General features: G+C 65.3%; 52 protein-coding genes and 1 other RNA gene (2 of these 53 cut by a window edge). 29 read left to right on the top strand and 24 right to left on the bottom strand.

What is annotated here, in order from left to right; genetic code table 11:
• On the bottom strand, positions 1–604 hold the 5' portion of the coding sequence (locus HSDC_RS10480) for a glycosyltransferase family 9 protein (protein ID WP_064699894.1). 485 nt of this gene lie to the left of the window's left edge; only the first 604 of its 1,089 coding nucleotides appear in the window; the start codon lies at positions 602–604; its stop codon lies off the left edge, out of view.
• A 39-nt stretch (positions 605–643) separates the two neighbouring features.
• On the opposite strand from HSDC_RS10480, the gene HSDC_RS10475 reads away from it, so the two are divergent.
• Positions 644–1,786, top strand: coding sequence for a glycosyltransferase family 4 protein (locus HSDC_RS10475; protein WP_244534482.1), 1,143 nt, complete (start codon positions 644–646; stop codon positions 1,784–1,786).
• Here the strand turns inward: HSDC_RS10475 and HSDC_RS10470 are convergent.
• Positions 1,762–2,472 carry a 3-deoxy-D-manno-octulosonic acid kinase gene (locus tag HSDC_RS10470; RefSeq protein WP_064699893.1) on the bottom strand — a complete coding sequence of 237 codons (711 nt, stop codon included), beginning with the start codon at positions 2,470–2,472 and terminating at the stop codon, positions 1,762–1,764. The two genes, HSDC_RS10475 and HSDC_RS10470, sit on opposite strands and share 25 nt — an antisense overlap.
• On the opposite strand from HSDC_RS10470, the gene HSDC_RS10465 reads away from it, so the two are divergent.
• Genes HSDC_RS10465 through waaA form a run of 3 tightly spaced genes read left to right on the top strand, consistent with a single transcriptional unit; the run spans position 2,471 to position 6,286 of the window.
• A complete protein-coding gene (locus HSDC_RS10465) occupies positions 2,471–3,568 on the top strand; it encodes a glycosyltransferase family 9 protein (protein ID WP_064699892.1) in 1,098 nt (365 codons plus the stop codon). The two genes, HSDC_RS10470 and HSDC_RS10465, sit on opposite strands and share 2 nt — an antisense overlap.
• Positions 3,558–4,988, top strand: coding sequence for a bifunctional D-glycero-beta-D-manno-heptose-7-phosphate kinase/D-glycero-beta-D-manno-heptose 1-phosphate adenylyltransferase HldE (hldE, locus tag HSDC_RS10460; protein ID WP_064699891.1), 1,431 nt, complete (start codon positions 3,558–3,560; stop codon positions 4,986–4,988). Before HSDC_RS10465 ends, hldE begins: the two co-directional genes overlap by 11 nt.
• Entirely contained in the window at positions 4,988–6,286 is a 1,299-nt protein-coding gene (gene waaA, locus HSDC_RS10455) for a lipid IV(A) 3-deoxy-D-manno-octulosonic acid transferase (protein ID WP_064699890.1), read from the top strand. Before hldE ends, waaA begins: the two co-directional genes overlap by 1 nt.
• An 8-nt stretch (positions 6,287–6,294) precedes the next feature.
• Here waaA and rpiA read toward each other — a convergent pair whose 3' ends face one another.
• Positions 6,295–6,975, bottom strand: coding sequence for a ribose-5-phosphate isomerase RpiA (gene rpiA / locus HSDC_RS10450; protein ID WP_064699889.1), 681 nt, complete (start codon positions 6,973–6,975; stop codon positions 6,295–6,297).
• A 192-nt stretch (positions 6,976–7,167) separates the two neighbouring features.
• Here rpiA and ilvA point away from each other — a divergent pair, with 192 nt between their 5' ends.
• The gene (gene ilvA, locus HSDC_RS10445; protein WP_064699888.1) at positions 7,168–8,682 is read left to right on the top strand and encodes a threonine ammonia-lyase, biosynthetic; all 1,515 of its coding nucleotides are present in this window, start codon (positions 7,168–7,170) and stop codon (positions 8,680–8,682) included.
• A 430-nt stretch (positions 8,683–9,112) separates the two neighbouring features.
• On the opposite strand, the gene HSDC_RS10440 is transcribed toward ilvA, so the two are convergent.
• The 3 genes from HSDC_RS10440 to HSDC_RS10430 form a co-directional block, all read right to left on the bottom strand.
• Positions 9,113–9,733 (bottom strand): 5-formyltetrahydrofolate cyclo-ligase, encoded by a 621-nt coding sequence (locus HSDC_RS10440; protein ID WP_137055263.1) that lies wholly within the window; start codon positions 9,731–9,733, stop codon positions 9,113–9,115.
• Between the two features lie 8 nt (positions 9,734–9,741).
• Positions 9,742–9,926: non-coding RNA, 6S RNA (ssrS, locus tag HSDC_RS10435), on the bottom strand.
• Between the two features lie 48 nt (positions 9,927–9,974).
• The gene (locus tag HSDC_RS10430) at positions 9,975–10,274 is read right to left on the bottom strand and encodes a cell division protein ZapA (protein ID WP_064699887.1); all 300 of its coding nucleotides are present in this window, start codon (positions 10,272–10,274) and stop codon (positions 9,975–9,977) included.
• A gap of 137 nt (positions 10,275–10,411) precedes the next feature.
• On the opposite strand from HSDC_RS10430, the gene HSDC_RS10425 reads away from it, so the two are divergent.
• The 4 genes from HSDC_RS10425 (at position 10,412) to HSDC_RS10410 (ending at position 14,921) form a co-directional block, all read left to right on the top strand.
• Positions 10,412–10,993 (top strand): UPF0149 family protein, encoded by a 582-nt coding sequence (locus tag HSDC_RS10425; RefSeq protein WP_064699886.1) that lies wholly within the window; start codon positions 10,412–10,414, stop codon positions 10,991–10,993.
• 35 nt (positions 10,994–11,028) lie between these two features.
• A complete protein-coding gene (locus HSDC_RS10420) occupies positions 11,029–12,366 on the top strand; it encodes an aminopeptidase P N-terminal domain-containing protein (RefSeq protein WP_064699885.1) in 1,338 nt (445 codons plus the stop codon).
• Between the two features lie 65 nt (positions 12,367–12,431).
• Positions 12,432–13,655, top strand: coding sequence for a 2-octaprenyl-6-methoxyphenyl hydroxylase (ubiH, locus tag HSDC_RS10415; RefSeq protein WP_064699884.1), 1,224 nt, complete (start codon positions 12,432–12,434; stop codon positions 13,653–13,655).
• 33 nt (positions 13,656–13,688) lie between these two features.
• Positions 13,689–14,921 carry a UbiH/UbiF/VisC/COQ6 family ubiquinone biosynthesis hydroxylase gene (locus HSDC_RS10410; RefSeq protein ID WP_064699883.1) on the top strand — a complete coding sequence of 411 codons (1,233 nt, stop codon included), beginning with the start codon at positions 13,689–13,691 and terminating at the stop codon, positions 14,919–14,921.
• A 10-nt stretch (positions 14,922–14,931) separates the two neighbouring features.
• Here HSDC_RS10410 and HSDC_RS10405 read toward each other — a convergent pair whose 3' ends face one another.
• The 3 genes from HSDC_RS10405 to gpmI all read right to left on the bottom strand — a co-directional run bounded on the left by HSDC_RS10405 (position 14,932) and on the right by gpmI (position 19,070).
• Positions 14,932–16,227, bottom strand: coding sequence for a S41 family peptidase (locus HSDC_RS10405; protein ID WP_064699882.1), 1,296 nt, complete (start codon positions 16,225–16,227; stop codon positions 14,932–14,934).
• Between the two features lie 114 nt (positions 16,228–16,341).
• Positions 16,342–17,499, bottom strand: a complete 1,158-nt coding sequence (locus HSDC_RS10400; protein WP_342039355.1) for a murein hydrolase activator EnvC family protein — start codon at positions 17,497–17,499, stop codon at positions 16,342–16,344.
• Complete coding sequence (gene gpmI, locus HSDC_RS10395; RefSeq protein ID WP_064699881.1) at positions 17,496–19,070, bottom strand: 2,3-bisphosphoglycerate-independent phosphoglycerate mutase; 1,575 nt, start codon at positions 19,068–19,070, stop codon at positions 17,496–17,498. The genes HSDC_RS10400 and gpmI overlap by 4 nt, the downstream gene beginning before the upstream one ends.
• A gap of 208 nt (positions 19,071–19,278) precedes the next feature.
• Here gpmI and HSDC_RS10390 point away from each other — a divergent pair, with 208 nt between their 5' ends.
• The 7 genes from HSDC_RS10390 (at position 19,279) to ruvX (ending at position 24,225) form a co-directional block, all read left to right on the top strand.
• On the top strand, positions 19,279–19,701 hold the full coding sequence (locus tag HSDC_RS10390) for a rhodanese-like domain-containing protein (RefSeq protein WP_064699880.1): 423 nt from the start codon (positions 19,279–19,281) through the stop codon (positions 19,699–19,701).
• A 47-nt stretch (positions 19,702–19,748) separates the two neighbouring features.
• Positions 19,749–20,264, top strand: a complete 516-nt coding sequence (gene secB / locus HSDC_RS10385; protein WP_064699879.1) for a protein-export chaperone SecB — start codon at positions 19,749–19,751, stop codon at positions 20,262–20,264.
• Between the two features lie 26 nt (positions 20,265–20,290).
• Entirely contained in the window at positions 20,291–21,037 is a 747-nt protein-coding gene (locus HSDC_RS10380) for a 16S rRNA (uracil(1498)-N(3))-methyltransferase (protein WP_073292196.1), read from the top strand.
• Positions 21,038–21,091: 54 nt separating this feature from the next.
• Positions 21,092–21,823 (top strand): CvfB family protein, encoded by a 732-nt coding sequence (locus HSDC_RS10375; RefSeq protein WP_064699877.1) that lies wholly within the window; start codon positions 21,092–21,094, stop codon positions 21,821–21,823.
• 204 nt (positions 21,824–22,027) lie between these two features.
• The gene (gshB, locus tag HSDC_RS10370) at positions 22,028–22,987 is read left to right on the top strand and encodes a glutathione synthase (RefSeq protein WP_064699876.1); all 960 of its coding nucleotides are present in this window, start codon (positions 22,028–22,030) and stop codon (positions 22,985–22,987) included.
• Between the two features lie 183 nt (positions 22,988–23,170).
• On the top strand, positions 23,171–23,728 hold the full coding sequence (locus HSDC_RS10365; RefSeq protein ID WP_064699875.1) for a YqgE/AlgH family protein: 558 nt from the start codon (positions 23,171–23,173) through the stop codon (positions 23,726–23,728).
• A gap of 62 nt (positions 23,729–23,790) precedes the next feature.
• The gene (gene ruvX / locus HSDC_RS10360; protein WP_064699874.1) at positions 23,791–24,225 is read left to right on the top strand and encodes a Holliday junction resolvase RuvX; all 435 of its coding nucleotides are present in this window, start codon (positions 23,791–23,793) and stop codon (positions 24,223–24,225) included.
• On the opposite strand, the gene HSDC_RS10355 is transcribed toward ruvX, so the two are convergent.
• The 3 genes from HSDC_RS10355 to HSDC_RS10345 form a co-directional block, all read right to left on the bottom strand.
• Positions 24,222–24,866 carry a hypothetical protein gene (locus HSDC_RS10355; protein ID WP_064699873.1) on the bottom strand — a complete coding sequence of 215 codons (645 nt, stop codon included), beginning with the start codon at positions 24,864–24,866 and terminating at the stop codon, positions 24,222–24,224. The genes ruvX and HSDC_RS10355 overlap by 4 nt on opposite strands.
• Positions 24,867–25,110: 244 nt before the next feature.
• Positions 25,111–26,433, bottom strand: a complete 1,323-nt coding sequence (locus tag HSDC_RS10350) for an APC family permease (protein WP_064699872.1) — start codon at positions 26,431–26,433, stop codon at positions 25,111–25,113.
• A gap of 63 nt (positions 26,434–26,496) precedes the next feature.
• Positions 26,497–27,309, bottom strand: coding sequence for a carbon-nitrogen hydrolase family protein (locus HSDC_RS10345; RefSeq protein ID WP_064699871.1), 813 nt, complete (start codon positions 27,307–27,309; stop codon positions 26,497–26,499).
• 136 nt (positions 27,310–27,445) lie between these two features.
• Between HSDC_RS10345 and HSDC_RS10340 the strand changes: the two genes are divergently transcribed.
• Positions 27,446–28,267: a helix-turn-helix transcriptional regulator gene (locus HSDC_RS10340; RefSeq protein ID WP_064699870.1), complete on the top strand. Its 822-nt coding sequence runs from the start codon at positions 27,446–27,448 to the stop codon at positions 28,265–28,267.
• A gap of 7 nt (positions 28,268–28,274) precedes the next feature.
• Here HSDC_RS10340 and pyrB read toward each other — a convergent pair whose 3' ends face one another.
• Both pyrB and HSDC_RS10330 read right to left on the bottom strand, forming a co-directional pair.
• On the bottom strand, positions 28,275–29,303 hold the full coding sequence (gene pyrB / locus HSDC_RS10335; RefSeq protein ID WP_064699869.1) for an aspartate carbamoyltransferase: 1,029 nt from the start codon (positions 29,301–29,303) through the stop codon (positions 28,275–28,277).
• Between the two features lie 45 nt (positions 29,304–29,348).
• A complete protein-coding gene (locus HSDC_RS10330) occupies positions 29,349–30,800 on the bottom strand; it encodes an aminotransferase-like domain-containing protein (protein WP_064699868.1) in 1,452 nt (483 codons plus the stop codon).
• A 166-nt stretch (positions 30,801–30,966) separates the two neighbouring features.
• Between HSDC_RS10330 and HSDC_RS16695 the strand changes: the two genes are divergently transcribed.
• Entirely contained in the window at positions 30,967–31,134 is a 168-nt protein-coding gene (locus tag HSDC_RS16695; protein ID WP_211598228.1) for a DUF1127 domain-containing protein, read from the top strand.
• A 111-nt stretch (positions 31,135–31,245) separates the two neighbouring features.
• Positions 31,246–32,115, top strand: coding sequence for a PhzF family phenazine biosynthesis protein (locus tag HSDC_RS10325; protein WP_064699867.1), 870 nt, complete (start codon positions 31,246–31,248; stop codon positions 32,113–32,115).
• 13 nt (positions 32,116–32,128) lie between these two features.
• Here HSDC_RS10325 and HSDC_RS10320 read toward each other — a convergent pair whose 3' ends face one another.
• The 4 genes from HSDC_RS10320 to hmgA all read right to left on the bottom strand — a co-directional run bounded on the left by HSDC_RS10320 (position 32,129) and on the right by hmgA (position 36,574).
• On the bottom strand, positions 32,129–33,346 hold the full coding sequence (locus HSDC_RS10320; protein WP_064700006.1) for a multidrug effflux MFS transporter: 1,218 nt from the start codon (positions 33,344–33,346) through the stop codon (positions 32,129–32,131).
• A 181-nt stretch (positions 33,347–33,527) separates the two neighbouring features.
• Entirely contained in the window at positions 33,528–34,172 is a 645-nt protein-coding gene (gene maiA, locus HSDC_RS10315) for a maleylacetoacetate isomerase (RefSeq protein WP_064699866.1), read from the bottom strand.
• 19 nt (positions 34,173–34,191) lie between these two features.
• Positions 34,192–35,211 carry a fumarylacetoacetate hydrolase family protein gene (locus HSDC_RS10310; RefSeq protein WP_064699865.1) on the bottom strand — a complete coding sequence of 340 codons (1,020 nt, stop codon included), beginning with the start codon at positions 35,209–35,211 and terminating at the stop codon, positions 34,192–34,194.
• A 55-nt stretch (positions 35,212–35,266) separates the two neighbouring features.
• Positions 35,267–36,574: a homogentisate 1,2-dioxygenase gene (gene hmgA / locus HSDC_RS10305; protein WP_064699864.1), complete on the bottom strand. Its 1,308-nt coding sequence runs from the start codon at positions 36,572–36,574 to the stop codon at positions 35,267–35,269.
• A gap of 148 nt (positions 36,575–36,722) precedes the next feature.
• On the opposite strand from hmgA, the gene HSDC_RS10300 reads away from it, so the two are divergent.
• Complete coding sequence (locus HSDC_RS10300; RefSeq protein ID WP_064699863.1) at positions 36,723–37,184, top strand: MarR family winged helix-turn-helix transcriptional regulator; 462 nt, start codon at positions 36,723–36,725, stop codon at positions 37,182–37,184.
• Positions 37,185–37,206: 22 nt separating this feature from the next.
• Here HSDC_RS10300 and HSDC_RS10295 read toward each other — a convergent pair whose 3' ends face one another.
• Complete coding sequence (locus HSDC_RS10295; protein ID WP_064699862.1) at positions 37,207–38,043, bottom strand: IclR family transcriptional regulator; 837 nt, start codon at positions 38,041–38,043, stop codon at positions 37,207–37,209.
• Positions 38,044–38,217: 174 nt separating this feature from the next.
• Between HSDC_RS10295 and HSDC_RS10290 the strand changes: the two genes are divergently transcribed.
• The 3 genes from HSDC_RS10290 (at position 38,218) to HSDC_RS10280 (ending at position 43,589) form a co-directional block, all read left to right on the top strand.
• Positions 38,218–39,597, top strand: coding sequence for a sigma-54-dependent transcriptional regulator (locus HSDC_RS10290; protein ID WP_064699861.1), 1,380 nt, complete (start codon positions 38,218–38,220; stop codon positions 39,595–39,597).
• Position 39,598: 1 nt separating this feature from the next.
• The gene (locus HSDC_RS10285) at positions 39,599–41,608 is read left to right on the top strand and encodes a sensor histidine kinase (RefSeq protein WP_064699860.1); all 2,010 of its coding nucleotides are present in this window, start codon (positions 39,599–39,601) and stop codon (positions 41,606–41,608) included.
• 244 nt (positions 41,609–41,852) lie between these two features.
• On the top strand, positions 41,853–43,589 hold the full coding sequence (locus tag HSDC_RS10280; protein WP_064699859.1) for an OFA family MFS transporter: 1,737 nt from the start codon (positions 41,853–41,855) through the stop codon (positions 43,587–43,589).
• Between the two features lie 87 nt (positions 43,590–43,676).
• Here HSDC_RS10280 and HSDC_RS10275 read toward each other — a convergent pair whose 3' ends face one another.
• From HSDC_RS10275 to serA, 3 genes are all read right to left on the bottom strand, one after another.
• Positions 43,677–45,023: a uracil-xanthine permease family protein gene (locus HSDC_RS10275; protein ID WP_064699858.1), complete on the bottom strand. Its 1,347-nt coding sequence runs from the start codon at positions 45,021–45,023 to the stop codon at positions 43,677–43,679.
• Positions 45,024–45,085: 62 nt separating this feature from the next.
• Positions 45,086–46,441, bottom strand: coding sequence for an 8-oxoguanine deaminase (locus tag HSDC_RS10270; RefSeq protein WP_064699857.1), 1,356 nt, complete (start codon positions 46,439–46,441; stop codon positions 45,086–45,088).
• 401 nt (positions 46,442–46,842) lie between these two features.
• Positions 46,843–48,093 carry a phosphoglycerate dehydrogenase gene (gene serA / locus HSDC_RS10265; RefSeq protein ID WP_064699856.1) on the bottom strand — a complete coding sequence of 417 codons (1,251 nt, stop codon included), beginning with the start codon at positions 48,091–48,093 and terminating at the stop codon, positions 46,843–46,845.
• A gap of 267 nt (positions 48,094–48,360) precedes the next feature.
• Here serA and HSDC_RS10260 point away from each other — a divergent pair, with 267 nt between their 5' ends.
• From HSDC_RS10260 to HSDC_RS10240, 5 genes are all read left to right on the top strand, one after another.
• The gene (locus HSDC_RS10260; RefSeq protein ID WP_064699855.1) at positions 48,361–48,645 is read left to right on the top strand and encodes an exodeoxyribonuclease VII small subunit; all 285 of its coding nucleotides are present in this window, start codon (positions 48,361–48,363) and stop codon (positions 48,643–48,645) included.
• A complete protein-coding gene (ispA, locus tag HSDC_RS10255) occupies positions 48,632–49,513 on the top strand; it encodes a (2E,6E)-farnesyl diphosphate synthase (RefSeq protein ID WP_073292194.1) in 882 nt (293 codons plus the stop codon). Before HSDC_RS10260 ends, ispA begins: the two co-directional genes overlap by 14 nt.
• Positions 49,514–49,527: 14 nt before the next feature.
• Positions 49,528–51,480: a 1-deoxy-D-xylulose-5-phosphate synthase gene (gene dxs / locus HSDC_RS10250; RefSeq protein WP_064699854.1), complete on the top strand. Its 1,953-nt coding sequence runs from the start codon at positions 49,528–49,530 to the stop codon at positions 51,478–51,480.
• A gap of 127 nt (positions 51,481–51,607) precedes the next feature.
• Positions 51,608–52,378 carry a co-chaperone DjlA gene (djlA, locus tag HSDC_RS10245; protein WP_064699853.1) on the top strand — a complete coding sequence of 257 codons (771 nt, stop codon included), beginning with the start codon at positions 51,608–51,610 and terminating at the stop codon, positions 52,376–52,378.
• Positions 52,379–52,613: 235 nt separating this feature from the next.
• Entirely contained in the window at positions 52,614–54,167 is a 1,554-nt protein-coding gene (locus HSDC_RS10240) for a Na+/H+ antiporter NhaC family protein (RefSeq protein WP_064699852.1), read from the top strand.
• An 87-nt stretch (positions 54,168–54,254) separates the two neighbouring features.
• Here HSDC_RS10240 and HSDC_RS10235 read toward each other — a convergent pair whose 3' ends face one another.
• Together HSDC_RS10235 and ribA are read right to left on the bottom strand one after the other, a co-directional pair.
• Positions 54,255–54,545, bottom strand: a complete 291-nt coding sequence (locus HSDC_RS10235; protein ID WP_064699851.1) for a hypothetical protein — start codon at positions 54,543–54,545, stop codon at positions 54,255–54,257.
• Between the two features lie 124 nt (positions 54,546–54,669).
• Positions 54,670–55,305 carry a GTP cyclohydrolase II gene (ribA, locus tag HSDC_RS10230; RefSeq protein ID WP_064699850.1) on the bottom strand — a complete coding sequence of 212 codons (636 nt, stop codon included), beginning with the start codon at positions 55,303–55,305 and terminating at the stop codon, positions 54,670–54,672.
• Between the two features lie 129 nt (positions 55,306–55,434).
• Between ribA and hemE the strand changes: the two genes are divergently transcribed.
• Positions 55,435–55,687: the 5' portion of a uroporphyrinogen decarboxylase gene (gene hemE, locus HSDC_RS10225; RefSeq protein ID WP_137055260.1), read on the top strand. Its footprint extends 812 nt past the window's final position; 253 of the gene's 1,065 nt are visible here — the first part of the coding sequence; the start codon lies at positions 55,435–55,437; its stop codon lies beyond the right edge, outside the window.

Below are 55,687 nucleotides of genomic sequence, written 5' to 3'. Positions count from 1 at the left end.
CACCACTGCCGGCGTGCAGGAATACCCAGGGGCGCTCGGGATCGAGGGCCAGTTCCTCGGCGATGCGGTGGCGCTGAGCGCCTTGCTCTTGCGCGGACAGGGGCCAGTAGGGCGGCGCTGGACGTGTCGGCTTGGGCAGTGCGAGGGCATCCAGCAGGGCCTCCGCCAGTTCCATGTTGTAGACGTACTCGGGTTTCGCCGAGCGGGACCTGCGCTGGGTGATGCGGTGGTTGTAGAATAGTTGAGCCCACTTGGTGGCCGGCGCCAGGCGCAACGGGATACCGGCACGCCAGCCCAGCCAGCCGATGCGAGGCGTGGAGAACAGGGTCAGCAGGGCGTCGACGTCGGCCGCGCGAATTTGGGCCAGCAAGTCTTGCCTGGCTTCTCGCCCGGCGCCGTCGCCCGGATCGACGATGACCTCATCCACCCAGGGGCAGAGCCGCGCCATGGGGGCGGTGTAGCCGGGCACCAGGACACTGACGTGAGGCGTGGGTTCACTGGCCTTCAGGCAAGCCAGGGCCGGCCAGGCAAGCATGAAGTCGCCGAGCTTGTCGTTGCGTACGACCAGCAGGCGAGGCGGCTGTTGGTGCGAAAAATGTGTCATCGGGACCCCCGAACCCCGATACCGCGAACGGAGGACGCCTTGAAACCCAAGGTCATGCAGATCTGCCTTTCCGACGGCTGGGGTGGACTCGAAATGTATCCGGCTCGGATTATACCTGAGCTGGCTCGGCAGGGGTGGGAGGCTCATGGCCTGGCCCTCGAAGGCTCACGTGTCGCCTCGAGCCTCATGGCGGCTGGTGTCCACCCCTTGACGTTCGTTTCCCGAGAGCAGGCGCTGTGGCGAGTCCGGCGCATCCTGACCTACTTGAGGGCCCATGATATCGGGGTGCTGCATTGTCACAAGTCCAGCGATCTTCGGCTGGGGGCGCTGCTCGTCAGTCTACGTCCGGAACTCAAGCTTGTCTTCACCGACCACATGGGCGTTACCCGACCCAAGCGCGATCCTTTTCATCGCTGGAGTTACGGCAAGGTGAGCCGCCTGTTCTCGATCAGCGAGGCAACGCGACGGCGCAATCTGAAAGCCTTTCCGCTGCCGGCCGAACGGATCCGTCGGCTTTATCTGGGCATCGACCCGGCGCCTTATGCCGATGATCTCGGGGCCAGCGAGAAGGCGGCGCTGCGTGCCGAACTGGGCATACCGGAAGGGGCAGTGGCCATCGGGTTGCCGGGGCGCATTACTCGGGGCAAGGGGCAGGCGCTCTGGGTCGAGGCGCTGGGTCGGCTGGCCGAAAGGGGCCCTGGCCAGGCTTGGCAGGGAGTGCTGATCGGCGGGCTCGCGGCGGATGAGGGAAGCGACGAAGCGGTCGTTGCCGAGCTGCGCGAGCGCGTTGGCGAGCTGGGGCTCGCGTCGCGAGTGAGCTTCGTCGGTTTCCGCTCCGACCTGCCGTCTTGCCTGAAGGCGCTGGATATCGTCTGCGTGCCGTCGCGCAACGAGGCCTTCGGCCTGACGGTCATCGAAGCTATGGCGGCTGCCCGCCCGGTGGTGGGCTCATCGAGCGGGGCCATTCCCGAACTGATCAACGAGCAGACGGGACGGCTTGCCGACCCCGATGTGCCGGAGGCCTGGGTCACGGCGCTGGTCGAACTCCTGGAGGACGTCCAACTGCGTGAAAGACTCGGGGCGGCCGGTCGGCAGCGCGTTCAGGAGGCATTCACGCTGGCGGGCCATGTGGCGGCCCTGGTCGAGGAATATGCCGGTCAGGAGGGCGCCTCGGAGACATAGCCCTGCCGGACGATATCGATGGCCGAGGGCGCATCGAACTTCGTCAGCGAGCGAGCCAGGCGCTCGAGGTTGGCTTCCCGCCAGCGGCCCGGGGAGCGCAGTCGGCATCGGTCCAGGTCGATCAACCAGACCGTTTCCGAGGCATCGACCAGCAGGTTGCGGGCATTGAGGTCCACATGGTCCAGCCCGGCATCGTGGAAGCGGCGAATGGTGGTGCCGACACGGCGCAGCAAGGCCGCGTCAGCCTCGGGAAGACAGTCGGCCAGGGCACGGGCACCAGGCAATCGGACGGTGATCAGGCCGGCTTCGTAGGCGAGACCGTGGCGGGTCACGCCGGCGGCCACCGGGCGTGGCACGGGCAGGTCGAGCGCATGAAGGTGAGCGGTCAGGCGCATCTCGCGAAAGGCGCGGGAGCGCTCCGCTCCGCACCACAGGTAACGCTCGGTGCTGATTCGGGCGATGAGTCCGCCGCGGCGGTAGGGGCGCAGTACCCACTGCTCGTCGCCAACCTGAAGAAACAGGCTGGCGCCGCGCCCCGGTGCTTCGCCGATGACGGTGCCCGTCTGGCGCCAGTACCCGGGATCGAAGAGATGCGGCCCGATTTGTGGCGTCCCGCAGGCGTCACATAAACTGTCCGCATCATATAGAATGCTTACCTTTCCTGTTCGATACGTTGCCAATCGCATGAAGCATCCTCTGCCCGCCCGACCCGAGCACATCGGTGTGCTGCGTCTCTCCGCCCTGGGCGATGTCTGCAACCTGGTACCGACGGTTCGCGCTCTGCAACGCCAATGGCCCGAGGCGCGCATCACCTGGATCATCGGCAAGGGCGAGCACAGTCTACTGGCCGGGCTTTCCGGGGTCGAGTTCATCGTCTACGACAAGTCCTCCGGGCTTTCGGGCATGCGTGAGCTCTGGCGGCGCCTCGCTGATACCCGCTTCGATGTGTTGCTGCACATGCAGCAGGCACTGCGCGCCAGCGTGCTGTCGCTGGGGCTCAAGGCGGACCTGCGCATCGGTTATGACAAGGCACGTGCCAAGGATGCCCAGCACTGGTTTACCCATCGCCAGCTTGCGCCTCACCCGCGCGCCCATGTCCTGGAGTCCTTTCTCGACTTCGCCCGCCTGATGGGGGTCGAGGACCTTTCGCTGGACTGGTCGCTACCCGTGCCCGAAAGTGCCCGCCGGGAAGCCGCCGGTTTCACGTCGGGCAGCCCCTACCTGCTGATGAGCCCATGTGCCAACCCGCGCCTGCGCAACTTTCGCAACTGGTCTGCCGAAGGCTACGCGACGGTAGTCGAGCATGCCTGGGTGCAGCACGGCCTGAAGACGGTATTGACCGGTGGCGGCAGTACCCAGGAGCGCGAGATGGGGCAGCGCATCGCGGCGCAGGCCCAGCCCGGCGCGGTCATCGATGCGATCGGGGAGTCCTCGCTCAAGGGTTTGCTGGCACTGATCGATGGAGCGCGGGCGGTGATCGCGCCGGATTCGGGGCCGGTGCACATGGCCAATGCCATGGGTACACCTACCGTCGGCCTGTTCGCCACCACCAATCCTGAGCGCGCAGGGCCCTATCGCTGGCAGGATTTCGTGGTCAATCGCTATCCCGAGGCGGTGCGCACCTACTTGCACAAGGATCCTGACACCCTGTCCTGGGGGCAGCGTGTCCGTCATCCCGACGCCATGTCGCTGATACGTGCCGATGACGTGATCGATCGACTCGAGGCATTGCTGGCCATGCCCGCGCCTCGCAAGCAAACGGAGTTCCCTGATGAAACTTGACCTGACCGCTCTGGAGCGCTCGCGCCTGCTGGTGGTGGGCGACGTCATGCTCGATCGCTACCTGCATGGCGGCACGTCACGCATCTCTCCCGAGGCCCCGGTGCCCGTGGTCAGGGTCGAGGAGGATGAGGATCGCCCCGGGGGCGCTGCCAACGTGGCGCTCAATATCGCCTCGCTCGGTGCCCGGGCCGCCCTGGCCGGCCTGGTCGGCGATGATGACAATGCTGACCGGCTGATGCATCGTCTCGAAGATGCCGGTGTAAGCACTCACTTCTCTCGTAGTCCCGATATACCGACCATTACCAAGCTGAGGGTGATGAGCCGCAACCAACAGTTGATCCGGCTCGATTTCGAGGAAGGGTTGGGCAAGGTCGACACCCATGGGCTGTCGGTACAGGTGGAAGAGGCGCTGCCCGAGGCCGACCTGGTGATCCTTTCCGACTATGGCAAGGGCACTCTGAGCGATGTTGCTGCCCTGATCGCCCGTGTGCGCGCTGCCGGCAAGCGGGTGCTGGTCGACCCCAAGGGCAGTGATTTCAGCAAGTACCGGGGAGCCAGCGTGATCACGCCCAACCTGGCCGAGTTCGAGACGGTGATGGGCCCTTGCCCCGATGATGCCACGCTGGCGGCTCGCGGTGAGGCACTGCGCGCCGAGCTGGAGCTCGAGGCATTGTTGATCACGCGCAGCGAGAAGGGCATGACCCTGATCCGCGAGGGGTTCGAACCGCTTCACCTGCCGACCCGGGCCCGGGAGGTCTTCGATGTGACCGGCGCCGGCGATACCGTGATCGGCGTGCTGGGGCTGGCGCTGGCGGCCGGTCATGGCTTCCCCGAGGCCATGACGCTCGCCAACCTGGCCGCCGGTCTGGTGGTGGCCAAGCCCGGTACCGCGACGCTGTCCATCGCCGAGCTCTACACGGCGCTTCACGGTGACAAGCTGGCCGAATTCGGTGTCATCGACGAGGCGCCATTGTGCGATGCGGTACGTGCCGCCCAGGCCAGGGGCGAGCGCGTGGTGATGACCAATGGCTGCTTCGACATCCTGCATGCCGGCCATGTGGCCTACCTTGAGCATGCCCGCCAGTTGGGCGACCGGCTGGTCGTGGCGGTCAATGACGACGCCTCCATCGCACGCCTCAAGGGCGCGTCCAGGCCGATCAACCCCCTGGCGCGACGCATGCAGGTGCTGGCCGGCCTGGGCGCCGTCGACTGGGTTGTGCCCTTCGCCGAGGATACCCCGCAGCGGTTGATCGAGGCGGTGTTGCCCGATGTGCTGGTCAAGGGCGGCGACTACCGCCCCGAGCAGATTGCCGGGGGCGAGGCGGTGCGTGCCGCCGGGGGAGAGGTGAAGGTGCTGGGCTTCGAGGACGGCGTCTCCACGACCGCGATGATTTCCACCATCCTCGATCGGGAACGCTGATGGCCGGCGGCCACCCCTGGGCGCGCCGGCTCTATTCCGCCGCCTTGCTGGCGCTGGCACCGTTGCTCTGGTGGCGCGTATGGCGCGAGCACCGTGCCGGTCGTTCCCGGGGCGAGCGGCTTGGCTGGATTCCTGCCTCGTCAGCCGCCGAGCGTCCGCTGTGGCTGCATTGTGCCTCGGTCGGCGAGGTCCAGGCCACATGGCCGCTGATCGAGGCCTTGCGCCACCGCTATCCGCAGCGCCGTCTGGTGATCACCACCATGACGGCCACCGGTGCCGAACGTGCCGTGGCGCTGGCGGAAAAGCTCCGCCACGCGGGCGATGGCGCCGAAGTGAGTCATTACTTCCTGCCGCTGGATTTTCCCTGTGCCGCACGGCGTTTCGTCACTCGCCTGCGCCCAGGACTGGCGATCTTCTTCGAGACCGAACTCTGGCCCAATCTGCTGGCCGCTTGTTCGCGGCGTGGCGTGCCCGTTGCCGTGGTCAACGGGCGGCTATCGACGCGCGCCTTTCGTACGTATCGACGCCTTCCCCGCCTGATGCGAGAGGCGTTGTCCCATGTCACTTGGCTGGGTGCCAAGTCATCCCAGGACGCCGAACGCTTCGAGGCGCTCGGCATGGCGGCGCAGGCCACCACGATAACCGGCTCGTTGAAGTTCGATATTGCCTTGAATGACGAGGCCTTCGATGTGAGTGAGCGCTTGCGCACCATGCTGGGTGAGCGCCCGGTCTGGGTCGCTGGCTCTACGCACTCGGGTGAGGACGAGGTACTGCTGGCGACTCACGCCAGGGTGCGCGAGACATTGCCCGAGGCGTTGCTGATTCTGGTGCCGCGCCATCCCAGGCGCTTCGAGGCGGTGGCCGAGCTCTGCGCCGAGCACGGGCTGGCCTGTGCTCGACGATCGAAAAGCGAGACGCCGGATGCTGAAACCGCCGTTTATCTGGGCGATACCATGGGCGAGTTGCGCGCTCTTTATGGTGCCGCGGACCTGGCCTTCGTCGGCGGAAGTCTCGTACCGGTAGGAGGGCACAATCTGCTCGAGCCGGCGGCCATGGGTGTGCCGGTACTGACTGGTCCTGAACTGGCCAATTTCGAGGATGTGGCCGAGATGCTGCGTGAGCACGATGCCCTGGTGGAAGTGGCCGATGGGAACGACCTGGGATCGACCCTGACGCGCTTGTTCGGCGAGCCGGCGGAGAGGCGCCGGCTCGCCGAGGCCGGCCGAACGGCGGTCGAGACCAATCGGGGCGCCTTGGTCCGCACCCTGGAAGGCCTGGACGCACTTCTTCCTGAGTGAGTGATCACTTACTCACCTGACGGAGTCAGACGCTCCACGCCCTGATCAGTGCCTAGCAGCAGCACATCGGCGCCCCGGGCGGCGAACAGGCCGTTGGTCACCACGCCGGCAATGCTGTTGAGCCGGGCCTCCATGGCTTCGGGATCGTCGATCATGAATTCATAGCAGTCGAGGATCTGGTTGCCGTTGTCGGTGATCACCCCCTCGCGATAGACCGGATCGGCTCCCAGCCTGACCAGTTCCCGGGCCACATAGGAGCGCGCCATGGGGATCACTTCCACAGGCAGCGGGAAGTTGCCCAGGCGCCCGACGCGCTTGGAGGCGTCGGCGATGCACACGAAACGCTCTGAACAGGCGGCGACGATCTTCTCTCGGGTCAGGGCTGCGCCGCCGCCCTTGATCATGTGGAAGTGAGCGTTCACTTCGTCCGCACCGTCGACATAGACGGGAAGCGTGCCTGTCTCGTTGAGCTCGAAGACATCGATGCCGTGGCCTCGTAGTCGCTCGGCGGTCGCTTCCGAACTGGCCACCGCGCCGCGAAAGTCGCCGCGCAGCGTGGCCAGCTTGTCGATGAAGCGATTGGCGGTAGAGCCGGTGCCTACGCCGATGACGACGTTGCGCCCGAGTAACGGGCGGATCTCGTCGAGGGCGGCGGCGGCCACGGCATCCTTGAGTTCGTCTTGAGTCATGTCCTGCTCGCTGTCCGGTAGGTGGCGAATGCGGCGCCATTATAGGCCATGTCGTCGTCTCGTGCTGGACGCCGTAGCAGGCGGAATGCTACCAATAAGGGTTCCCTTCATGCCGCATCGGGACGCATCGGGTGCCACTGTGGCGCCTGCCGCTCCCGCGGTTCTCATGCGCTACCCCATTGGGATATCAGGATGCTCGAAGCCACCGTCAAGAAAATCCTCCAGGCCCGGGTCTATGAAGCGGCCCGGGAAACGCCGATCTCGCCGGCTCCCCTCCTTTCCCGTCGATTCCACAACCAGATCCTGATCAAGCGCGAGGACCTGCAGCCGGTCCACTCCTTCAAGATTCGCGGCGCCTACAATCGCATGGCCCAGCTCACCGACGAGCAGAAGGCCAAGGGCGTGATCGCCGCCTCAGCAGGCAATCACGCTCAGGGGCTGGCGATGGCCGCCAAGCAGATGGGCGTCAAGGCGGTGATCGTGATGCCGCGCATCACGCCGGATATCAAGGTTCAGGCCGTGCGTGGCTGGGGTGCCAAGGTGGTCCTCAAGGGCGATGCCTTCGCCGCCGCCGCCGCTCATGCTCAGGAATTGATCGAGGAGCACGGCTACACCTATATCCCGCCTTTCGACGATCTCGACGTCATTGCCGGTCAGGGTACCGTTGGCATGGAAATTCTTCGTCAGCAGGCCGGGCCCCTGGATGCCATCTTCGTGCCGGTGGGAGGCGGTGGCTTGATTGCTGGCATCGCGGCCTACGTCAAGTACCTGCGCCCGGAGATCAAGGTGATCGGCGTGGAGTCGGAGGACAGCGCCTGTCTCAAGGCCGCGCTGGAAAGCGGCGAGCGCGTGACGCTCGATCAGGTCGGCGTCTTCGCCGAGGGGGTGGCCGTGGCGCAGATCGGCGAGGCGCCCTTCGCGATCATGCGCGACCTGGTGGACGATGTCATCACGGTCAACACCGACGAGATGTGCGCCGCGGTGAAGGACATCTTCGAGGAGACCCGAGCGGTGTCCGAGACCTCTGGAGCGCTGTCGCTGGCGGGCCTCAAGAAGTACATCCAGTCGACTGGTGCCACCGGGGAGACGCTGGTGTGCATCAACTCCGGTGCCAACACCAATTTCGATCGCCTGCAGCACATCGCCGAGCGTACCGAGCTGGGCGAGCAGCGCGAAGCGATCCTGGCGGTGACCATTCCCGAGCGTCCCGGCAGCTTCAAGAAATTCTGCCGGACCATCGGCAAGCGCATGGTCACCGAGTTCAATTATCGCTATGCCGATCCCGAGCGGGCGCACATTTTCGTCGGTGTTCAGGTCAAGCCGGGCGGCGAGGATCGCCAGGCCGTGATCGACAAGCTGCGCGGTGCCGACTATCCGGTGGAAGACCTCACCGACAACGAGCTGGCCAAACTGCACATCCGACACCTGGGGGGCGGGCGCCCGAAGGAACACTTCGAGGAAGAGGTGTATCGCTTCGAGTTTCCCGAGCGCCCCGGTGCCCTGATGAACTTTTTGACGCATCTCCCTCAGGACTGGAACATTTCATTGTTCCATTACCGCAATCACGGTGCCGCCTATGGGCGCGTGCTGGTGGGCATGCAGGTGCCCAATGGCGATCACAGCCATGTCGAGGGATACTTTGATGAGATCGGGTATCGCTACTGGAAGGAGAGCGATAACCCGGCATATCGCCTCTTCATGGCGTGAATCCCTCCGGTGTGAGCGCTGACTCACTTCCAAGTGCCTGACTGATCGGGCGCGTTTCGCGACTTTCCCGGGCGTGACTGTTGTCATGTCCGGGTCCTTCGGCTACTCTCACAACCCAAAGAGCATCGGCTGAGGTGTTTTCCGGGAGATGGCGACATCGTCGCCGGGGAAACGCGGCCGTTTCCAACACGATAACGGCAGAAACTGCCGGACGAGCAGGGAGTCGACGATGAAGCGCAAGCCCGATCTGATCATGGTACTGGTGCTGTTGTTCAGCATCGCGGTCGTGGTGACCGGCTATGCCCAGGCACTGGCGGGCGACTGATAGCGACTTTCATCAGCACGCTCTGATGGCATGAACATGAGACGGCCGATGCGTGATGCATCGGCCGTCTTGATGTTGGGGGCCGTCTCTAGCGCGCAGGGCGACTCAGGGGCGTAGAATCCGGCGATCGCTGACGATGGCGTCCAGAGGCACGTCCCAGGGCGCTACCGGGAGGCGCGTGACGCGCTGGCAGTCGTGGGCCAGGCCGATCAGGCGAGGTCGGGGGCCGGGGCGTTGGGTGAAGGCGAGAGTGCGATCGTAGAAGCCGCCTCCCATGCCGATGCGCTGGCCGTCATCGTCGAAGCCGACCAAGGGCAGGAGGATGACATCCAGAGTCCAGGTTGCCTGACGTCGCGCGCGGTGCGCGCCATGACGGGTGTCGGGTTCGGGAATGCCGAAACGATTGGTCACCATGGGGGTGTCGCCATGGTAATGGACGAACCAGAGGGTATTGGGTGCCAGGGGGCGCAATACCGGCAGATAGGCGCGGGCTCCACGTTCCCTGAGCCAGGGCAACAGAGGCGTCGGATCGATTTCGCCGTCATTGGGCAGGTAGAGCGCCACACGCCGGGCTCTGAAGACTTCCGGCAGTCGACGCAGGGCATGGCATAGCCGCGTGGCGGCGGCCTTCTGCTCGCGTCGATCGAGTTCGCGTCGACGCCGCCGCAGTGCTTGGCGCAGTTCGCGTCGTGTCGTGGGTGCGGCTGGATCCTGCATGACGTTCATGATGGATGAAGTTCCCCAGAGTGCCGCTGTCGTTCTGGCCCTTGAACCCATTGGTTCAAGGTGGGTGGCCGCAGTCGAACCGTCAGGCTTTCCGTCTCACGGACATGCACACGGGTCCGACTAGCTGTTGGCCCCCTGGGTAATGCGCATAGGCTCGAGGGACGATAACGACTGGCGAACACCCCAGGGAACGATTCCTATCCTAGCAGAGCCGCCGGCCTGGCCAAAGGGAAGAATCCCTTCAGCGCCCGGGGGCATCGGAAAGCGCCTTCTCGAGACGCTGGTTGAGCTCGCTCAGGCTCTGCTCGCCGGCACGTTGCTCGTCCTGGGTCTCGAGCAACTCGTTAGCGATATTCAGGGCCGCCATGATGGCGACCTTCTCGCGGTCGACCACCTTGCCCTGGGCATGGATGCCCTGCATGGCGCGGTCCAGGTAACGTGCTGCACGTTCGAGTTTGCTCTCCTCGTCCGGCGGGCAGGCGATGACGTACTGCCGATCCAGCAGGGTGATCTCGATGGTGGGCCGTGAAGAGTCGCTCATGGGTGCTCCGGAGGGGGCCGAGGGCGCGTCTCGGGGGCTCGATGCGTTAACATCGAGGGGAATACGAACTTTCAGTCACTATAAGAGAGCCGTTCAAGCGCGGTCAACGCGTGCGGGGCTCCACCATGGATCGCGTCATGTCATTGATCAACGAACGCCAGGACTTTTCCACCATCGCCGACACCTTCCTGCTGCATGGCAGCATGCAGTCTCCGGCCTTCCTGGACGGCCGCCTGTGCGCCTCGCTGGCGTTGCACGATCTCGATGCCGAAGGCTGGCTGGAGATGGTCTGCCTCAACCTTGGCGTCGAGCAGCCCAGAGACGAGCCGTCTGCCGAGCGTCTCCTGGGCTGGCGTCGCCAGACGCTGGAGGCCTTGTCCGCAGCGGAGATGAACTACGAACCCCTGCTGCCCGATGAACTGTTTTCGCTGGCCGAGCGTGCGCAGGGCCTCCAGGAATGGACCCTGGGCTTCCTCGAGGTGGTGCGGGATGCCGGCGACGAGCCGCGCAGGAACTGGTCGGATTCGCTCAGGGAAGCCATCGACGATCTGAGCGGATTGACGGATATCGAGACTGACCTCGATGACAGCCCTGAAAACGAGAACGATCTGTTTGCCCTGACTGAGCACGCCAGAATGGCTGCCATGTTGCTCTATACCGAGCAGCATCCCGGCAAGCCGCAGGTGGAACAGGTCGAGGAGCCGGGCCCGACCCACTGACTCTTACCCTTATCTTGGTGTGTCCAGGAGCTGCCATGTCGATCGAAGCCGAGTGTCGCCCGCGCGCCATCCGTCTGGATGAGTACAGGAGTCGACGTCGCCGACTCATGGATGACGTGCCGGCGGATGCCGCTGTGCTGTTGCCGGGGGCCTCTCTGGTCACGCGCTCCCGCGACAGCGAATTTCCTTTCCGCCAGGACAGCGACTTTCACTACCTGACAGGGTTTCCCGAGCCGGATGCCCTGCTGCTGTTGCTGCCCGGCCGCGCCGAAGGAGAATGCGTGCTGTTCTGCCAGGATCGTGACCCGGCCATGGAGACCTGGACGGGGCAGCGTCTCGGCGCCGAGGGTGCCGTTCGTGTGCATGGCGTCGATCAAGCCTTCGAGAATGCCGAGCGTGATGCCCGTCTGGTCGAACTGCTGGCGGGATACGCCACGCTCTACCTGCCCTTGGGCAACAGTTCGGCGCTGCGCCTGGCGGAGCGGTTGCGTGCCGAACTGGTGGACCGACCGCGCCAGAATGCGCCGACACCTCTCGGTTTTGCCGATGTGGCGCCGCTGTTGCACGAGCAGCGCCTCATCAAGAGCGAAGGCGAGCTCGCCTTGCTGCGTCATGCCGGTGAGATTTCGGCCCATGCCCATCGGCGCGCGATGCGCGTCTCCCGGCCGGGACTCGCCGAATACCAGCTCCAGGCCGAGCTGGAGCATGAGTTCCGCTGGCGAGGCGGCAGCGGGCCGGCCTATGCCAGTATCGTCGCTGGCGGGCGCAATGCCGGCGTACTGCACTACATTGATAATCGGGATCCCCTGCGTGACGGGGAGTTGGTGCTGATCGACGCCGGTGCCGAATTCGATCTCTATGCCGGCGACATCACGCGGACCTTTCCGGTCAACGGGTGCTTCACGTCGGCACAGCGGGCATTGTACGAAGTGGTGCTGACGGCCCAGGAACGAGCCATCGACGCCGTGCGTCCCGGTGCCACGCTCGCGGCGATCCATCGAGGCGTGGTGAGCGATCTCGCCGCCGGCCTCACGGCTCTGGGAGTTCTGGCCGAAGATGGCGAGGAGGCACCCGAGGCGATCGTCGCGCGCCGCTTCTACCCTCACGCCACCTCTCACTGGCTGGGGCTCGATGTCCACGATGTGGGGAGCTATCGCCGGGATGGCGAACCGCGAACCCTGCGGCCGGGCATGGTGCTCACCATCGAGCCTGGCCTCTACCTGCCGGACAACGACGATCTGCCGGCAGCATTTCGCGGCATCGGTATTCGCATCGAGGACGATGTGGCCGTGACACCCGAGGGGTGCGAAGTGCTGACGCGAGCGGTGCCGAAGCAGGTGGCTGATATCGAGGCCCTGATGGATGAAAAGTGATCACTCGGCGATTTGTCGATCGAGTCTTTATGTAATGTACATTACGAAATATCGGAGGGTCGCGCATGAGCGAATCGTCCTCGGCTGAGAGGCCGCGGCGCGTGGATATCGCGATCATCGGTGGTGGCCTGGTCGGTGCCAGCCTGGGGGCGGCACTGGCGCCATTGATGCGTGATCGGGGGCTATCCGTGGCCGTGATCGAGGCAGCTCCCCTGCCCGATGGCCTGGATGCCCCCTGGCAGCCGAGTTTCGATGCCCGGGCCAGTGCCATTTCCCGGGGAACGGCGCATCACTTCGATCGCCTAGGCGTGTGGTCGAGCATGGCCGAACGTGCCTCGCCGATTCGGTGCATCCATGTCAGCGAGCAGGGCCGGCTTGGCGTGACACGATTGCGTGCCGAGGAATTCGGCAATGAAGCCATGGGGTATGTGATTCCCAATGCTTGGGTGGGGCGTGTTCTGCATCGTCGACTCGCCGAGTTGCCCCTGGGCTGGCACTGCCCGGCGCGGGTGGAAGGCATTCATCCCCTGGCCGGCGGTCATCGGCTGGTGCTCTCCGACGGCGCCTGTCTCGAGGCTGGGCTGACGGTGATGGCCGATGGAGGTCGCTCGGGACTCAAGGAGCGCCTCGGCATCGAGAGTCGGGAGTGCCCTTATGAGCAAGTCGCCGTGGTCACCACGGTGGGGCTCGATCGCCCCCATGAGGGCATCGCCTATGAGCGTTTCACGAGCGCCGGCCCCATTGCCTTGCTGCCCATGACCGGGCAGCGCATGGCGTTGATCTGGACCTTTGCCGCCGGCCGTGAACGAGAGGCCCTGTCGCGCTCCGATGCTGACTTCCTGGCACACCTGCAAGCCACTTTCGGGGATCGGGCGGGGCGTTTTCGGCGTGTCGGCGAGCGCCATGCCTATCCGCTCTCGTTGGTCACCGCCAGCGAGACGGTGCGCCCGGGCCTGGCGGTGATGGGCAACGCGGCTCATGCCCTGCATCCGGTGGCCGGGCAGGGATTCAATCTGGCCCTGCGGGGCGTGATGGATCTGGTGGCCGCCATCGAGGCAGGGCTGGTGCGAGGCGATGCGCCGGGCGATGCCGCGACCTTGAATGATTTCGAGGCGCGCCGCAGTGGAGATCGCGACAACGTGATCCGCTTCAGCGATGGCCTGGTGCGGGTGTTCGGCTTCGATGACCCGTTGCTGTCGCGGGCGCGGGCCGCCGGTCTGGTGGGGCTAAACCTGCTCGGGCCATTGCGTCGAACGCTGGCCAGGCGGGCCATGGGCGTGGAACGATGACGACATCAACCGGGATCGGGGCAGGAAGGCGACATGGCGGGTGAAACGGAGAACGATGTGATCATCGTCGGCGGCGGCATGGTGGGCGCGACGCTGGCAGGCTTGCTGGGACGAGCCGGCATGTCGGTGACGCTGCTGGATGCCAGGCCGAGCCCCGTGGATGCCGAGGCGGCGGGGCGCGGTCCCGCCGACCTTCGGGTCAGTGCGCTGACGCCGGTTTCCCAGCGCCTGCTGGAGGGGCTGGGCGCCTGGGCAATGATGCGTGAGCGCCGTGTCACGCCTTATTGTCATATGCGGGTCTGGGACGGTGAGGGTACCGGTGAGGTGAGCTTCTCCGCCGATCAGGCAGGCCTGCCGGTCCTTGGTCACATCGTCGAGAATGACGTCGTGGTGTCGGCCCTGGAGGCGTGTCTGACGGAGCTGCCGACGGTACGGCGGCGCTTCTCTGCCCGGGTCGTCGGGCTCGAGACGCGCCATGGTGACCCGGTACTGCATCTGGAAGATGGCGAGCGACTCCAGGCCCCGCTGGTGGTGGCCGCCGATGGAGCGCGATCTCCCCTGCGGAAGATGGCCGGGATCGAGACCCGGTCGCATGACACCGGCCAGGAAGCGCTGGTGACCTCGGTGCGCACCGAGCGCCCCCATGGCGGCGTGGCGCGACAGGCCTTTCTGGCCGACGGTCCCCTGGCGTTTCTGCCGCTGACCCTGGACGGCGATGAGCGACATTGTTCCATTGTCTGGTCGACGTCGCCGGGCGAAGCCGAGCGGCTGACGGCGCTGTCGCCGGAATCGCTGGGAGCGGAACTGGAGGCCGGCATCGGTGCTTGCCTGGGCCGGGTGACGCCGGTCGATCGTGCTGTGTGCCTGCCGCTTACCCAGCGTCACGCCGAGCGCTATACGTTGCCAGGACTGGCCTTGGTGGGCGATGCCGCGCACAGCATTCATCCCCTGGCGGGTCAGGGAGCCAATCTTGGCCTGATGGACGTGGCAGTGCTGGCCGAGACATTGCTCGAGGCGCGACGGCGTGGCATCGCCTTGGGCGACGAGGCCTGGCTGGCGCGTTATGCGCGTCGCCGCCGGGGCGACAACGCCACCATGCTGCGCTTGATGGATGCTTTCCGGCTACTGTTCGGGGCGCGCCATCCGGCCCTGACGCTGGCGCGCAACCTGGGGCTTTCGGGTGTCGATCGACTAGGGCCCGTCAAGCGGTTGCTGATGCAGCAGGCGGCGGGGCAAAGAGGACGCCTGCCCGCCACCTGCCGCTGATCGGCCTGGCTCAGCGTTTGCGTTCGTCCAGCACGTTCAAGGCCTTGAGCAGATTCAGGGCCTCGCCGAGCTGGTAGTCGTCGCGCAGGCGGGTATTGAACTCACCGCCCTGGGTGCCCCCGCCGTTGCCGGTCAGGTGGCCTTCCAGGTCGGCTTCGCGAACTTGCAGCCCATTGTCCTTGGCGACCTCAAGGCGCCCGCGGACCACCTCGACATCAGGTTCGATGCCTTGTGCCTGGATGGAACGACCGCTCGGTGTGAAATAACGTGCGGTGGTCAGCTTGAGCGCTTCGTCCTCGCCCAGCGGCATGATCTGCTGCACCGATCCCTTGCCGAAGCTCTTGGTGCCCATGACGACGCCGCGCCGCTGATCCTGCAGGGCGCCGGCGACGATCTCTGCCGCCGAGGCACTGCCACCGTTGATCAGCACCACCAGCGGCACATCGGGAGCAGTCGTGACCCGATTGGCATAGAAGCTCAGTTCGCTGTCGGCCAGTCGGCCCTCGGTGTAGACGATCTGGCCATCCTCCAGAAAGGCATCGGCCACGTCGACGGCGGCCTGGAGCACTCCGCCGGGATTGTTGCGCAGATCCAGCACGAGACCCTGCAGCGGGCCGTCCTCGGTCAGGTCGTTCAGGGCCTCGGTAACCTGTTCGCCGGTGCGGGTCTGGAACTGGCTGACCCGCAGGTAGCCGTAGCCCGGTGCCAGGATGTCGCTCTTCACGCTCTGGGTCCGAATGATCTCGCGTTCCAGGGTGACGTTGCGTGGTGCATCCTCGCCCTGACGCATGATGGTCAGGCGGATCTCGGTGCCCGGGTCGCCGCGCATCAGCTCGACTGCTTCCTGCAGCGACAGGCCTTCGGTCGGGGTGTCGTCGATGCGCAGGATGGAGTCCTGAGCCTGGAGGCCGGATCGGGAAGCGGGGGTGTCGTCGATCGGCGTGATCACGGTGAGCTGGCCGTCGCGCTTGCCCACCTCGATACCCACGCCGCCGAACTCGCCCTGGGTGGTTTCGCGCAGGCTCTCGTAGGCCTTGGCATCGAGATAAGTGGAGTGAGGGTCCAGTTCGCTCAACATGCCGCGCATGGCATTGCGCAGCAAGGTGGCGTCATCGACTTCCTCGACATAGGCGCGCTTGATGCGCTCGAACACCTCGGCAAAGGCCTGGATCTCGGCCACCGGCAGGTCATCATCCGTCTCGGAAGCGGCAACGGCGGGCAGCGGCGCGACGAGCAGGGCGATGGGAAGCAGCGTGGCGCCCAGGCGATGCCGAAGAGTGGGAAGGCCAACGGGGCGTAAGGGCATGCGGTCTCTCGCGGTTCCATTAGAGTAAGCCCAGCATAGCGTGGGCATGGCGGCCAAGAAAACACTGAAGCGAGGCGCCGTCGTTTCGGCATTCCCCGGGGCTTGTCTCCCGGACTATCGCTGGGCGACCCAGCTCTGGGGATCGATGGGGTCTCCGGCGCGTCGTACTTCGAAATAAAGCCCTGGCGAGGGCTGTCCGCCGCTGGCGCCCACCACGCCGATGGTCTGCCCCGTGTCGACGGCCGCGCCAACCTCGACGCTGAAGTGCTGCAAGTGGGCGTGCAGGGTCATGACGCCGTCGCCGTGGTCGATGATCAGCAGGTTACCGAAGCCGCGCATCCAGTCGGCGAACACGACCCGGCCGGCATGCACTGCCTCGACCGGCGTGCCGGCCGCCGCACGGATCAGCATGCCATCGCGGTGCACGCCACGCCCCTGCCGGAATGTCGAGGTCACCTTGCCTTGGACTGGCCAGGGAAGGTCGCCCCGAGTTTCGCTGATGGCAGTGGAAGGCGGTGGACGTTCGAGCCGGGCCAATCGCTCCTGCACCTGCTGCAGGACTTGCTCGGCATGTGCCCTGTCCTGATCGAGGGCGGACAGCCGTGCCTCCTTGGTGGCGTAGCGCTCGTCCAGCTTGGCGAGCAGGGCCTCGCGTTCGTCCACCTGGCTGGCCAGCTCGGCACTGCGCTTTTCCAGTTCACCGGCCAGTTGTTCCAGGCGCTGCCCTCGTTCGTCCAGGGCTTGCTGGTTGTCGTCCAGTGCCGTGTCGAGCCTGTCGAGTTCCGCCAGCCGGGCATTGCGGGCTTCCGCAAGGCGATTGAGGTAGGTCTGCAGGCGGTCCAGTCGCCCCGGATCGTCCTGGTTGAGCAGCAGCTTGAGCTGTGGGGTCAGCCCGAGACGATAAAGGGCATCGACCTGTTGCTCCAGGGCGGCGAGTTGTTCCTGGCGCTCGGCCTCCAGACGCTTGCGCTCTTCCTCCAGTTCGATGACTTCGTCGTTCAGCGCGCGTCGCTGTGCCTGAATGTCGTCGAGGCGGCGGTGCGTCTCGGCCAGTGACGTCTCGATCTCGCGCAGCGCTTCGCTGGCCTCGTCCCGGGCCTGACCGGTGGCGTCGAGCTCGCGGGTGACCTCCTGGATGCGTTCACCGATGGCGTCGATGCGCTGCTGGGCTTCGCGCTCATCGGTGACGGCCATGGCTGGCGTCACGGCCAGCCACAGCACTAGGGGCAGCAGGCGGCACACGCCTTCCCGTCGCGGAAATGCCTTGCTCACTGGGTGTCGATCAGAATCCGGCCGGTCATCTCCTCGGGAACCGGCTGATCCATCATTGCCAACAGGGTCGGCGCGAGGTCGCACAGGCTGCCATCGTCGAGGAGGCGGAGCGGACGCTCGCCGACATAGACCAGCGGCACCTGGAAGGTGGTGTGGGCGGTCTGCGGCGCGCCGGTTTCGGGGTGCACCATCTGTTCGGCGTTGCCGTGGTCGGCGGTGATCAGACAGGCGCCGCCGGCCTTCTCGATGGCCTCGACCACGCGACCCACGCAGGCATCCACGGCTTCGATGGCGGCCACGGCGGCATCGAAGTCACCGGTATGGCCGACCATGTCGCCGTTGGCGTAGTTGCACACGATCAGATCGAAATCGTCGGATTCGATGGCGCCGACCAGGCGATCGGTGACCTCCACGGCGCTCATCTCGGGCTTCTCGTCGTAGGTTTTCACGTCCTGGGGCGAGGGCACCAGGATTCGGGTCTCGCCCTTGAACTCGGCTTCGCGACCACCGGAGAAGAAGAAGGTGACGTGGGCGTATTTCTCGGTCTCGGCGATACGCAGTTGCGTGAGATCGCGCTGCTCCATCACCTCGCCCAGGGTGTTGGGCAGGTCGGCCGGCGGGAAGGCGGCCGGCGCCGGGATGTCGGCGGCGTACTGGGTCATGGTCACCAGGCTGCCATTGGCCAGGCGGGGCCGGGCCTGGCGCTCGAATCCGTCGAAACCGTCCTCGACGAAGGCGCGGGTCAATTCCCTGGCGCGGTCGGCGCGGAAGTTCATGAACAGGGCAGCGTCGCCGTCTTCCATGGCGATCGGCGTGCCGTTCGGCGCAATGGCAGTGGCGGTGACGAATTCGTCGGTCTCGTCGCGCTCGTAGGCGGCCTGCAGGCCGGCTTCGGCACGGGGTGCCTGATGTGCGCCGTGACCCTCGGTCACCAGGCGGTAGGCCTGCTCGACACGATCCCAGCGATTGTCGCGGTCCATGGCGAAATAGCGGCCGATCAGCGAGGCGACGAAGCCGTTTTCGGCGCCGACCAGCTCGGCCAGCTTGGCGTTGGCGCGCTCGATGGAGGCCAGGGCGCTCTTCGGCGCGGTGTCGCGACCGTCGAGGAAGCCGTGCAGATAGATGCGTTTGGCACCGCGCTGGGCGGCCAGTTCGGCCATGGCCAGGATGTGGTCTTCGTGGCTGTGCACGCCACCCGGCGACAACAGGCCCAGCAGATGGACTGCCTTGCCGGCGCTCACGGCGGCGTCGATGGCGTCGGTCAGGACGGTGTTGTCGGCCAGCTCGTTGTCTTCGATGGCCTTGGTGATGCGCGTGAAGTCCTGATAGACGATGCGCCCGGCCCCGAGGTTCATGTGGCCGACTTCCGAGTTGCCCATCTGGCCGTCGGGCAGGCCCACGTAGCGTCCGTCGGTATGCAGCAGGGCGTGAGGACGCTCTGCCCAGAGACGATCCATTACCGGCGTGCGCGCGGCCTGGACCGCATTGTGGGCGGCATCCGGGTTGTGGCCGTAGCCGTCGAGGATGATCAGTGCCACCGGGCGGGGTGTCGGGGTCAATGTATCGGTCATGGGAGCCTCATAGTGAAGAAGCGAGGGGCGCGACGCCTCCGGGCCGTCGGCGGGGTCGCGACTTGCCACTGCATACGGCATCATATCGCACGGGTCCACCGGGCGTCATTTTGGCCGTCCTCGGTCGGGGCCTGCATCATGTATACTGGACGCCGCCGGCAGTCGCCGGCCCGTTCACCGTGCACCCGAAGAAGAGTTACTCCAAGCCATGATCGATCAGCTGTTCGAATTCGTGCAGAACCATCCGCTGCTGGTGGGCGCCTTCCTGCTGGTGTTGCTCGCCTGGGCCCTCTACGAGGTCCGCAATAGCGGCGCCAACGGCGTGACCACCAGCGAGGCCACCCAGCTGGTCAATCGTGAGGACGCCGTGGTGCTCGATATCCGCGAGACCAAGGACTTCAAGGCAGGCCATATCGCCGGCGCGCGCAATATTCCCCAGAGCCGGATCGATGACCGTATCGGCGAGCTCGACAAGTTCAAGGACAAGCCGGTCATCGTGGTCTGCAAGCACGGCCAGAGTTCCGGTGCCGTCCAGGGCAAGCTGGCCAAGGCCGGCTTCGAGCGGGCGCTCAAGCTCAAGGGCGGCATGACGCAGTGGCAGTCAGACGGCCTGCCGCTGGTCAAGAAGTGATACGCCGGTTTCTCCTATTCTCCATTTAACGTAAAGGACGCATTTCCATGGCGGAAGACAACAACCAGGGTGGCGGCGTCAACGGCCAGGCCGCCGACCAGCAGGACAAGCCGCAGGTACAATTCGCCCTGCAGCGCATCTACATCAAGGATCTCTCCTTCGAGGCGCCGAACTCTCCGGCGGTATTCCAGCAACCGTTCAAGCCCAAGGTCGGCCTGGACCTGGACACTACCCACCAGAAAATCGGTGAGGACCTCTACGAAGTGGTGGTCAAGGTCACCGCCCAGGTGACTCACAGCGAGGAAGGCACGACTTCCTTCCTGGCCGAAGTCGAGCAGGCCGGCATGTTCCGCATCGGCGGCCTCGAGGGCGCACAGCTCGATCACACCCTGGGAGCGTTCTGTCCCAACGTGCTGTTCCCCTATGCTCGTGAATGCGTCGATAGCCTGGTCAACCGTGGCGGCTTCCCCCCGCTGATGCTGGCGCCGGTGAACTTCGAGGCGATCTACGCCCAGCGCAAGCAGCGCGAGGCCCAGGAGCAGGGCGAGCAGGCGACGCAGTAACCGTTGGCTGTCAGAGGCTGGTTGCGATGAGCGCCAAGCATTCGATGGGCAAGGCCCCTCGCATTCATGTCGCCGCCGAGCTGCAGGCCGGCGGCGACGTGGTTCTGCCTGATGGCGCGGCGCGCCATGTGGCGCGAGTCCTGCGCCTGGGGCCCGGTGCGCCCGTGATCATCTTCGATGGTCAGGGCAACGAGGCCGAGGCGATCTTGACCGAGGCCGGTCGCAAGCAGGTGGTGGCTCGCATCGAACGCGTCGCGGCTGGACGTGGCGAATCGCCGCTGGCCGTGCACCTGGGTCAGGCCATCTCCAAGGGCGACCGCATGGACTACGCCATCCAGAAAGCCGTGGAACTGGGCGTCGCCGAGATCACACCGCTTTACACCGACCATGGTGACGTGCGTCTCAAGGGCGAGCGCGAGGCCAAGAAACTGGCCCATTGGCAAGCGGTTGCGGCCAGTGCCTGCGAACAGTGCGGTCGAGCCACCTTGCCGCCGGTGCATCCCCCTCGCAGCGTGGCCGACTGGCTGGCCGAGCGTGACGAGCCCCTGTGCCTGGTGCTGCATCCCGGTACGCCCGGGGAACTCGACCGGCATGACGACCCCGTTCGTGCGGCCTTGCTGATCGGCCCCGAAGGCGGCCTTTCCCCCGCCGAGGTGGATGCTGCCGCGGATGCCGGCTTCGCCTCCTTGACCCTCGGCCCGCGCATCCTGCGCACCGAAACCGCCCCGGTCGTCGCCTTGTCCCTGCTGCAGAACCGCTTCGGGGATTTGTAGCCACTGGCTCGGGCCCGCCCTCATAATGTTCATACATCCTTCCGGAAGACTCGCATGTCCGATTATCGAGAGCGTCGCGCTGGCCATTCGCGTCGCGAGCCCATGCGCCGGGCCAGGGAGCCCAAGGCCAGTGTCGGCGAGGTCGCCTACCTGCCGGTGGTGACGGTCAACGAGACCGGGGCCTTCCTCGACTGGGGACACGCCCGCGATCTCCTGCTGCCTTACGGGGAACAGCGTTTTCGTCCCATCGTGGGCCGCCGCGTGCTGGTGATGATCCACGAGGATCGCCAGGGCCGCCCGGTGGCCAGTCAGCGCCTGGAGCGCCATATCGCCGATGCAGCGGAGGGGCTGGGTGCCGGCGATGCCGTGGACCTGGTCATCGCCGAGCAGACCGATCTGGGCTACAAGGCAGTCGTCGACGGCCAGTTCTGGGGGCTGCTCTATCGTGACGACGTGACCCGGCCGTTGCGCCGCGGGCAACGGATCAAGGGTTATGTAAAGCGCCTGCGTGAGGATGGTCGCCTGGATCTCTCGTTGCTGCCGCCCGGTCCGGCGCGGCTCGATGTGGTCGGCGAGACGGTACTCAAGGCGCTGCGTGAGAGTGGCGGCTATCTGCCGCTCGGCGACAAGAGCCCGGCCGACGAGATCAAGGCGCGGCTGGGCGTCAGCAAGAATGCCTTCAAGCAGGCCATCGGCCGTCTCTACAAGCAGGGAATCGTCACCCTGGAGCCGACGGGTATCCGCCTGGTGCCTGGCGGGAACCAAGACTCTCACGGAGCCTCGTAGCGAAGCGCGCCGGGGGCAGACCGTAAAGGAGGTCATTTGCCATGGATGGCAAATGTAGCGCCCATGAATGGGTTTACAGCGCCTCCTTAAAGGCCTGCCGACGGATCAGCGCTTTACGTACTACTTGAGCCCGAGCGTCTTGGTGCGCTTGCCGGCCATACGGCATACTGGCCGCATTGACCCTTCACTCCGGAACTCGATTCGATGAACGATCGTCCCCTCAAGGTCGGCGTGGTGATGGATCCCATCGCCGATCTCAGCTACAAGAAGGACACCAGTCTGGCGATGCTGTGGGCCGCCCAGGATCGCGGCTGGTCGCTGCACTACATGGAGCAGGAAGACCTGTTCCTGCGCGATGGCCGGGCCCACGCCCGCTGGCGCGAACTCGAGGTGTATCGCGACCCCGAGCGCTGGTATGTGCTGGGTGAGTCCCGGGTCGCGCCGCTCGCCGAGCTGGACGTGGTGCTGATGCGCAAGGATCCGCCGGTGGACGGTCGCTTCCTCGATGCCGTGCATCTGCTCGGCTTCGCCGAACGCGAAGGCGTGCTGGTGGTCAATCCGACCCGCGCCCTGCTGGAGTGCAACGAGAAACTGTTCGCCCAGCAGTTCCCGCAGTGCTGCGCACCGACCCTGGTATCCTGCCGCGACACCGAGATCCGCGCTTTCCACGCCGAGCATGGTGACGTCATCCTCAAGCCCCTGGACGGCATGGGCGGCAGCGGGATCTTTCATGTCGGCCCCGAGGGGCGCAATCTCGGGGCGGTGATCGAGACGCTGACCGAGCGGGGCACTCGCCAGGCCATGGCCCAGCGCTATCTGCCGGAAATCAAGGATGGTGACACCCGCATTCTCCTGGTGGAGGGTGAGCCGGTGCCCTATGGGTTGGCGCGGGTGCCCATGGCCGGCGAGACACGAGGCAACCTGGCGGCCGGCGGCCGGGGCGTCAGCCGCGAGCTTACCGACCGGGATCGCTGGCTGGTCGAGCAGGTGCAGCCGATGATCCGCGAAAAGGGGTTGATGTTCGTCGGCCTCGACGTCATCGGTGACTACATCACCGAGATCAACGTGACCAGTCCGACCTGTGTGCGCGAGATCGACGATCAGCGCGGCACCGATATCGCCGGCTCGCTGATGGATGCCATCTCTCGGCGTCTCACCGGGTAGAGGTGGTACAATCGGCAGGAAATGCCGAACTCGGCCAGGCGGCGCTGGACACCGTTCGAGAGGCCGTGCCCTGTCGGCCCTGCGAGGCAGGCATGGGCATGGCGAGGGCCTGTTCATCACGCGCGTCCGGCGATTCGGCGAAGGTAAACATTACGGCGTTCACTAGGTCCGCCGGGGAGTCCCATGCAAAGTTTGAAAAACCACTTCCTGATGGCAATGCCGCACCTGGAAGATCCCAATTTCGCCGGCACGCTGAGCTATCTGTGCGATCACGACGAAAAGGGCACCATGGGGGTGATCGTCAATCGACCACTGGAACTGACCCTCGATGCGCTCTTTGAACAGCTCGAGCTCGAAGGCGGCGACAGCCCGCATCGCAACGTGCCCGTCTATTACGGTGGGCCGACGCACAAGGATCGCGGCTTCATCCTGCACGAGGGAGGCAGCGAAGCTTGGGATTCGAGTCTTCAGGTGGCCGATGACATCGCCCTGACCACCTCCATGGATATCCTGCAGGCCTTGGCTGCCGGTCGTGGTCCCGAGCGCTTCCTGGTCTGTCTCGGCTGCGCAGGCTGGGAGTCAGGCCAGCTCGAGTCCGAGCTCAAGGACAATGCCTGGCTCACCGTGGAAGGTCGGGCCGATATCCTCTTCGAGGTGGAACCCGAGCAGCGGCTCGGTGCCAGCGCCGGCATACTCGGCGTCGACTTGAACCTGATGACCCGCGAGGCGGGGCATAGCTGATATGCAAGGAACGGTCTGCGCTCGGCGGGTTCGTGGAGCATGTCCGTTGGGGAAGGGTGCCGATGAGTAGCCAGCGCCTGATCCTGGGCTTCGATTTCGGTACCCGACGCATCGGCGTGGCGGTGGGCAACGAGCTGACGCGCAGCGCCAGGGCACTGGATCCACTACCGGCGCGTGATGGCATTCCCGACTGGGCGCAGGTCGCCCGGCTGGTCGACGAGTGGCGGCCGGATCTTTTCGTGGTTGGCCTGCCGCTGAACATGGATGATACCGAGAGCGACATGAGCACCCGGGCGCGCAAGTTCGGCAAGCGCCTGTTCGGTCGCTACGGCATTCCCTGCGAGATGGCCGACGAGCGCGGCTCGACCCGCGAGGCCAAGGCCATCGCCCGCGACGCCGGGCATCGCGGCAATTACCGCGACGATGGCGTCGATGGCCTGGCCGCGGTGTTGATTCTCGAAGGTTGGCTGGCCGACCGAGAGGGGCTGCCGCGCTAGGCCGTATCCGACCCGCCACGGTACTTGGCCACGAAATCTCCCACCTCGATGCAGGTAAACCGCTCGATGAAAAAGGCGAGGGTCGAGGGGTGCTGGAAGCGCTCCTCGAAACGCTCTTCCGCATCGCCCTGGCCACGAACCACGCTGGCGCGATAATGCTCGCCCTCCCGGCGGACATTGACGGTGGCGGGGCGCGCGGTGTCGCGTTTTTCCACCTTCAACTCGCCCTGTCGCTCGAGCAGCCCGCTCAAGGTCCGGCCGCCCTCGATCTCGCCTGGTGTCGCCCAGACGTCCTGATCGCGATTGCCGTAGCGGAACAACAGCAGAGTCGGCAGTGTGGTGAAGATGATGTTGGCCAGCAGCCAGGTGAGTTCAGCGCTGGAGGGAGAGGTCGTGAACAACAGCCAGAGGTTCGCCACGATGCTGAGGGTGAGCAGGCCGGCGAAAGGACGCCAGGTGCGCCAGCTCATGACCTGGCGACCGAGGAAATAGCCCCAGAGCCCGGCGACGGCCACGACGCCGATGGCCAGCTGGACCAGCGAGAATGTCGTGCCGCCGCCCATCACGACGGCTATCACGCCCACGATGAGTAGCGCGGTATAGAAGATCGCCAGCAGGATATAGGCGCGTTGCAGATTCATCGGCTCGCCTCTCCTTGTCGCAGGTTGTCGCGTTGAAACCGTTCAGGCCGCCGCTCCGTGTCGGCGGCCTTTCTGCCAGCTTAGGCGAAACTCGCCGATCGGGCCTGCCTCAGTGCCCGGTAGTTCTTCAGCGCTCGACGTCGTCGACGCCGAGGGTCTTCGGCACGAACCAGGGCACGTCGCGCAGGTCCTTCTCGATCAGATCCTCGAGGCATGGATGTGAGAGGTCCTTCGTTGAAAGGCGTTAGTTTTCGATGCTCAACTCTGGCGTCGGGCGCTGGAAGCCGCGCGTCAGCCAGGTCAGCCACAGCGCCCCGCAGGCTAGCCAGGCTCCACCGAGCACGATCGCCTTGGCATCGAGGCTCGCCATCAGCCACAGGATCGCCCCGAGACCGATCAGCGGACAGACCAGGAACCACAGGGTGTCGAGGCCGCCGCGCCGTCGTTCTCGCAGGTAGTAGTGGGCGATGACTGAGGTATTGACCAGCGCGAAGGCGAGGAAGGCACCGAAGTTGATGAATGAGGCCGCGGATAGCACATCCAGTGTCAAAGCCAGCAGGGCCACGGCGGCACTCAGCAGCAGGCCGCCCACCGGGGTACCGAAGCGGCCGAGTTGGCCCAGCAGGCGCTTGGGCAGCACCTCGTCGCGACCCATGGCATACAGCAGACGCGAGCCGCTGGCCTGGGCGGCGATCCCGGAGGCAAACTGCCCCACCACGAGGCCGATCAGGAACAGTGAGACGAAGATATCGCCGCCGATGTTGCGGGCGATTTCGTAGGCCGCCGCATCCGGATTGGCAAAATCGTGGCCGGGGGCCGCCAGTTGCACGAAGTACGAGACCACGATGAAGATCAGTCCGCCGCAGAGGGTGATCAGCAGGATTGCCCGGGGTAGGGTGCGCTTTGGCTCATGGGTCTCTTCGGTGAGGGTGGTCACCGCATCGAAGCCGAGGAAGGAATAGCAGGCTACCGCGGCCCCGGCCATCAACTGCGGCAGGGGAAAGCCCTCGTTGGCGCCCAGGAAGGGTGTCAGGCTCCAGAAGGGTTGGGCGGGATCGCCCAGCACATAGTGCATGGCGAGCCCTACGAAGGCGGTCAGTACCAGTATCTGCACCAGCATCATCACGCTGTTGACCGCGCTGGCGAGCTTCAAGCCGATCACGTTGATCAGGGTGGTGACGGCGATGAAAGCGAGCAGCCAGACGGCCACAGGGATCGCAGGAAAGGCCGAGTGCAGGTAGGCGGCGCCGATCAGCCAGATCACCATCGGTAGGAAGAGATAATCCAGCAGGATGGCCCATCCGGCCATGAAGCCCAGTCGGGCGTCGATGGACTTCCTGACGTAGGTGTACGCCGATCCCGCTACCGGGAAGGCGCTGGCCATGCGGCCATAGCTGTGGGCAGTGAACAGCATGGCGACCAGAGCGGCGACATAGGCGCCCGAGACGGCACCTTCGGTGGTCACCGCCAGCACCCCGAAGGTGCCAAGCACGATGATGGGGGTCATGTAGGCGAGGCCGAAGAGCACGACCTGGCCGAGGGTGAGGGTCTTTTTCATGTCGGTCATGGGGTTGTCCCGCTTGTGGTTGTTGTGGGTCAAGATGCTGGCCGCCGCTAGCGAGTCGGCGGATCAATCGAAGCGCCAGATAGGACCCCGCGGCGAGTCCTCGCGAGAGCCCTCGAGGCCGATCCGACGATCGGAGAGATAGTCGTAGTAGCGGCGGGCGTCCACGAGGTGTTGGTAGTCAAGGGAGAGCGCTGTGATGTCGCGGTCGCGGCCGGCCTGGAACAGAAGCGCGCCGTCGGGGGCGATCAGGGCACTGCCTCCGGCGAAGGTGAAACCGGCTCCTTCGCCGCAGCGGTTGGTCATGGCCAGGAAGCACTGGTTGTCCTGGGCTCGGGCTTGGGCGGCGCGAGTATGTACAGGGCCATAGGGGTCCATGTTGCCGTTGGTCACGATTAGCAGATCGGCCCCGAGCTGTGTCATGGACCTTGCGACCTCGGGGAATTCCAGGTCGTAGCAGATCATCAGTCCGATGGTGTAATCCCGCCATTTGGTGCACCCGAGCTGGTTGCCGGGGGTGACCAGGTCGCGCTCGTCTGGCCACAGATGGGTCTTGCGATAGCGCAGGGCGACCCCGTCCTCGGGAGTGATTAGTATCGAGGTGTTGAACACCTGTTCGCCGTCCCGTTCGAGCAGTCCCAGTGCCAAGGCGCAGTCCTGCTCGCGACTGGTCTCGATCAGCCGGGCGATCTCGGGCCCGTTGAGGCTCAGGGCGCGGTCGGTGGTGTGGCCCTCCTCGGCGAAACCGGTAAGGTGTGTCTCGGGAAACACGATCAATGAGACTTCGGGACCTTGGTCGGTGATGACCGCTAGGGCCTCGTTGAGATTGTGCGCGATGTCGCCCTCCCGTCCGGGGAGCTGCGCCAGTACCAGTTGCATACTTGCCTCCGTTGTGTGTTGTACTCGTCGCCTGGAGTCTCGGTATCATTCAGTATGCGGATTCCCGTTTTCATGCCTATTCCATGACTGGGTTACCCTTGGAGGGGATGATAGGCACTGTCGAGCGAGACCCATCATGACAATTCCCCCTACAACTGCCTCGCGCCCGGGGGCATTGGCCGAGCTCCTCAATGAGCTGGGTTGGCATCGTGCTTTCAGGGTTCTGCTGAGCCGGGTGGACGAAGACGATTTCTGGATGGCTGTGGTGCGTCAGCTGGCGCGGCACCTGACGTTCAATACATGGGTGGCGTTGATCTTCTACCAGCACCGGCCGCCCACGATCCTGGCGGATAGCGACGAGGATGACGGGACCGACGAGGCGCTCTTCCAGGACTATCAGCGCGGCCTCTACCTACTGGATCCCTTCTATGTTGCCTGCCGGGAGGTGAATGAATCGGGCTTGGTGACACTTGATGAGGTTGCGCCTCGGCACTTTCGCCGGACCGAGTATTATCAGCAGTATTTCAGCCGCAATATCGTGGCGGATGAGATTCAGCTAAATCGGCGACTGGATGAAGAAAGGACGCTCTGCCTGTCGCTGGGTGCCACTACTCCCTTCGGCAGTGCCGAGCTGGGGGTGCTGCAACTCGTCCAGCCCTGGTTGCTGGAGCTGATGCGATTGCGCATGCATTTTGAGCAGGGTGGCGAGGTGCTGGGCCCGCATCCCTGGCACCCTCATCAGGGCACGTCCGAGCAGGTGGCGTCACGGCACGGACTGACTCAGCGTGAGCGCGAGGTTAGTCAACTGATGCTTGGGGGAGGTTCGGCCAAGGAGATCGCCCGGCGATTGGAGATCTCCGTGGAAACCGTCCGAGCCCATAAAAAGCATCTCTATACCAAGCTAGGTATCAATTCTCAGGCCGAACTGTTTTCCCTGTTCTGGCAGGAACGTCCCTAGAGCGAGGTCAGTATTCGACGTCGTCGACGCCGACGGTCTTCGGCACGAACCAGGGCACGTCGCGCAGGTCCTTCTCGATCAGATCCTCGACCTGGAGCAGGGTCGCGAAGATCGCCATGCGCATGGGGATGCCGTTGTCGGTCTGACGGAAGATCGCCAGGCGCGGGTCGCCATTGAGGTCCACGTCCAGGTCGTTGGCGTCGGGGCGACTGTCGCGCGGCAGCGGATGCATGACAATGGCGTGGTCGTTGACACGCTGGTCCATGAAGGCCTTGTCCACGGTGTAGTCGCGCGAGAGGCTGAAGCCCTCGCTCATCTCGGCGGTGAAGCGTTCCTTCTGGATGCGTGTGGTGTAGACCACGTCCACATCCGAGAAGTCGGCGGCCAGATGCTCGCGGGTCTCGACGCGGTGGCCGCGCGAGGCGACCAGCTCGACCAGGTGCTGCGGCATTTCCAGCCCCGGCGGCGAGACCAGCGTGATCCGCATCGGCGCGTAGAGCGACAGCAGCTTGATCAGCGAATGCACGGTGCGGCCGAACTTGAGGTCGCCGGTGAGCAGGATATGAGCGCCGGCCAGCTGCTTGCCGCGTCGGGCGAATTCCTTGTCGATGGTGTAGATATCGAGCAGGGCCTGGCTGGGGTGCTCGCCGGGACCGTCGCCGCCGTTGATCACCGGGACATTGGTGGCCTGGGCGAATTCGGCCACCGAGCCCTGCTCCGGGTGGCGCATCACGATGGCGTCGCAGTAGCCGCTCATCACCCGGCTGGTGTCGTAGAGCGACTCGCCCTTCGCCATGGAAGAGAAAGTGAAGCCGGTAGTGTCGCAGACGCTGCCGCCCAGCCGACAGAAGGCCGCGTGGAAGCTGACCCGAGTGCGGGTGCTGGCCTCGAAGAACAGGTTGCCGAGGACCGCGCCTTCCAGCACGCGGGTAACCTTGCGGCGTTGGGCAATCGGTTCCATGCGCGCCGCCACGCGTATCAGGTGATCGACATCGTCGCGGGACAGGGAATCGACGGAGAGCAGGTGAGAACTCATGCGCGGGCCTCGGCTGGCGGTGGAGATGGCGGGCCTAGTGTAACGTCACGGCAGGGTCGCTTCACGGGTTTGGTGCCCTTGCATTTCCTCGGCGAGCTCGCCGACGCGGCGAATCGCGGCCTCGAGCGCCATCGTGGGCCGCTCGGCGTAATTGAGGCGCAGACAGTGGCGATACTTGCCCGAGGCGGAGAACATCGGCCCCGGCGCCACGTGCAGGCGTTCGATGGCGAGGCGCTCGTTGAGATACGGTGTGTCGATCGTATTGGCCAGCTCCACCCACAGCAGGAAGCCGCCCTGGGGCTGGCTGATACGTGTGCCAGCGGGGAAGTAGTCGCCGACCCAGTCGATCATGATGTCGCGCTGGCGTTGGTAGCGTCGGTTGATCTCGCGCAGATGGCGCTGGTAGTGGCCCTTCTCGATGAAAGTGGCGACGGCGCGCTGGGGCTGGGTCGCCGAGGCCCCGGTGGAGACGTATTTCTCGTGCAGGGCGCGGTCGCGGTATCGCCCCGGTGCGATCCAGCCGACCCGCAGGCCCGGCATCAGGCTCTTCGATACGCCACTGCACAGCAGCACCCGTCCCTCGTCGTCGAAGGCCTTGATGGCCTTGGGGCGGGGCGACTCGAAGGCCAGGTCGCCATAGATATCGTCCTCGATGATGGCCACATCGTAGCGTCGGGCCAGCCTGACCAGCTCACGCTTGCGTGACTCGGGCATGGTGTAGCCGAGCGGATTGTTGCAGGTCGGCGTGACCTGGATGGCTCGGATCGGCCACTGATCCAGCGCCAGCTCCAGTGCCTCGAGGCTGATGCCGCGGCGCGGGTCGGTGGGGATCTCCATTACCTTGAGCCCGTGCGCCTCGAGAATCTGCATAGCGCCGTAGAAGCTGGGCGAGTCCACGGCTACCACGTCGCCGGGGGCGGCGAGCATGCGCAACGCGATGGCCAGGGCTTCCTGGCAACCGGTGGTGATGACCACGTCGTCGGGATGCAGCAGGCAGCCGGATGCCGTGGCCAGGCGCGCCACCTGCTGACGCAGCGGCGGGTGGCCAGCCAGGCTGTCGTAGCCGAGGTCACGAGGGTCCGGATCACGGTGCAGACCGGATAGCAGACGACCGAGCGGTTTGAGGGTCGCGGCGTCCAGGGCGGGCGTTCCGGCCCCCAGGCGCCGAGGCTGATCGGCGCTCGGTGCGGAGCCGACCATGGCCAGCACCTGATCCCATTGTGCGACCTCGAGAGGCCGCTGGGCGGGACGGGATACCGTCGGCAGATCCCGAGGCCGGGGGCGCGGCAGCATATAATGACCGGAGCGGGGGCGTGCGGCGGCGAGTCCCATTTCTTCCAGTCGCGCATAGGCGCTCTGTGCGGTGGTGATACTGATGCCCTGTTCGCGACACAGCTCGCGAATCGACGGGAGGCGATCGCCGACTTTATAGGTGCCCTGAGCGATGCGGCGGGCGAGAAGGTCGGCGATGTCGTCGTAGCGTGTCGAGGCTGTCATCGCGAAGCCCTGGTAGAAGCGGTACAGATGAGTGAAAAGCGCTCGGTACAGGTGGAGTGATCATGCAACTGTACCCTATATAAAGAGTGATTCTGAATCTGTATCGCGCATGATGTCGAGCCTAACCTGTCGAGACACCTCGAAGGGCAACGACAGGAGTCCGGCCATGATGCGTGCTCGTTTGGCGAACTGGTGGCTGGCCTGGCAGCGCCAGTGGCAGCGTCATCACACCCGCCGCCGGCTGCGTGACCTCGATGCGCGGCTTCTCGACGATGTCGGCATCAGTGCGGTTCGGGCCGAACGTGAGGCTCGCAAGCCGTTCTGGCGACGTTGAACATCGGCAGAATCGCGCCATGGCCTCTATGCTGAAGCGCCCTATGCTGGAAGATTCGGGGCCGATATGGTGGCTTCGAGGGAAACACGACAATTCGATACAGGAGGTTCCATGCCCAGTCCACTCTCGCGTTACTACCTGCTGGATGTGTTCACCGATACACCGCTGGCGGGCAATCCGCTGGCCGTGTTCCTCGATGCCGAGGGCATGGAGGCCTCGGACATGCAGGCGTTCGCCAACGAGCTCAACCTGGCGGAAACGGTCTTCGTGGGAGCGCAGCAGGCAGAGAACGACTTTCCGATACGTATCTTCACACCGAGCCGCGAACTGCCGTTCGCCGGCCATCCGACCATCGGCACGGTGCACCTGCTGGCCGCCCAGGGGTTGGTGGATACCGCGCAGCCGTTGATACTGAGGGCGCCGGTCGGGCCGCTGGAGGTCCGTTTCGAGGGGGAGCTGGCGCGTTTCACCACCGCCGTGCCGGTCGAGGTCGGTGCGAGTTCGCTGGGGCGTGCTGCCGCCGCCACGTTGCTCGGGCTTGAGGCGCCGGCGATCGCCGGCGACCCGGTCCAGGCCTCCTGCGGGTTGCCGTTCCACCTCATCCCCCTGGATAGCGAGGCCTCGTTGGCGAAGGTAATGCCGGACGTCGGGCAGTGGACGCTGCATGTCTCGCCCAGCGGGGTCGACCAGGTCTATCTGTATGTGGAGAACGGCGAATCACTGGCAACACGCACCTTCATTCGCGAGTTCGCCGGGCTGAAGGAAGACCCGGCCACCGGCAGCGCGGCATCGGCGCTGGCCGGCTACCTGGGAACCCGGGATCGGCTCGACGACCGCCAGTGGCGCATTCGCCAGGGTGTGGACATGGGGCGCCCCAGCGAGATCATCGCCAGGGCCCGACGCGACGGCGAACAGGTCCGGGTCGAGGTTGCCGGGCAAGCCTGTCTCGTCGGTGAGGGTGCCTTCTACCCACGGGACTGAGTTGGCAGTTTTCTCACTTCGCCAGCGAGGGGCGGGCTTCGGCCTGCCGTGAGGCGGGCCGAGCCAGAGACCAGAAACTGACCATCGAGAGCACGCCGGCCAGACCGATCGTCAGGGCCATGGCATGGGAGGTGCCGTCATGGAACTGGCCGACCAGGGCGCCGATCAGTGCCGCCACGGTCATCTGCAGAAAGCCGAACAGCGAGGAGGCCGAGCCGGCGCATTGGGGGTTGGGCGCGAGGGCTCCCGCCATGCTCTGGGGCATCAGGATGCCGAAGCCGACGAGAAACAGGATGTGCGGGCCGATGACCGCCCAGGCGGTATAGACGCCGGCGAAGGCCAGGCCGGCCATGGTGGTGCCGGCCAGGGCGCACATCAGGGTGGCGTATTGCAGCAGGCGGTCGCGCCCCAGGCGATGACTGTAGCGGCCGCTGACCAATGAGCCGACGAAGAAGCCCGCGACGATCAGCATGAAGCCGATGCCGTACTCGAAGGGCGTCAATCCCATGAAGTCGATCAGTACGAAGGACGAGCCGGAGAGAAAGGCGAACAAACCGGCAAATCCGGTGGCATTGGTCAGGGTATAGCCGATGAAGGTGCGTTGGGTCAGCAGCATGCGGAAGTTGGCCAGGATCACGCTGGGCTGGATCGACTGGCGCCGCTCGATGGGGAGTGGTTCGGGCATCGCGAACACCAGCAACAGCAGCATGGCCACGGCGTACAGTGCCAGCAGTGTGAAGATGGCCTGCCAGCCGAAGAACAGCAGTAGGCCGGCACCGATGACCGGCGCCAATGCCGGTGCCAGCGCCATGGTGCTGGCCATGTAGGAGAGCACGCGGCTGGCCTCGATGGGACCGAAGATGTCGCGTACCGCGGCGCGGGCCAGTACCGGCCCGGTGGCGCCCCCGAATGCCTGCAGGAAGCGGCCGACGAGCAGGGTTTCGATATTGCTGGCCAGCATGCACAACAGGCTGGCGAACAGGAACAGGGCGAATCCCGCGATCATCACCGGACGGCGCCCGAAGCGGTCGGAGATCGGGCCGCAGAACAGCTGGGCCAGGGCGAAGCCGGCCATGTAGAGGCTCAGCGTCAACTGGATCTCGTCGGGTCCGGTCGACAGCGCCTCGGCCATGCTGGGCATGGCGGGCAGGTACATGTCGGTGGCCAAGGGGCCCAGTGCGGTCAGGGTGGCCAGTAGCGCTACGGTCGCGGTCGAGGTCAGCCTCAGCACATGCTGCTCCATGGGTGAAAGGGGATCGTCAGGGACGCGACAGGCGGGCCGGCTTGTGCCGTGCCCGCCTATCGTCGTGGACGCCCTGAGGCGCCGGATGGATCGAGCCATCGCGGGCTCGCCACCCTTACCGCCGGGGTGCGGCGAGGGTGACGAGCTTTCTTAGACCGCTCATTATAACTCAGTTTGCATCTGGCTGCTCGCCGGGGGCGGCGAGCCGGAAGGCGTCCAGGGCGCGAGCGTTCTCGGTGATGCGCCGAATCCGCGGGTAGGCCGAGAGATCGCACTCGAAGCGTTCGGCGTTGAAGACCTGGGGTACCAGGCAGACATCGGCCAGGGTCGGCGCATCGCCATGGCAGAAGTCGCCACTGCCGGCCTCCCGGCTGAGCATGGTCTCCAGGGCGGCGAAGCCCTGATGGATCCAGTGGCGATACCAGGCGAACTTGGCGTCGTCGTCGACCTCGAGCTCATTCACCAGGTACTTGAGCACTCGCAGGTTATTCAGCGGGTGGATCTCGCAGGCCACTGCCTGAGACAGCGCCCGAACCCGGGCGCGGGCCTCGAGCTCGATGGGCAGCAGAGCCGGCTCCGGGTAGCGCTCGTCCAGGTACTCGCAGATCGCCAGCGACTGGGTCAGCCGAATCCCGTTGTCGGTCATCAGCATCGGGACCAGGCCCTGTGGGTTGTGGGTGAGAAAGGCGTCGTCACGCTGTTCGCCCTTGACCAGGTTGATCGGGGCCTGGTCATAGGTCAGGTTCTTCAGGTTCAGCGCGATGCGTACCCGGTAGGCGGCCGACGAACGGAAATAGCCGTAGAGTGTCGTCATTTGCCTGCCTCCTCGAGATTCATTGGGGTTGATACTTCACGACCTGTTGGTCGATGGCGCCGAAGATACTCTGGCCGTCACGGTCGAACATCTCGATGCGCACCCGGTCGCCGAAGCGCATGAAGGGCGTCTTGCTGTCGCCGTGGAGGATCTTCTCGACCATGCGTACCTCGGCCAGACAACTGTAGCCCACTCCGCCGTCCGCGACTGGCTTGCCGGGGCCGCCATCGGCGTCCGGGTTGGAGACGGTGCCCGAGCCGATGACGGCGCCGGCACCCAGGTGGCGCGTGCGGGCGGCGTGGGCCACCAGCTCGGGAAAGCCGAAGATCATGTCGGGGCCGGCCTCGGGTTCGCCGAACTTGTCGCCGTTGAGGTGCACGGTGAGCGGCAGGTGGACGCGGCCGTCACGCCAGGCGTCGCCCAGTTCGTCCGGCGTCACGCAGACCGGTGAAAAACTGGAAGCTGGCTTGGCCTGGAAGAAGCCGAAACCCTTGGCCAGCTCGCCTGGGATCAAGCCGCGCAGGCTGACGTCGTTGACCAGCATCACCAGCTTGATGTGGTCGGCGGCGGCCTCGGCGCCGACGCCCATGGGCACGTCGTCGGTGATCACGGCAAGCTCGCCCTCGAAGTCGATGCCGTGTTCCTCGCTGACTGCCTCAATGTCTTCGGTGGGGGCGATGAAACGGTCGCCGCCGCCTTGGTACATCAGCGGGTCGGTCCAGAAGGTTTCCGGCATCTCGGCGCCCCGTGCCTGGCGCACCAGCTGGACGTGGTTGAGATAGGCCGAGCCGTCGGCCCAGTTGTAGGTACGCGGCAAGGGGGAATGCAGGGTGGTCTGGTCGAGCTCGAAGGCACCTTCGGTCTGACCATCGTTGAGCTGGGCATAGCGCTGCTCAAGGCGCGGTGCCAGCGTATCCCAGTTCTCGATGGCGGCTTGCAGGGTCGGGGCGATGTCGGTGGCGCGCACGGCGCGGCTCAGGTCGCGCGAGACCACGATCAGTTCGCCGTCGCGGCCAGTGTTCAGGGTGGCGAGTTTCATGATGTCGTTCCTGTACGTATCAGAGGGTACTTGTCGTCCGGCGTATCTTGTGTGCTTAGCGCGTAGCCGGGTCGAAGTGCGAGCGCAGGGTCGACCAGACATCGACGTAGTCGCGTTGACGGAAGTCGGCGTCGAGAGCGGCGTCGGTGGGGTGGAAGACATAACGGCTCTCGAACATGAAGGCCAGGGTGTTGCCGAGATATTGTGGGGTCAATTCCGCTGTCGAGGCCTTCTCGAACGTCTCGGCATCCGGGCCGTGGGGCGACATGCAGTTGTGCAGGCTGGCGCCGCCGGGTCGAAAGCCTTCGGCCTTGGCGTCGTAGGTGCCGTGGATCAGCCCCATGAACTCGCTCATCAGGTTGCGGTGGAACCAGGGCGGCCGGAAGGTGTGCTCGGCGACCATCCAGCGTGGTGGAAAGATGACGAAATCGATATTGGCCATGCCGGGCGTGTCCGACGGCGAGGTCAGTACCGTGAAGATCGAGGGGTCGGGGTGATCGAAGCTCACCGTGTTGATGGTGTTGAAACGCGCCAGGTCGTACTTGTAGGGCGCGTAGTTGCCATGCCAGGCCACCACATCCAGGGGCGAGTGATCCAGGCGGGTGGCCCAGAAGCGGCCGGAGAACTTGGCCACCAGCTCGATGTCGCCCTCGCGATCCTCATAGGCGGCCACCGGGCTTTCGAAGTCACGCGGGTTGGCCAGGCCGTTGGCGCCGATGGGGCCGAGGCCCGGCAGTTCCAGGGGCATGCCATAGTTCTCGCAGATATAGCCGCGGGCGGTATCGCTGCCTTCGGCGAGGCGAACCTGGAACTTGACGCCGCGCGGGATCACGGCGATCTCGCCGCCGGTGACGTCGAGTTCCCCCAGTTCGGTGCGCAGGCGCAGGCCACCCTGTTGCGGAACGACCAATAGTTCGCCGTCGGCGTTGTAGAAGAAGCGCTCGACCATGTCGCGGTTGAAGGCGTAGACATGCACGCCACAGCCGCGCTGCGCGTCGGCATCGCCGTTGACGGCCACGGTCAGCAGCCCATCGATGAAGTCGGTGGGGGCCTCGGGTAGCGGTGCGGGGTCCCAGCGCATCTGATTGGGGTCGGCGGCGGGATTGTCCAGAGGGGAAGTTGCCACCTTGCCCACTTCCAACGGCTCGTAGCCACTCTGTACCACCGAGGGGCGAATGCGATACAGCCAGCTGCGCAGGTTGTGATGGCGCGGGGCGGTGAAGGCCGAACCGGAGAGCTGTTCGGCATAGAGGCCGTAGGGGCAGCGCTGGGGCGAATTCTGTCCGTCGGGCAGCGCGCCTGGCAGGGCTTCGGTGGTGAAGTGGTTGCGAAAGCCCGGCTGATAGTCGAGTGATATTGTCATTCTGGGCGACCTCTCGGCATATGGTTTCAAATGAAACTATATGGAGGATGCTAGTCCTATATGGTTTCATGTGCAACTATCTGGCGAGCGCTATCCGACGCATCTGCCTGAACGACGTATCTGCCTGAACAAGGTGCCCGGGTGACCCATGACCACCGAAATGCCGCCGACGGACTTCGATCTCGATCACTTCCTGCCCTATCGACTGGATCGACTGGCGGATCGCGTCAGCGAGGCCCTGGCTCAGCTCTATGAAACCCATTACGGCCTGAATGTAGCGCAATGGCGGGTGCTGGCCTGGCTGCATCATCGCCACGAGCTGACCGCCAAGCAGATCCGTGCGGCGACGCGCATGGACAAGGCGCGGGTGTCGAGGGCCGTTCAGGTGCTCGAGGGGCGTGGCTTGATCGTTCGACGCCCGTCGCCCAGGGACCAGCGACTGCACGACCTGCGCCTGACCGAGACTGGCCAGGCGCTGATGGTGGAGCTGGTCCCGCAGGTCAGGGCATGGGAGGCGGAGCTGGTGGCACCGCTGACGACGGAGGAATACCACCGGCTGCTCGATATGATGGCACGGCTCGAGCGACAGCTTCGCGACGATGTGAGATAGGGGCTCCGGGAGTCCCGGTGTGTCAGGCCGGGACTTCGTTCGGGGCGGGCACGCGGCCGCCGAGGCGGGCGGTGATATCGCCGGCGGCATCGCGAACCAGCTCGCCGAGTTCCAGCAGCCGGCGTTCGGGGATCCGGGCCACCGGGCCGGAAACGGAGATGGCGGCCAGCGGGATGCCGTGCTCGTCGTGGATGCAGGCGGCCACACAGTGCAGGCCAACGGCATGCTCCTCGCGGTCGCAGGCATAGCCCCGTTCGCGGATCTCGGCCATGCTCTCGCGCAGTGCCGCGGGGTCGTGCAGGGTATTGTTGGTGACCCGTGCCAGCCCCCGTTCGTCGAGGATGCGCTCGAACTCGTCGTCCGGCAGCCAGGCCATCAAGGCCTTGCCGACACCAGAGGCATGCAAGGGCGCGCGGGAGCCGAGACGCGTGATCATGCGCATCATCTGCGGTGACTCGCTCTGGGCGAGAAAGACCGCCGTGCTGCCATCGCGCACCCCGAGATTGGCGGTTTCGCCGGTCTGGGTGGTCAGTCGGCGCAGGAACGGGCGACTGGTGCCGACGAAGTCACGTGCTTCGAGGAAGCTGTTGCCGATGCGGAAGGTCTTGACGTCGATCTTCCACACCCCGAGCTCGTTGTCCTGGGTGACATAGCCCTGACTCTGCAGCGCCTGCAACAACCTGTGGGTCGTCGATGGCGCGAGCTCCGCTTGCTCGGCGATCTCGGACAGGGCCAGGCCGCTGGGGCTGCCCGCCAGGCGTTCGAGCAGATTGAGTCCACGCACCAGCGATTGGCTGTGTCCTCCACTGCTCTTGCCGGTTGCCGGTCGTCCCGCTGTTCTGCGCCTGCCTTCGCTCACCTCGTCGTCTCCCGGATTGCTGTCGCTGTTGAAGCATCAGCATACCGTGTCGTTGCCATTCTGTCTTGCTTTCGGAAATGGTTTCCAGACTCATCTTTGGTGGAAGAGGCACCCGTTCGACCATGCGGTTGACGTATCATCGAAGGGTCGCGTCGTTATCGGGGGAGTGTGGCGATGCCAGAACAAGATCAAGAACATGGAGATGAAGCGCGCCGCGACGAGTTGACCGGGCTGCTGGCCCGGGCTGCCGTGCTGGTGATCGATGACGAGCCAGGCATGCGCAATTTCCTGGTGAAGACGTTGCGTCTCTATTGCCGGGAGGTCGTCGAGGCCGAGGACATCGAGCAGGCCGAGGCCCTGATGCGTCAGATGAGCATCGACGTCGTGCTGCTCGACAATGTCATGCCCGGACGCAACGGCATCGAATGGCTGGCCGAACGGTATCGTCAGGGGAGCATCGCCGACACCATCGTCGTCACGGCCTATGCCGACCTGGATACCGCCATCGAGGCCATGCGTGCCGGCGCCCGGGACTTCATTCTCAAGCCGGTGCGTGCCAACCAGGTGCTGAACGCCGTGCGTCGCTGCATCGAGCTTGGCCAGCTCAAGCGGGAGAACGCCCTGCTGCGCCACGAGTTGCAGAGTGTCGATATCTGGCGACGGCGCCGCAGTGAACTCATCGGCGATTCCGAAGAAATCGAGGAGGTGCGCCGAACCCTGGAGCGGGTGGTCAACATGCCGACGCCGATCCTGGTGTGCGGTGAATCCGGGACGGGCAAGGAAGTCGCGGCGCGGCATCTGCATGCGGCTTCGGAGCGGGCGTCGCACCCCTTCGTGGCGGTGAATTGCGCGGCGATTCCCGCCGACATGCTGGAAATCGAGCTGTTCGGTCATACGCGCAATGCCTTCGCCGGTGCCGAGGGGCATCGCGAGGGGCTGCTGGTTTCCGCCCAGGGTGGCACGGTCTTTCTCGACGAGATCGGGGAGTTGTCGGCCGCCGCGCAGCTGGCGCTGACGCGGGTGCTCGAGGATCGCACCGTGCGACCGGTGGGAGGCGAGCAGGAAGTGCCGCTGGATTTGCGCTTCGTGTGCGCGACGTCCAAGGATCTGGCCCAGGAGGTCGCGGCGGGACGTTTCCGGGAAGATCTCTATTTCCGGGTCAATGTCATCGAGATCAAGATGCCACCGTTGCGCCGTCGTGGCGCGGATACCCTGGCGCTGGCCGAGCTGTTCATGTCCGAGATCGCCCGCCAGCTGGGGCTGGCGCGACTGGAGATCGATGCCACCACGCGGGCGGCTATCCTGCGCCATCGCTGGCCGGGCAACATTCGGGAGCTGCTGAACTTCATCGAGCGTTCCTTGATCTTCGGCCGTTTCCCGCTCGAGACGCTGGCGCCGCCGCCCGAGACCGAGATCGAGACGCTGGAGGTCGTTGAACGACGCCAGATCCTCGATGCCCTGGAGGCGACCCATGGCAACCGGGCCGAGGCGGCCCGGCGGTTGGGCGTCTCGCGCAAGACGGTGGACCGCAAGTGCGCCGCCTGGGGCATCTGACATGAAGCGGGGGCTGCCATCCTGGGCGCGTTCGGTGCGCGTGCGGCTGCTGGTCATTGCCCTGCTGCCGATGCTGGTGTTGTTGCCGCTGTTGCTGGGCATGACCGTATGGCGCTGGTCCGGCAAGGTGGATGATCTGCTGACGGTGAAGGTCAATGGTGACCTGACCATTGCCCACCAGTACATGGCGCGACTGCGCGAGAACTCGGGGGACCGCATCGAGGCGCTGGGGGCGTCCGTCGCCTTCGCCGAGGGCATGGCACGGCCCGACACCGGCACGGCGTCGGACTTCCTCGAGCGGCGCCGCCGCGCGCTCGGGTTCGACTTCCTTTACGTGGTCACGCGCAGCGGGCGCATCATTCCATCCGACACGCCCGTCGGGGCGGACGTGTCGGCTCGCGACTGGCCGGTGGTGCGTGCGGCACTGGATGGCGCCACGCGCAGTGCGGTCGATGTCTTCGACCATGAGCAATTGGCGGCCTTGTCGCCAGCCTTGGCCGAGCGGGCGAGAGTACCGCTCGTGCCGACCCGTGCGGCGAAGCCTACTTCCCGGGACGTGGTCGAGGACGGCATGGTGCTGCATGCGGCGGCACCGGTCCGGTTGCCGGGCGGTCAGCGCGCAGCCCTGGTCGGAGGGCGGCTGCTCAATCGCAATCTCGATTTCATCGATACGATCAATGGCCTGGTCTATCGCGATCGTAGCCTGCCCGAGGGCAGCCAGGGCACGGCGACCCTGTTCCTCGACGACGTCCGCGTCTCGACCAATGTGCGACTGTTCGAAGGCGAACGCGCGCTCGGTACCCGAGTCTCGGCCGAGGTCCGGTCGCAGGTGCTGGAGCGGGGCGAGGTCTGGCTCGATCGTGCCTTCGTGGTCAACGACTGGTACATCTCCGCCTACGAACCCATCGTCGACAGCCGTGGCGAACGCGTCGGGATGCTCTATGTCGGCTTCCTCGAGACGCCGTTTCGCGAGGCGCGCATCGACAGTTTGTTGCTCATCGCGACGATCTTCCTGGCGATCGCCGTGCTCTCGGTGCCGATCTTCCTGCGCTGGGCGCGGCGCATCTTTCGCCCTCTGGAGCGCATGAACGACACCATCGGGCGCGTCGAGGCGGGGGATCTCGGGGCGCGCATCGGCACGGGCGGCGGCCGTGGCGAGATCAGCCGCGTGGCCCGCCATCTCGATGATCTGCTTGATCAGGTTCAGGAGCGGGATCGTCGCCTGCGGGACTGGGCAAGCGAACTGAACGACAAGGTCGCGGAGCGCACTCGGGATCTCCAGGAAGCCAATCGACGCCTGGAGCGCACCACCGAGCAGCTTGTGATGTCGGAGAAGCTCGCTGCGGTCGGCGAGATCACCGCCGGCGTCGCCCATGAGATCAACAACCCCGTGGCGGTCATCCAGGGTAATCTGGATGTAGCCCGCCAGACGCTCGGCGCGCGGGCCGATGAGGTCGCCACCGAGTTCGATCTGATCGACGATCAGGTGCATCGCATCTCGGCGATCGTCACCAAGCTGTTGCAGTTCGCTCGGCCCGGCGACTTCTCGGGATCGGCCAATCGCTTGGTGCCCGCCGAGGTGATCGATGATTGCCTGGTACTGACGCGCCACCTGTCGAGCAAGGCCGACGTCACCCTCAAGCGGGATGACCGCAGCACGGCGACCATTCTGGTGGAGCGCACCGAGCTGCAGCAGGTCATCATCAACCTGGTGGTGAATGCCATCCATGCCATGCCCGAGGGCGGCACCCTGACCTTGGAGACCGAGGATCGCGAGGCCGAAGGGATGGCGGGCGTGGCGATCATCGTCACGGATACCGGACGAGGGATGGCGCCCGAGGTGCTCAAGCGCATCTTCGATCCCTTCTTCACCACCAAGCGCGCCCAGGGGACGGGACTCGGTCTGTCGATCAGCCAGACGCTCGTGGCCCGTGCCGGGGGCTGGATCGAGGCGACCAGCGAGGAGGGTGCCGGCAGCCGGTTCACCGTCTGGATACCGGCTTTCCAGTGAAAGGGTCAGAATGTCCCGTTCTGCCGCGATGGCGTAGAGCGGCGAGGACAATTCGACCACGGCAATGCCGTCGAGAGCCTGGTGTCGACGACAAGATGTCTTTCTATCTAGTTGATAATAAAGAGTTTTGTTTGACGGCGATGGGCCGGAGACCCATTCTTCCGTGGGTGTGACAGCGTGTCGCATCACGACCTGAAAGCGCCTCCGAAGAGGATGCGCGGTCAACACGGGAGACATGACAACAATGAGCAACGCCAACTCTCGCGGCATGTTCTCTTTCCTGCTGAAAGAGCACATCGTCGCCAAACCTGGTTTCAATCGCTGGCTGGTGCCCCTGGCTTCCATCGCGATTCACCTGTGCATCGGCTCGGTGTATGCCTGGTCCGTCTTCAATCCGGCCTTGACGCGACAGCTCGGCGTGGTGGCGCCGGCCGCCGGTGACTGGAATCTGTCCGCCGTCGTCTGGATCTTTTCCGTGGCCATCTTCACTCTCGGGCTCGCCGCGGCCTTCGGTGGCAAGTGGCTCGAGGAGGTCGGGCCGCGGATGGTCGGTGTAGTCTCCGCCTTCTGCTGGGGCGGTGGTTTCCTGGTCGGTTCCGTGGGCATCGTCAGTCATCAGCTGTGGCTGATCTATCTCGGCTATGGGGTCATCGGCGGCTGCGGGCTGGGCCTGGCCTATGTTTCGCCCGTCTCGACCCTGATCCGCTGGTTCCCCGATCGTCGAGGCATGGCGACCGGCATGGCGATCATGGGCTTCGGCGGTGGTGCCATGATCGGTGCGCCGCTGATCGGCTATCTGTTGAACGCCTTTGCCGAGGCGCCGACCTACCTCGGTAGTGCGGAGGCGCTGGAACTGATGACCGAGGCAGGACGTCGTTTCGCCGAGACGGCCAATGGTCAGGTCGAGGTGGTCGTCGCCTCGGCAGCCCAGGCTGCCGAACTGCCGGGTGGCGGCGAAGCCGGCGTCTATGCGGTGGGCACGGGAGATACCGGGGCCGCCGCGACCTTCGTCACCCTGGGGGTGGTCTACTTCGTCATCATGATGCTGGCCTCCTTCAGCTATCGGGTGCCGCCGGCCGACTGGAAGCCGGAAGGCTGGACGCCGCCCGAGGAGCGCGATGACAAGGCGATGATTACCCGCAACCACGTGCACATCAACCAGTCCCTCAAGACGCCACAGTTCTGGCAGATGTGGATCATGCTGTGTTTCAACGTGACCGCGGGGATCGGTGTCATCGGCGTGGCCAAGACCATGATGACCGAGATCTTCGGCTCCACGATGCCAGGCATCGTCACGGCGTCGTTCGCCTCGGCCTATGTGCTCATGATTTCGGTCTTCAACATGGTGGGGCGCTTTTTCTGGGCCTCGACATCGGACTATATCGGTCGCAAGAACACCTACCATTGCTTCTTCGTGCTGGGCACGCTGCTCTACATGTCGATTCCCTTCCTGGCATCGGCCGTCAGCAGCAATCCGCATGTCATCTATCTGGCAGGATTCTATGCGGCGACCATGGTGATCTTCACCATGTACGGGGGAGGCTTCGCGACCATTCCGGCCTATCTGGCCGATGTCTTCGGCACTCTGCACGTGGGTGGCATCCATGGCCGCATTCTCACGGCCTGGTCGACCGCCGGTATCCTGGGCCCCTTCGCCATCACCTTCCTGCGTGACATGTCGCGCCACAACGCCATCACCGAGCTGGCCGCCAAGGTGGATCCGGCGGCATTCCGGGAGGCCTTCGGGGCGCCGGTGGCACAGCTGGAGTCGCTGGTCGAGGCGAACACGGTCACCATCGCGCGACTGATGGAGATCGCGCCGCCCGGGACGATGGATCCGACGTCCAGCCTCTACAACACCACCATGTATGCCATGGCGGCGCTGCTGGTGATCGCCTTCTTCGCCAACCTGTTCATCCGCCCGGTGGGCGAGCGGCATCATGTGGAGAATACCCACCCCGAGGCGGCGCCAGCGAAATAAGGCGCCACGCGCCAGGCAGTCGGCATGACCGACGAAAACGGGGTCTCGCATTCGCGAGGCCCCGTTGCATCGAGGGAAAAGGTGCACTCAGACGTCGTCGCGGAAGACGCGATCCTGGCGCGGCAGCACGAGGTTGAGCACGATGGCGCACAGCGCACCGGGGATCAGGCCGGACTCGATGATCGCTTGTACGTTCTCGCTGTAGCCGGCGTAGATACCCTCCTGAGCCGGCAGGCCGATGGCCGCCGACAGCGAGATGCCGATGATCACCATGTTGCGCTTGTTGAAGTCGATATGGGAAAGCATCTTGATGCCGGCGCTGGCGATCATGCCGAACATGATCAGCACTGTGCCGCCCAGCACGGCATTCGGGATGCCCGAGACCAGCCCACCCAGCTTGGGCAGCAGGCCGGCCAGCATCAAGAAGCCCCCGCCGATGGCCACCACGTAGCGGCTGACGACTCCGGTCAGGGCGACGATGCCGACGTTCTGGCTGAAGCTGATCTGCGGGTAGGCGTTGAAGATGGCGGCGAAGACACTGGCCAGGCCATCGGCCATCACCCCGCCGGAGAGCTCCTTCTTGGTCGGCTCGCGGTCCATGCCGCCCGAGGTGGTACCGACGATGTCGCCGATGGATTCGGCGCAGGTGACCACCGCCAGCAGGACTACCGGCACGATGGCGGCAAGGTGGAACTCGATGCCGATGGCCAGGGGCACCGGCAGCGAGAACCAGTCCGCCTGGGCGACCGAGCCGAAGTCCACGTAGCCCAAGGCGGCGGCAATGACGAACCCGATGACCAGCCCGATCAAGGGCGCGGTTTCGGACCAGATGCCCCGACCGAACTGGTGCAGGCCCAGGATGATTACCAGAACCAATGCGGCCAGCAGCAGGTGATGGGGAGCCCCGAAGTCTTCGGCACCGAAGCCGCCAGCGGCATAGGCGAAACCGACCGGCATCAGCAGGGTACCGATCATGATCACGAAGGTGCCGGTCACCACTGGTGGGAACAGGAAGCGTACCCAGGGCAGGAACAGGCCCACCAGTGCCATGGCGACCCCGCCGCACAGCGCCGCGCCGAGCGCCGCGGGGACGCCCATGCCCACGGCAATGGGAATCAGCACCGGCACGAAACCGAAGCTGGTACCCATCACGATAGGCAGGCGGGCGCCAATGGGGCCGAGCCCCAGCGACTGCACCAGGGTGGCGACCCCGGCCACGAACATGGCCGCCTGGATCATCAGAGTGGTCTGGGCCTCCGAGAGATCGGCGGCGCCGGCAATGATGATGGGGACGGTGACGTTGCTGACGAACATGGCCAGCACGTGCTGGATGCCCAAGGGGATAGCGCGTGCCAGCGGCGGCATGGCATTGACGTCATGGGTGCTGCGTACCCGCGGCTGATCAGCCTCGGTGGCGGCATCGGGTGTCGACATTGGGTATCTCCTGTTGTCGTTGTTGGAAACCCGTTGGTGAGCCGTCCCGCGACGACGCGCTTTCAGAGTGCGCGTCGCAAGGCGGCGGCGGCTTCGTCGTGATGGGCCAGCAGGGCATCGAGATCGACACCCACCGGCCGGCCCTCGGTCACCCGCCACTGGCCGGCGACCATCACGCGGTCCGCGCGATGGGCACCGCACAGCAGCAGGGCGGCGATCGGGTGGTCGGCACCGGAAAAGCGTGCCTCGTCAAGCGAGAACAACGCCAGGTCGGCCTGCTGGCCGGGCGCCAGGCCACCGATGTCGGTACGTCCCAGGCAGCCTGCGGAGCCACGGGTGGCCCAGCGGATCACATCGTCATGGGTCACCTGGCTCGGCGAATAGCGTAGCCGTCCAAGCAGCAGCGCCTGGCGCATTTCCTCGGCGAGATTGGAGTGATCGTTGGAGGCAGAGCCGTCCACGGCCAGTCCCACCGGACAACCGGCGGCTTCCAGGTCCAGGGTGCGGCACATGCCGGAGCCGAGCACCATGTTCGACGAGGGGCAGTGGGCGATGCCGGTGCCGGCGGCACCGAGGCGTGCCACTTCATCGTCGTTGAAGTGGATGCCATGGGCCAGCCAGGTGCGATCGCCGAGCCAGCCGGTCGCTTCCAGGTAGTCCAGCGGGCGCATGCCGAACAGGCGTTGACAGTAAGCCGTCTCGTCCTCGGTCTCCGCCAGATGGGTGTGCAGGCGCACGTCGCGGGCTTCGGCCAGTCGCGCGCTCTCCTGCATCAGCTCGCGACTGACCGAGAAGGGTGAGCAGGGTGCCAGTGCCAGGGTGATCATGGCGCCGTCGCCACGCTCATGATAGGCGTCGATCAGCCGGGCGCTCTCGTCGAGGATGGTGGTCTCGTCCTGCACCACCGATTGCGGCGGCAGGCCGCCGTCGTCGCGACCCACGCTCATCGAGCCGCGGGTCAGGGCTGCGCGCACGCCGAGACGGCGGGCGGTTTCCACCTGGACGTCGATGGCCCGGGTCAGGGCACCGGAGAACACGTAATGGTGATCGGCCACCGTGGTGCAGCCGGACATCAGCAACTCGACCATGGCCAGCTCGCTGGCCAGGGCCATTTGCGACTCGTCGAGGTTGGCCCAGACATCGTAGAGGCTGGTCAGCCAGGGGAAGAGTTCCTTGTTCAGCGCCGGGGAATAGGCCCGGGTCAGGGTCTGGTAGAAATGATGATGGGTGTTGACCAGTCCCGGTAATAGGACATGGCGGGAGGCATCGAAGGTGGCGTCGACTCGGCACTCGGGGGTGCCGCCCGCCGGTATCGCTTCGACGATGCGCGAGCCCTGGACGACCACGCCGCCTGCGGCGCCGGTCTCGCTGCAGGCGAGTGGATGCTGGATCCAGAGAGTCGGTTCGTTCGAGGTCATCAGTGGAGTCCTCCTCGGGTCCCGCGCTCACGCGGCCCCTGCCAGTGGCAAAGGGTTACCCAAGTCTCATGATCGACCTGAGCCTTGGTTCAGGTGCCTTTGTATTTGTGTGTACTCATGGTTCAACAATCACGAGCAGTGATTGTGTACAAAATGCGAGTCCTGCGTGCGACTGTCAAGTCATACCGGAGAGTGAGGGATCATGGAATGTCGTTTGGCGCACCGGGCTACTATCCTCGAGCTCAAGGATAGTGGCCGGCAGCTCGCCCGCCTGTGGCGGACGAAAGGGAGGAAAGGTGCGGCTCGGCGCGGTAGCGAAACACGGAAGGGCGCCGGCCGATCGGAAAGGTGGAGGCTGAGCGGGCGGATGCGACGGCAGAGGCACCCGCGCTCGCAGCGGCTCAACCCTCGAAGCTGGTTTCCGAGTAGAGCACCCTCACGCGCAAGGTGTGCGACACCTTGCTCAAGGCTTCCAGGGCGCGGGGGCCATATTCCTTGTCCACATCGATGACCACGTAGCCGATGCGCTCGTTGGTCTGCAGGTACTGGCCGAGGATGTTGATGTCGTCCTCGGAGAGCACCCGGTTGATCTCGGACATCACGCCGGGCACGTTCTCGTGGATGTGCAGCAGGCGGTGCTTGCCCGGATGAGCCGGGAGGGCCACTTCGGGGAAGTTCACCGAGGTGATGGTGGTGCCGTTGTCGGAGAAGGTCACCAGCTTCTCGGAGACCTCGATGCCGATGTTTTCCTGGGCTTCCAGGGTGGAGCCACCGATGTGCGGGGTGAGGATGACGTTGTTCAGGCCGCGCAGCGGGCTGACGAACTCTTCGTTGTTGCCCTTGGGCTCGACCGGGAAGACGTCGATGGCCGCACCGTTGAGGCGGCCGGCCTGGAGGGCCTCGGCCAGCGCCTCGATCACCACCACGCTGCCGCGGGAGGCATTGATCAGGATGCTGCCCGGCTTCATCAGGCCGATCTGCTCCTCGCCGATCATCCAGCGCGTGGAAGGCAGGTCCGGCACGTGCAGGCTGACGATGTCGGCGCGGGCCAGCAGCTCCTCGAGGCTGCCCACCTGCCGGGCATTGCCCATGCCGAGCTTGGTCACCACGTCGTAGTAGATGACATCGAAGCCCAGTGCCTCGGCCAGTACCGACAACTGGGCGCCGATGCTGCCATAGCCAATGATGCCCAGCGTCTTGCCTCGGGCCTCATGGGAATTCTTGGCTGACTTCAGCCAACCTCCCTGATGGGCGCTGGCGCTCTTCTCGGGGATACCGCGCAGCAGCATGATGGCCTCGGCCAGCACCAGTTCGGCCACCGAGCGGGTGTTGGAGTAGGGCGCGTTGAAGACGGGGATGCCGCGCACCAGGGCCGCATCGAGATCGACCTGGTTGGTGCCGATGCAGAAACAGCCCACGGCCACGAGCTTCTCGGCGGCGGCGAAGACGCGCTCGTTGAGCTGGGTACGGGAACGGATGCCGATGAAGTGGACATCGCGGATCTTCTCGATCAGCGTTTCTTCGTCCAGCGAGGTCGACAGGTGTTCGATGTTGGTGTACCCGGCATTCAGGAAATTGTCCACCGCGCTCTGGTGGACGCCCTCGAGCAGCAGGATCTTGATCTTGCTCTTGTCCAGGGACGTTTTGGCCATGGTCGAATCAACCCCTTCTTTGGTGCGCGCCGCATGCGGTTGAGCAGGTGAAGCCTGAGCTTGCCAGACGCCCTTGGCCCTGGCCGCGACAGGCTCTAGGAGGGCCAATATCCTACCACAGCCAGGTCCGTTGCGGATGAAAATGCCGCGTTGTCTGCATGAGCGGTCTGCATGATGCAATGGCCGGCCCAGGGGCGGGGCAGACGACCCCCGGGGGGGAAGGTGTATACTATCGCCCTCATGGTGGGATGGCCGACGAGGGTAGCCATGGCGGGACAGGACAAGCAGCGACAGGACACCGAGGAGACGGCGCCGGCGGATTTCGCGGCGACTGTCGAGCGGCTGGAAGCGCTGGTGGAACAACTGGAATCCGGTGAGTTGTCGCTGGAGGCGTCGCTGACGGCCTTCGAGCAGGGGGTTCGCCTGACCCGTGATGCCCAGCGGCGTCTCGACGAGGCCGAGCTGAAGGTCCGGACGCTGACCGAAGGCGAGGACGGCGGCATCGATCTCAAGCCTTTCGCGTCATCCGAGGAGGCCGATGGTGAACATTGAACGCCTGATGGCCATGGATCGACGCCGGGTGGACGAGCGCCTGGAAGCGCTGCTCGCGCGTGGCGAGACGGTGCCCTCGGCGCGTCTGGATGCGGCAATGCGCCATGGCGTGCTGGTCGGCGGCAAGCGCCTGCGGCCGGTGCTGGTCTATGCCGCGGGTCGCGCCCTGGGGGCTGACGACGCGTCGCTCGACGGGCCGGCGATGGCGGTCGAGCTGGTGCACGCCTATTCCCTGGTCCACGACGACCTGCCGGCCATGGACGATGACGATGTGCGTCGAGGGCGTCCCACCGTGCATCGCGCCTATGACGAAGCTACCGCCATCCTGGCCGGCGATGCGTTGCAGACCCTGGCCTTCGAGGTGCTGGCCGATACGGGGCATCCGCGCCTGCCGGCGATGGTCGGAACCCTGGCACGTGCCGCCGGACGCGATGGCATGGCGGCAGGGCAGGCGCTGGACCTGGACGCCGTGGGCGGCCATCCCGACCTGACGGCGCTGGCGACGATGCACCGCCACAAGACCGGTGCGCTGATTCGTGCCGCCGTGCGCCTGGGCGGCTTGGCCGCAGTGGGCGAGGACGATGAGCGGCTGAATGCGCTGGAACGCTACGCCGCCGCCATCGGCCTGGCGTTCCAGATTCGCGATGACGTGCTCGACGTGACGGGCGACACGACCGTTCTCGGCAAGGCGTCGGGGGCGGATGCTGCCCGTGACAAGCCGACCTATCCCACGCTGCTGGGGCTGGAGGGGGCCGATGAGAAGGCCCGCTCCCTGGTGGACGAGGCCGTATCGGCCCTGGCGCCGCTGGGCGAGGCTGGCAGCGTGCTGGCCAACCTGGCCCGATACATGATCGAGCGTGACCACTGAACCACAGGGCCAACATGAAGCTGTTCGATGACATTCCGGTCGAGCGCCCGGCTACGCCGTTGCTCGACACCTTGGAAACACCGGCCGCGCTGCGTGCCATGAACGAGGCCCAGCTGGCGCAGGTGGCCGACGAACTGAGGGCGTATCTGCTCTACAGCGTGGGCGTCTCCGGCGGCCATTTCGGTGCCGGGCTCGGTGTCGTGGAGTTGACGGTGGCACTGCATCATGCCCTGGAAACGCCCCATGACCGCCTTGTCTGGGACGTGGGCCATCAGGCATATCCACACAAGATTCTCACCGGCCGCCGCGAAGCGATGCAGCAGATCCGCCAGTTCGGCGGTCTGGCGGCCTTCCCGCGCCGCAGCGAGTCGGAGTACGACACCTTTGGCGTGGGACATTCGAGCACCTCCATTTCCGCTGCCCTGGGGATGGCGCTGGCCGCACGTACCCGCGGCGAGGAGCGCCGGGTCTGCGCGGTGATCGGCGATGGCGCCCTGTCCGCCGGGATGGCCTTCGAGGCCCTGGCGCATGCTGGCCATGTGGATGCCAATCTGCTGGTGATCCTCAACGACAACGAGATGTCGATCTCCGAGAATGTCGGCGGCATGGCCAGCTACCTGGCGCGGATCCTGACCAGCAAGCCCTACACCAGCATGCGCGAAGGCGGCAAGAAGGTGCTGTCGCATCTCCCCGGTGCCCTGGAGCTGGCCCGACGCACCGAAGAGCACATGAAGGGCATGGTCAGTCCGGCGACGCTGTTCGAGGAGATGGGCTTCAACTATATCGGTCCGCTCGACGGTCACGATCTTCCGACCCTGGTCCAGACGTTGCGCAACATGCGCGATATGGAAGGTCCGCAGTTCCTGCACGTGAAGACGCGCAAGGGGCGTGGATTCCTGCCCGCCGAGGCCGATCCGATCGGCTATCACGCCATCACCAAGCTGGAAAAGGGCGAGCCCGACAAGAAGCGCAATACGCCGCCACCGCTCAAGCCGAGCGAGCCAGTGGGACCGACGCCGCGCAACGATATATCGCGCCCGAAGCCGCGCAAGTATTGCAACGTCTTCGGCGACTGGCTGTGTGACATGGCGGCGGTGGATGACCGCCTGATCGGCATCACCCCGGCCATGCGCGAGGGGTCGGATCTGGTCCGCTTCTCCCAGGAGTACCCGGAACGCTACTACGATGTGGCGATCGCCGAGCAGCATGCGGTGACCCTGGCGGCCGGTCTGGCCTGCGAGGCGATGAAGCCGGTGGTGGCCATCTATTCCACCTTCCTGCAGCGCGGCTACGATCAGCTCATCCATGACGTGGCGGTGCAGGATCTGGACGTGACCTTCGCCATCGATCGTGCCGGTGTGGTGGGCGAGGATGGCCCTACCCACCATGGGGCGCTGGATCTGGCATACCTGCGTTGCGTACCGGGCATGGTGGTACTGGCGCCTGCCGACGAGGCCGAGTGCCGTGCGTTGCTCAGTGCCGCCTATCATCATCCGGGGCCGGCTGCCGTGCGTTATCCGCGCGGCACCGGTCCCGGCTCGGAGATTCCCGAGCACCTCGAGGCGCTGCCGATCGGCAAGGCGGAGGTGCGTCGCCGTGCCGGCGGCGATGGTTCTCGGGTGGCGCTGCTGGCCTTCGGCAGCCTCAACGGTCCTGCCGCCGAGGTGGCAGAGCGCCTCGATGCCACCCATCTCAACATGCGGTCGGTCAAGCCGCTGGATCGTGAGGCGGTGCTGGCGGCGGCCGACGAACATGACCTGCTGGTGACCCTGGAGGAAAACGTGGTGGCTGGTGGCGCCGGTAGCGGTGTCGGTGAGCTGCTGGCAGCGGAAGGACGCCGGACGGCGCTGCTCCACCTGGGGCTGCCCGATGCCTTCGTCGAGCACGGCAAGCCGGCGGAGTTGCTCGTCGAGTGCGGGCTCGACGCCGACGGGATCGAGGCCTCGATCAAGCGCCGCCTCGGCTGAGGGTCATGCGCCCCACGATGAACGGCGTCTCTCGACGGCAGTCGAAGACGCCAGCCGCATCGCGTCGGTTCTTTCCGGGGTGCTATGCTCCCCGCCATCTTTGCGAGACGTGCTTCAAGGAGTCGACATGCTGGCCATGGTGCTGATTGGTGGGTTGCTGGGTTTTCTGGTCGGCGGTCCGTTGGGCCTGTTGATCGGGGGCGGCCTTGGCTACTGGCTCGTCCGGCGGTTGCGCCGGAGCATGCTGGGCCGCTTGGCCGGGGTGCAGGCGCAGTTTCTCGAATCGACCTTCGCGGTCATGGGGTGCATGTGCAAGGCCGATGGCCGGGTATCCGAGGCCGAGCTCGATGCTTCCCGGCAACTGTGGGATCGCCTGCGACTGAGTGAGGAACAGCGTGCCAAGGCGCGGGCCGATTTCACCCGTGGCAAGCGCGAGGACTTCGACCTCGAGGCGGAACTGGCCAAGATCCGCCAGATCGTGGGCAGCCAGCCGGCCTTGCGGCAGGTGTTCCTGCAGGTGCAGCTTGCGGCCATCGCCGCCGATGGTCAGCTTCATCCCTCCGAGCGCGACATGCTGATGCGGGTGGTGCGCGGGCTGGGCTGCTCCGAGGCCGAGATTGCCCAGATCGAGGCCATGCTGAGAGGCGCGGCCGAAGGCGGCGGCACCACGCATGAAGTGTCGCTGGAAGATGCCTACCAGGTACTGGGCGTGTCGTCCGAGGCCAGCGATGCCGAGATCAAGCGTCAATATCGCCGCCTGATGAGCGAGAATCATCCCGACAAGCTGGCCGCCAAGGGATTGCCGGAGAATATGCGCGAGATGGCCAAGGAGCGCACCAGCGAGATCGGCAATGCCTACGAGCGTATTCGCAAGGCACGTTCCGCCGATGCTGCTTGAGGGGGCTGGCGGCGAAGCGGCCTTTACGGACACTTGTCAGACCAGGCCTTCGTCTTCTTTCTTCATCAGAGCCCACGCTTTCCGGAATGTGACATGACGGTTGCCGGGGCGCTTGGGCCGGCATAGGATGCGCGGCGACCCGCCGTCCCGGTGGGGACGTCGCCCTGCCTCGGTCCGGCCAAGCGATTCCGAGGCGTTCTTGCGGTGATCGACAAGAATTCCAAGGAGACCCCAGATGTCTTTCGGTCTGTTTTCCCTCCTGCCGCCCGTGCTGGCCATCGTGCTGGCGCTGGTGACGCGCAACGTGATACCAGCGCTGTTCTGCGGCGTCTGGCTGGGTGCCACCATGCTCAGCGGTGGCAATCCGGCGGCTGGCCTCTATGCCAGCTTCAACGACTTCATCATTCCAAGCGTGGGGGATGAGTGGAGCGTCACCGTCTTGATCTACTGTGGCCTGTTCGGTGTGCTGATCACGGTGCTCCAGCGCACCGGCGGTGCCCAGGCCATCGCCCGAGCCATTTCCGAGCGAGTCGCCTCGCGCCGCGGTGCCCAGGGCGCGACCCTGGGCCTGGGGGTGCTGATCTTCTTCGAGGACTACTTCAATGCCCTGACGGTGGGCAGCGTGATGCGTCCGATCACCGATCGAATGAAGGTCTCCCGTGAAAAGCTGGCCTACATCGTCGATTCGACGTCGGCTCCCATGTGCCTGCTGGGTCCGGTGTCCACCTGGGTGGTCTTCGTGATGGGGCTGATCGGCACGCAGCTGACCTCGATGGGGGTGGACGGTTCCGAGTACCTGATCTATCTCTCTTCCATCCCGTTGAACTTCTATGCCTGGCTGGCACTTGGCCTGATCGCCTTCATCGTCATCACCCAGTGGGATTTCGGCCCCATGGCGCGTGCCGAACATCGCGCCCGGACGACCGGAGAAGTACTGGCCAAGGATGCCACGCCGCCTTCCGACCGGGAGGTTGCCGAGATGGACGTGATTCCGGAGGCCCAGGCACGCAAGCGCAACATGCTGGTGCCGATCGCCGTGCTGGTGCTGATGATTCCGCCGATGTTCCTGTGGACCGGCAACTATCCCGAGAATGGTCTGGTCACCGCCGTGGGTGAGGCCAATGGCGGCCTGTCGATCCTGATTGCCACCTTCGTGGCGGTAGTCGTCGGCCTGGTCATGGGCATGCAGCAGAAGCTCTTCAATTTCCGCGAGTCCATGGATATCGTCGTCTCCGGGATCAAGAGCATGACGCTGGTCTACATCATCCTGACGCTGGCCTGGTCGATCGGCAGCGTGACCTCGGAGCTGGGAACCGCCGATTATCTGGTGACCCTGGCGGAGGCGAACATTGCGCCGAGCCTGGTGCCGGTACTGCTGTTCCTGATCGGTGCCCTGGTTGCCTTTACCACCGGCACGTCCTACGGGACCTTCGCGATCATGATCCCCATTGCCATGCCGGTGGCGATGGCCATGGACCTGTCGTTGTCGCTGGCCATCGCCGCGGTACTCAGTGGCGGCATCTTCGGGGATCACTGCTCGCCGATCTCCGATACCACCATTCTCTCCTCGGCAGGCTCCTCCTGCGATCATATCGACCATGTGCGCACGCAACTGCCCTATGCGATGTGCGCCGGGCTGGCCGGCATCCTGGCTTTTTTCATCGCCGGCCTGACCGATAGCGCCTTGATCGGCGGCCTCGCGGGTGCCGTGGTACTCGTGGTGACCGCCGTCGTGCTGCGCTCCCTCTGGGGTGGGACCCGGTCGCGTGACAAGGCACTTGCCGATTGAACCGAGTTGTTATCGTGCATGAAAAAGGCCCCTCTTAGAGGGGCCTTTTTGCGTCGGGGCAAAAGCACCAGTGCTTCAGTGCCTGGCTCAGGTGGTGGCTTTTCGAGCCGGCGCCAGGGGATCGCCTGTCACGGCGATGTTTGTCTCATGTTGCTGCTGGGCGCGCAGCTTGAGACGGGCCTTGGCCATGGCGTCGCTACCACCTTCGGCGACGAGATCGGAAGACGCATCTGCCTGGACCTGAGCCGTCGGTGCATGCTGGCTGACGGCGGACAGCGGCTCGCTGAACTGCAGGGTCCGCTCGGTAGCGTGATCTGCCTGGGCGGCCAGGGGCAGGGCGGCGAGCAGCAGGCTGGCGGTCATCAGTTTGGCTTTCATCTCGGGTACCTCGCTTGCGATGTTTTGATAACATGCATTCTATTAGCGAGCTAAGTGTGAGACCAGAGAAATATATCGATCGATGCGATCGATACAGGCTATTTATATCGTTCGGGGGGTGCTGTCAGGGCTTTCGTTCTATATCCACGGCGTCGGCCGGCGTGAAATCGCCCAGTGCCATCATGTGGCCGAGCTTGCCGGCCTTGGTGGACAGATAATGCTCGTTGTGCGGATTGAGTCCCGTGGTCAGGCCGACTCGCTCGACCACGTCCACGCCGACCCGGGTCAGGGCCTCGACCTTGCGGGGATTGTTGGTCATCAGCCTGAGCGAATTGATGCCCAGGTGTTCGAGCATTGGCAGGCAGAGGTCGTAGCGGCGCAGGTCGGCGGAGAAGCCCAACTGCTCGTTGGCCTCGACGGTGTCGGCACCCTGGTCCTGGAGATGGTAGGCACGGATCTTGTTGAGCAGGCCGATGCCGCGGCCTTCCTGGCGCAGGTAGAGCAACACGCCTCGGCCCGCCTCGGCAATGCGCTTGAGCGCCTCCTGGAGCTGATAGCCGCAATCGCAGCGCATCGAGAACAGGGCGTCGCCGGTGAGGCACTCGGAGTGCACGCGGCCGAGCACGGGCTGGCCGTCGGCGACATCGCCCAGGGTGAGGACGACGTGATCCTTGCCGGTGGCTTCGTCCTCGAAACCGTGCATGGTGAAGGTGGCCCAGGGTGTGGGTAGCCGGGAAGCGGCGATGTAGCGAATCGTCACGATGTACCTCGATGAAGGACCGGGCGTGGCCGTCGGGATGGTTTCATTCTATCAGGAAGGTGAGTCAGGCTCACGGTCGGGTCTGATGAGTTACAATGGCGGCCACATTTTCCGTGGATGAGCGAACGCATGGAACTCGAGAACGACCGCCTGCTGCGCGCCCTGGCGCGTCAACCCGTGGACCGCACGCCGGTCTGGATGATGCGCCAGGCAGGCCGATACCTGCCGGAATATCGCGAAGTGCGTGCCCAGGCGGGCAGCTTCATGGACCTCTGTCGTGACCGTGACAGGGCCTGCGAGGTGACGCTGCAACCACTGGAGCGCTACCCGCTGGATGCCGCCATTCTGTTCTCGGACATCCTGACCATCCCCGATGCCATGG

The sequence above is a fragment of the Halomonas caseinilytica genome, from assembly GCF_001662285.1.
Taxonomy (GTDB): Bacteria; Pseudomonadota; Gammaproteobacteria; order Pseudomonadales; family Halomonadaceae; genus Halomonas; species Halomonas caseinilytica.
This window is presented reverse-complemented; position numbering and strand designations above follow the sequence as displayed.

Excerpts from the sequence above, each read along its gene's own strand:
- HSDC_RS10465 (WP_064699892.1), top strand. The coding sequence starts at position 2,471 with ATGAAGCATCCTCTGCCCGCCCGACCCGAGCACATCGGTGTGCTGCGT.
- HSDC_RS10470 (WP_064699893.1), bottom strand. The coding sequence starts at position 2,472 with ATGCGATTGGCAACGTATCGAACAGGAAAGGTAAGCATTCTATATGAT.
- hldE (WP_064699891.1), top strand. The coding sequence starts at position 3,558 with ATGAAACTTGACCTGACCGCTCTGGAGCGCTCGCGCCTGCTGGTGGTG.
- waaA (WP_064699890.1), top strand. The coding sequence starts at position 4,988 with ATGGCCGGCGGCCACCCCTGGGCGCGCCGGCTCTATTCCGCCGCCTTG.
- rpiA (WP_064699889.1), bottom strand. The coding sequence starts at position 6,975 with ATGACTCAAGACGAACTCAAGGATGCCGTGGCCGCCGCCGCCCTCGAC.
- ilvA (WP_064699888.1), top strand. The coding sequence starts at position 7,168 with ATGCTCGAAGCCACCGTCAAGAAAATCCTCCAGGCCCGGGTCTATGAA.
- HSDC_RS10440 (WP_137055263.1), bottom strand. The coding sequence starts at position 9,733 with ATGAACGTCATGCAGGATCCAGCCGCACCCACGACACGACGCGAACTG.
- HSDC_RS10430 (WP_064699887.1), bottom strand. The coding sequence starts at position 10,274 with ATGAGCGACTCTTCACGGCCCACCATCGAGATCACCCTGCTGGATCGG.
- HSDC_RS10425 (WP_064699886.1), top strand. The coding sequence starts at position 10,412 with ATGTCATTGATCAACGAACGCCAGGACTTTTCCACCATCGCCGACACC.
- HSDC_RS10420 (WP_064699885.1), top strand. The coding sequence starts at position 11,029 with ATGTCGATCGAAGCCGAGTGTCGCCCGCGCGCCATCCGTCTGGATGAG.
- ubiH (WP_064699884.1), top strand. The coding sequence starts at position 12,432 with ATGAGCGAATCGTCCTCGGCTGAGAGGCCGCGGCGCGTGGATATCGCG.
- HSDC_RS10410 (WP_064699883.1), top strand. The coding sequence starts at position 13,689 with ATGGCGGGTGAAACGGAGAACGATGTGATCATCGTCGGCGGCGGCATG.
- HSDC_RS10405 (WP_064699882.1), bottom strand. The coding sequence starts at position 16,227 with ATGCCCTTACGCCCCGTTGGCCTTCCCACTCTTCGGCATCGCCTGGGC.
- gpmI (WP_064699881.1), bottom strand. The coding sequence starts at position 19,070 with ATGACCGATACATTGACCCCGACACCCCGCCCGGTGGCACTGATCATC.
- HSDC_RS10390 (WP_064699880.1), top strand. The coding sequence starts at position 19,279 with ATGATCGATCAGCTGTTCGAATTCGTGCAGAACCATCCGCTGCTGGTG.
- secB (WP_064699879.1), top strand. The coding sequence starts at position 19,749 with ATGGCGGAAGACAACAACCAGGGTGGCGGCGTCAACGGCCAGGCCGCC.
- HSDC_RS10380 (WP_073292196.1), top strand. The coding sequence starts at position 20,291 with ATGAGCGCCAAGCATTCGATGGGCAAGGCCCCTCGCATTCATGTCGCC.
- HSDC_RS10375 (WP_064699877.1), top strand. The coding sequence starts at position 21,092 with ATGTCCGATTATCGAGAGCGTCGCGCTGGCCATTCGCGTCGCGAGCCC.
- gshB (WP_064699876.1), top strand. The coding sequence starts at position 22,028 with ATGAACGATCGTCCCCTCAAGGTCGGCGTGGTGATGGATCCCATCGCC.
- HSDC_RS10365 (WP_064699875.1), top strand. The coding sequence starts at position 23,171 with ATGCAAAGTTTGAAAAACCACTTCCTGATGGCAATGCCGCACCTGGAA.
- ruvX (WP_064699874.1), top strand. The coding sequence starts at position 23,791 with ATGAGTAGCCAGCGCCTGATCCTGGGCTTCGATTTCGGTACCCGACGC.
- HSDC_RS10355 (WP_064699873.1), bottom strand. The coding sequence starts at position 24,866 with ATGAATCTGCAACGCGCCTATATCCTGCTGGCGATCTTCTATACCGCG.
- HSDC_RS10350 (WP_064699872.1), bottom strand. The coding sequence starts at position 26,433 with ATGACCGACATGAAAAAGACCCTCACCCTCGGCCAGGTCGTGCTCTTC.
- HSDC_RS10345 (WP_064699871.1), bottom strand. The coding sequence starts at position 27,309 with ATGCAACTGGTACTGGCGCAGCTCCCCGGACGGGAGGGCGACATCGCG.
- HSDC_RS10340 (WP_064699870.1), top strand. The coding sequence starts at position 27,446 with ATGACAATTCCCCCTACAACTGCCTCGCGCCCGGGGGCATTGGCCGAG.
- pyrB (WP_064699869.1), bottom strand. The coding sequence starts at position 29,303 with ATGAGTTCTCACCTGCTCTCCGTCGATTCCCTGTCCCGCGACGATGTC.
- HSDC_RS10330 (WP_064699868.1), bottom strand. The coding sequence starts at position 30,800 with ATGACAGCCTCGACACGCTACGACGACATCGCCGACCTTCTCGCCCGC.
- HSDC_RS16695 (WP_211598228.1), top strand. The coding sequence starts at position 30,967 with ATGATGCGTGCTCGTTTGGCGAACTGGTGGCTGGCCTGGCAGCGCCAG.
- HSDC_RS10325 (WP_064699867.1), top strand. The coding sequence starts at position 31,246 with ATGCCCAGTCCACTCTCGCGTTACTACCTGCTGGATGTGTTCACCGAT.
- maiA (WP_064699866.1), bottom strand. The coding sequence starts at position 34,172 with ATGACGACACTCTACGGCTATTTCCGTTCGTCGGCCGCCTACCGGGTA.
- HSDC_RS10310 (WP_064699865.1), bottom strand. The coding sequence starts at position 35,211 with ATGAAACTCGCCACCCTGAACACTGGCCGCGACGGCGAACTGATCGTG.
- hmgA (WP_064699864.1), bottom strand. The coding sequence starts at position 36,574 with ATGACAATATCACTCGACTATCAGCCGGGCTTTCGCAACCACTTCACC.
- HSDC_RS10300 (WP_064699863.1), top strand. The coding sequence starts at position 36,723 with ATGACCACCGAAATGCCGCCGACGGACTTCGATCTCGATCACTTCCTG.
- HSDC_RS10290 (WP_064699861.1), top strand. The coding sequence starts at position 38,218 with ATGCCAGAACAAGATCAAGAACATGGAGATGAAGCGCGCCGCGACGAG.
- HSDC_RS10285 (WP_064699860.1), top strand. The coding sequence starts at position 39,599 with ATGAAGCGGGGGCTGCCATCCTGGGCGCGTTCGGTGCGCGTGCGGCTG.
- HSDC_RS10280 (WP_064699859.1), top strand. The coding sequence starts at position 41,853 with ATGAGCAACGCCAACTCTCGCGGCATGTTCTCTTTCCTGCTGAAAGAG.
- HSDC_RS10275 (WP_064699858.1), bottom strand. The coding sequence starts at position 45,023 with ATGTCGACACCCGATGCCGCCACCGAGGCTGATCAGCCGCGGGTACGC.
- HSDC_RS10270 (WP_064699857.1), bottom strand. The coding sequence starts at position 46,441 with ATGACCTCGAACGAACCGACTCTCTGGATCCAGCATCCACTCGCCTGC.
- serA (WP_064699856.1), bottom strand. The coding sequence starts at position 48,093 with ATGGCCAAAACGTCCCTGGACAAGAGCAAGATCAAGATCCTGCTGCTC.
- HSDC_RS10260 (WP_064699855.1), top strand. The coding sequence starts at position 48,361 with ATGGCGGGACAGGACAAGCAGCGACAGGACACCGAGGAGACGGCGCCG.
- ispA (WP_073292194.1), top strand. The coding sequence starts at position 48,632 with ATGGTGAACATTGAACGCCTGATGGCCATGGATCGACGCCGGGTGGAC.
- dxs (WP_064699854.1), top strand. The coding sequence starts at position 49,528 with ATGAAGCTGTTCGATGACATTCCGGTCGAGCGCCCGGCTACGCCGTTG.
- djlA (WP_064699853.1), top strand. The coding sequence starts at position 51,608 with ATGCTGGCCATGGTGCTGATTGGTGGGTTGCTGGGTTTTCTGGTCGGC.
- HSDC_RS10240 (WP_064699852.1), top strand. The coding sequence starts at position 52,614 with ATGTCTTTCGGTCTGTTTTCCCTCCTGCCGCCCGTGCTGGCCATCGTG.
- HSDC_RS10235 (WP_064699851.1), bottom strand. The coding sequence starts at position 54,545 with ATGAAAGCCAAACTGATGACCGCCAGCCTGCTGCTCGCCGCCCTGCCC.